We start from the raw sequence: 55978 nt of genomic DNA, 5'->3' as shown, positions 1-55978 counted from the left end.
GACCATGGAGGGCGTGGACCGCACGGCGTACGGCCTGGTGAAGGTGGCCCTGCGGGAGTGGCTCGGCTACGCCTGGGTGTGCCTGGCCGACGAACCGCCCTCCTTCGAGGAGACCGTCATGGGCGCCGCGGTCGAACGGCTCGGTGACGCCGCCTCCATCGAGCGCTACGGCACGGAGAAGCTCGCGCTCGGCAGACGCGTCAGCTACGACGTGCGCGCCAACTGGAAGCTGATCGTCGAGAACTTCATGGAGTGCTACCACTGCGCGACCATCCACCCTGAACTGACCGACGTCCTGCCGGAGTTCGCCGACGGGTTCGCCGCGCAGTACTACGTGGGGCACGGCGCCGCGTTCGGCGAGGACGTCGGCGGGTTCACGGTGGACGGCAGCGCGGGCTTCGGCCGGCTCCCCGAGGTCCGCGACGACCAGGACCGCCGCTACTACGCGATCACCGTGAAGCCGACGGTGTTCGTCAACCTCGTCCCCGACCACGTGATCCTGCACCGGATGTTCCCGATGGCCGAGGACCGCACGGTGGTCGAGTGCGACTGGCTGTACGCACCCGACGTCGTCGCGTCCGGCGCCGACCTGACGCACTCCGTGGAGCTCTTCCACCGCGTCAACGCACAGGACTTCGCGGCCTGCGAGCGCACCCAGCCCGCGATGGCGTCACGCGCCTACCGCGCGGGCGGGGTGCTCGTGCCGACCGAGCACCACATCGGGCTCTTCCACGAGTGGCTGACCGAACAGCTCGCTACGTAGTGACCGGGTCCGCCTGAGGGGTGGGGCGCTTGTACATCCGGGTCGCGGTGATCTCGCCGTGCACCGTCTCGCCGTCCGGGTCCTGCTGCGGCAGGCCCGGCCGCAGGTGCTCCTCGACGCTGATGTACTTCAGGCCCGCCCGCAGGTCCGCGTCGTTCCGCAGGCGGATGACCAGCGGGAACTCGGCGAGCGCGGTGGTGTCGAAGAGACCGGTCGTGTAGAGCAGCTGCACGCCGAGCGCGTCGGAGACGGCCCGCTGGAGCTCCAGGAGGTACGTCGCGTTGGCCCGGCCGATGGGGTTGTCGAGGAAGAGCGTGCCGGCGTGCCGGTGCTTGTCGCGGCCCCGGTCGTTGCTGCGCAGCGCGGCCATCGTGCAGTACAGGGCGATGGCCGCGGTCAGCAGCTGGCCGCCGGAGAACACGTCGCCCATCTGTCCGACCGGGACGCGCTCGGCGCGCAGCACGGCGTCCGGCTTGAGGATCTCGACGGCGATGCCGCGCGGCTCCAGGGCGGCCTGGACCCCGCGCAGCAGCAGGGTCATTCCGTCGCGCCGCATGTCGGAGTTCTTCTTCACGGCGGCGCGGGTGGCCTCGTCGATGACCTCGCCGAGCCGCTCGACGAGGGTGGCCTGGTCGGGCTCGTCGAAGCGGACCCGCAGGAACTCCTGGCCCGACCACTCCCCGAGCCCCTCGGGCAGGCGGGAGAGGCGCTGGGCGGACCTCAGGGTCGCGAGGGCGGACTCGACGAGGCCGCGGAGGCGGTCGACGATGCTGTCGCGGTTGCGCTCCAGCTGCTCCAGCTCGTCGGTGAGGACGCGAAGCCGGGGCGCGAACGCGTCGGCCCACTTCTTGGCGTGCTCGGGGAGCGCCGAGGCGGGCAGCTCGCGGATCTGCTGGCGGGCGGGGGTGCGCACCTGCTCGTACCGGGTCGAGTTCGCGTGGCGCACGAGGATGTCGCTCGCCTCGCGGACGGCGGACTCGGCCGTCGACAGGTCGGCGGCGCAGCCGCGCAGGGAGCGGCGGGCCTCCGCGGCGGAGTGGCGGGCCTCTTCGAGGGAGCCGGGGTAGCTCTCGGGGGTCTCTTCGGGCTCCTCCTCCTGGTGCTCGCGCAGGAGGTCCCGGAGCAGGGCGGCGGTCTCCTCGAAACCGCCGGCCGCGTCCTCGGTGGCGCGGTGGGTGTGCAGCAGGGCGGCGTGGGCCTCCTTGGCGCGGCTCAGCGCCTCGGTGTGCGCGGCCAGTTCGCCGGTGGCGGTGCGCAGGAGCGCCTGGGCCTGCTCGGCGTCGGCGGGGACGAGCTCATCGGGGAGCTCGGTGTGGGCACCGCCGTCCTCGGGGGCGAGCCGCTCGGCCTCGCCGCGCAGCCGGCCGAGCGTCTCGCTGGCGGTGGCGGCGCGGGCCTCGAGCAGCTGGACCTGGGCCTCCGCGCGCGCGGCGGCGGCCTGCCGGGACGGGCCGTCGGAGCCGTCGGTGCCTTCGAGGAGCAGGGCCGCGCGGGTGCGGACCTTGTTGCTGAGCCGGTCGAGCTCGGCGAGGGCGGCGCTCTCGTCGCTCTCGGCGTGGGCCTGCTCGGCGCGCAGGTCGGCGCCGACGCCCACCTTCTCGTAGAGCTGGGAGGCCGCGCGGTAGGCCTCGCGCAGGGCGGGCAGCGACGCCTTCGGGGTGTCGCTCTCCTCCGGTACGTCCTCGGGGGCGCCGGCGATCTCGGCGCGCTCGGCACGCAGCGCGCGGGCGGTGCGGCGGGCGTCGTCGGCGGCGCGCTGGGCGGCGCGCCGGTCCTCGTCGGCGGCGCGGGCACGGTCCAGGCAGGTCTGGGCGCGGGCCTCGGACTCGACGGCGTCGTCGGCCAGTTCGCGCAGCTTGACCTGCCAGCCTGCCCGCTCCCTGAGCCGGAAGGCGAGGCCCGCGAGGGCGTCGGCGGCGCGCCGGGCGCGCTGGGCGGCCTCCTGGCGCTCGTCACGCACGCGTGCCGCCTCACCCGCCGCCTCGTCGGCCTCGGCGCGCGCGGTGCGGGCCTCGGCGAGCTCGGCCTCGGCCTCCTCGGCGAAGGCGCGCGCCTGCGCGGCCGCGGTGGCGAGCTCGTCGAGGCGGCCGCTCGGGCAGCCGCTCCGCCAGGAGGCGAGTCGCGCGGCGAGCTCGCGGTCCTTGGCGAGCCGGACGGCGAGCGCCCTGATCTCCTCGTCGCGCTGTGCGGCCCGTGCGCGCAGCGCCTGGCGCTCCTCGTCGGCGGCGTGCTCGTCGTGCATGGCCGGGTTCGGCGGTACGAGGAAGACGCCGCTGTCCGTGCTCTGCTCGCCCGGGGTGGGCGCGAGGAGGGCGGCGGCGGTGCCCACGGCCACGGCGGAGCGGGGCAGCAGTGCGGCGTCCGCGAGGGCCTCGCGGGCGCGTGCGTGCGTGTCGGGCTCGGTGATGACCACGCCGTCGACCAGCTCGGGGCGGGCGGCGAGCACGCGCGCGTGGTCGGCGGGGTCGACGGCCTGGGCCAGATAGCGCCAGCCCGGCAGGGCGGGGATGCCGTGCTCGCCGAGGAACTCGACGGTGGCGAGGACGTCGGGGCCCGGCGGAAGGAGGCCGCCGTCGCCGAGGGCGCCGAGGATGCGGGAGTCGTCGGCGGCGGCGGTGCGCAGGTCGAACAGCTGCCGCTCGGCGGAGGCGACGCCGTCCTCGAGGAGGGCCCGCAGGTCGTCCGCCGAGCGGTTGAGCTCCGCGACGGTGAGGGCGCCGTCCGCGCCGGTCCCGGCGGGCTCGGCACCCCGGCGGGGCCGCGGCACCCCGCCGTCCCCGGCCGGCAGGCTCAGGAGCTCGGCCAGCCGCTGGTCCCCGGCGATGGACTCGGCGGCGCGGCGCTCCGCGTCGTGGGCGGCCTCGGCGGCGGCCGCGGCGTCCGAGGCGCGGGCCGCGGTCAGCTCGGCGCGGGCCTCGGCGGCGGCCGTCTCCTTGGCGTGGTCGGCGGCCCGGCGGGCGGCCTCGCGGGCGGTGTCCCAGGCGGCGACGGTGGTCTTCTCGGCGTCGCTCGCGGCGAGGGCGGCGCGGGCCGGGTCGGCGTCGGGGGCGGTGTCGTCGAGCCAGCCCGCGCGGACGGCCTCCGCGGTCTCCTGCTCGACCTCGGCGAGGCGCTGCTTGAGGTGTCCCGCCTCGCTGCGGGCGCGCTGTGCCTCGGTGGCGGCCGCGGTGGCGTCGCGGTGCGCGGTCTCGCCGGTCTCCTGGAGGGCGGCGGAGCGCTCCTCCTCCTCGTTCGCGTGGTTCTCCGCGCCTTCGGCGGCGGTGTGCAGGGCGCGCACCAGGTCCGAGGCGGCCTGCGCGCGGGCGGCGAGCGCGGGGGCCGCGTCGCGCTCGGCCTCGCGGATCGCGACGGCCACGCGCGCGGAGCGGTCGGCGGCGGCGCGGTGCCGCAGGACGGCTTCGGCGGCCTGCCAGGCGGAGTGCAGGGTGCGCGCGTCGGCGAGCTCGCGGCGCTGCGCGGCGGCGGCCTTCTCGGCGACGGTGAGCGCCAAGGAGGCGTTGCGGTAGGCCAGTTCGGCGGAGATCAGGGCGCTCTTGCCGCGCGCCTGTTCGGCCTCGGTGACGGTGTGGGCGGCGCCGGTGACCCGCTCGGCGAGTTCGGCGGCGCGGCCGCGCTCCTCGACGGCGCGCGCGGAGAGCCTGCGCGCCAGGGTCCTCGTGCGGCGCTCGGCTCCCGCGTGCACGTCACGCGCGCGTGCCCGGGCGTCGGCGGCGTCGACGATGCGGCCGAGCAGGTCGACGGAGCCCGCGGTGAAGTCCCGTTCGGCGATCAGTTCGGCGCGGCGGCCGAGCTTGTTGCCGAAGTTGTGGACGAGGTCGGCGAGGCCGTCGGTGTCGCGGGTGTCGGTGACGGCACGCAGCAGCAGGTCGGTGAAGTCGGAGTCCTTCTTGACGGCGAAGAGGCCCGCGGCCTCGCCTTCGTCGGCGTTCATCTCCCGCTGGTAGCGGAAGAGTTCGGGGTCGAGACCGAGGTCGCCGAGGTGTTCGTTCCAGCGGTCGTGGATCTCTTCCCAGTGCACTTCGAGGTGGGGGTAGGCCTTCACCGCCTCGGTCATGGCGTCGCGGAAGCCCTTCATGGTGCGCCGCCGGCCCTGCGCGCCCGAGGCGCCCTCCACCGAGGGACGCACGGCGGTGGACTCGGCGACGGGCAGCGAGTCCAGGCTCAGGCCGGGACCCGGCCGGAAGGAGTACCAGGCCTCGGCGAACTTGCGCGGGTCGTTGGAGACCTGCCGCCCGCGCCACTCGCTGACCTTGCCGACGACGACGCACTCGCCGGTCAGGGTGTGCTGCCACTCCAGGGCGACGTGCCCGCAGTCGTCGGCGAGCAGGAACTTGCGCAGCACGCCGGAGCTGGCGCCGCCGAGGGTGTTGCGGTGGCCCGGCAGCATCACCGAGAAGATCAGCTTGAGGAGGACGGACTTGCCGCCGCCGTTCTCCAGGAAGAGCACTCCGGCGGGCGCGGGGCGGCGCGGCGGGCCGACCGGCTCGTCCTCGAAGAACTCCGCCTGGGTGGGCGCGGGGTCGGGCACCTCCGCGCCGACGCCGCGCAGGTCGAGCACCGTGTCGGCGTAGCGCGCACCGGCCGGACCGATGGAGTAGAGGCGGACCCGGGACAGCTCGTACATGGCGGCGGACTCTCGTCGTAAGTCGTGCGGAACGGCAGGAAGTGGTGGGGCGGGGCGGGGTCAGGAGTGGAACGGCAGCCCCGCGTCGGCGGCCAGCTCCAGGTCGTCGGGGTCTTCGGGGGGCAGCAGCGTGGCCGAGCCGTCCGTGACCGGCACGACGCCGAGCTCCAGGAGCTCCGCCATGGCCGCGCTGCCCGCCATGTCGCGGACCTGGAGCTGATAGCGGGCGGTGGTGCGGTACGTGCCTCCGGAGTCGTCGCCGGTGCGCTGCAGGAAGCCGGACTCGGTGAGGAAGGCGGCGGCCTTGCCGACGATGCCGGTGGTCGAGCCGGCCAGGCGGCGGGCGTCCTTGGTGGCGCCGGTCGAGCTGCGGCGGGCCCAGATCCGCCAGGCGGCTTCGAGGCCCGGGGCGTCGGTCGCGGGGTCGGTGTTCTCGCCGTGTTCCTCGGCGCGCTCCTCCAGGCGGTGGCAGGCCTGGCGGACGAACGCGTCGACGCCGTTGACCGTGACCCTCCCGACATAGCCGTCGTCGGCGAGGTCCTCGGGGCGCGGGAACGCCATGGCGGCGACGGCGAGGTGGGCGAGGCCGTGCAGGAAGCGGTCGGTGGAGTCGGTCGCTGCGCGGCGGGCGTAGTCGCCCATGCGGACGGCGAAGACGGAGTCCTCCTCGGCGGTGACGGCCATCCCCGCGCGCGGGGACACCTCCAGGACGACGAGCCCGAGTCCGGTGGCGACGGCGTCGGCGAGCCGGGCGAAGGGCGGGTCCTCGCGGTAGCGGCGGAGCAGTTCGGCGTACTCCTGGTCGCGGGCGGGCTGCAGCTTGGGCTGCAGCCCGAAGGAGACGAGCCGCGCGGCGTCGGCGGCGTCGGCCGGGGTGACGGGCGCGGGGGCGGCGGGCGCCGCCGTGGAGTCCGGCTCGCCCCACGCGGCGTGCTCTGCGGGGTGGTCGGTCACGGCGTGTGCTCCTTGTGGGGGTGGTGCGGGTGCGCGCCGGTGCGGCGCGTGCGGGTCTCGGTGATGGTCATGCCGCTTCCGTCCGGCCTGCCGCCATGCCGACGGCGTCCAGGAGGGCCGTGCCGACGATGAGGTCGGCGCCGCCGAACTCCTCGTCGTCGAGCTCGGTGCCGTCGTCGACGGCGAAGAGGAGCCTCTCCTCGCCCTGACGGTAGGCGGTGCCGACCGGCGGGCTGGCCGCGTGCACGGCCAACAGGGCGACCAGGTAGGGCAGTTCGGGGTCGCGTCGGCGGGCGTCGGCGAGGAGGCCGGAGAGCCGGCGCGGCGCGTCGGCGGGCAGGTCGAGCAGGTCCATGGCGCTCGCGAGCTGTTCCTCGCTGAAGCGGCTGTCGTCCGGGGTGGCGATGAGCTCGGGCTCGGGCATCTCCGCGCCGAGGTGCTCGCGCTCCATGGGCGGCGTGAGCAGTATGTCGACGAGGTCGCCCACCCGCACGGAGACGGGCGTGCGCAGCCCGGTGCCGCGCGCGAAGAAGGCGTCCGTCACGCGGGTCGCCTGCTCGGCGGGGAGCGGCAGGAGGGGCGCGACCAGCTGGCCGTACAGGTCGAGGCCCGAGCGCGCGGTGGGGGCGGCGAAGGCCTGCCGGTCCTGCTCGGCGCGGAACAGCGGACCGGCTTCCAGGAGTCGGGACTGGAGCTGCGTGTGGCGGCGGATGCAGTCCTTGACGATGTCGACCAGCTCGGCGGCGCGGCGCTTCTGCTCGGGGTCCTCGGACTCGTCGCGGGCCTTGCGGATGTTGGTCAGGATGGCGTTCTCGTGGCGGTAGCGGTCGGCGACGTGGTCGAGCGCCTCCGCGATCATGTCGGGGACGGCCCGCAGCCAGTCCACCGCGCGGACGTTGCGCCGGGTCGCGTCGAGGGCCTTGCGCAGGGTCTCCGAGTACTGCACGGTGCGGTAGCGCGCCTGCTCCGCGGCGAGCTGGGCGTCGGCGAGCCGGCCGCGGCTGATCAGGACCTCCAGCTTCACCTCGGCGGCGATCTGGGCGCTGGTGACGTCGGTGTCCAGGGCGCCGACCAGGACGTTGACCGCTTCGTCGGTCGTGCGCAGGTAGACACCGCCGCCGTAGCCCGCGACCTCTTCCAGGAGCTTGAAGTCGTAGTCCCTGCGGACATAGGTGCCGTCGGGGGCGAAGGTGCCGTACACCGCGCGGAAGCCGCGGTCGACGCTCCCCACGTTGATCAGGTTCTCCAGAACCCAGCGGGCCACCCGCTCGTGCTCGGCGGCCGGGCGCCGGGGGGCCTGGGCGGCGACGCGCGGGAGCAGCCTGGCGACGATCTGCTCGTGGTCGGCGCCGGTGTCGAAGTCCATGTTCAGGGTGACGAGGTCGATGGCGGACAGGGCCACCTCCGCCATCGCGTACACCGTGTACTCGCCCGCGAGGTTGGTCTTGCGCACGTCGAGGTCGTGCAGCGGAGCCGTGCAGGCGAGCGCGCGCAGGCGGCGCGCCAGGCCCTCGTCGGCGGCCGGGCCCAGAGCGGGCCGCGGCCCCGTGCTGAGCTGGGGCGGAGCGGTGTCCGTAACGGCAGGCGAAGTCACGGTGCACAGACTAGGTCCTCGGTCTGACAACGGTCGAAACGGCGCAGAAGCGACCGGCTCAGCCGCCCGCGCCGACGCGGCGCCCGTACACCTCGACGAGGCCGTCGAGCGAGTCCTCGAGGTAGTCGGCGAGCAGCTGCTCGGCCTGCACGGCGTCTCCGGCCCGCAGGGCGGCGAGGATCTGCTTGTTGCGTTCGAGGTAGGGCGCGTGGAGGCGGCGCGGGTCGTCCACCACGTGGAAGGCCAGGCGCAGTTCGGCGAGGACGCTGCGCATGAGCTCGTCGGTGCGGGCGCTCCCGGCGAGGGCGACGAGTTCCCGGTGGAAGTGGATGTTGGCGGTGGAGACGCCCCGCCACTCCTTGCCGGCGGCCGCGCGGACGCCGGCCGCGACGGCGTCCGCCACCGCGTCGAGGGCGAACGGCGGCTCCCCGAGACCGCGCACGACCGCGCACTCCACGATCCTGCGCGTGCGGTAGATGTCCCGTACGTCCTCCACCGTGAGGATGCGTACGAAGACGCCGCGATTGAGCTGGTGCTCCAGGAGCCGTTCGTGCGTGAGCAGCCTGAAGGCCTCCCGCAGGGTGTTGCGGGAGACGCCGAGCGCCCCGCCGATGCTGTCTTCGGAGAGCCGTGTCCCGGGGGGGAAGTAACCCTCGGCGATGCGGCTCCGGAGGATGTCCGCGACCCGCTCGGCCGTACTGGTGCGCCCCAGAAGCGCACGGTCGTCGGCCAGTCCGCTCACGTCAGCCATCCCCTCAGCCGGCTCCCTGGCCGGCCCCTCAGCCATGCCCGGATTCAATCGCAGAGCGAAGAACGAGACAACACAGGTATTGAGGGATCGTTCAACGATCCTCTACCTTGGCGGGCACGGCTCGTTCCCACGGCTCGTTGCGACGGTCCGGAAACGCACGCTCCAGCACCCCCCGTCCCTCATCTGCGAGGTGCCCATGAGCACGACCCCACCACCCCGAACCGCTCCGGCCGACCCCCGCCCCGCCCAGGGCGGACTGCCCGACGACAGCGGCGCGTTCGGCTGGCTGCGCGCCCTCGGGCCGCGCGGCCGCCGTGCCTTCGGCGGCGCCTTCGGGGGCTACGCCCTCGACTCGTACGACTACTTCACGCTGCCGCTGAGCATGGTGGCGCTCTCCGCGTACTTCGGCCTGAACAGCGGTCAGACGGGCCTCTTCACCACCGTCACGCTCGTCGTCTCCGCCGTGGGCGGCGCCGTCGCGGGCGTGGTCGCCGACCGGATCGGCCGCGTCAAGGCACTGATGATCACGGTCGTCACGTACGCGGTCTTCACCGTCGCCTGCGGTTTCGCGCCCAACTACGAGACCCTGCTGGTCTTCCGTGCCCTCCAGGGGCTCGGGTTCGGCGGCGAGTGGGCGGTCGGCGCGATCCTCGTCGCCGAGTACGCCACCGCCAAGAACCGGGGCCGGACCCTGGGCGCGATCCAGAGCGCCTGGGCCGTGGGCTGGGGACTCGCGGTGATCGTCTACACGATGGTGTTCCAGTTCCTGGACGACGACGTCGCCTGGCGCGTGATGTTCTGGACCGGCGCGCTGCCCGCGCTCCTCGTGATCTACGTCCGCCGCAACGTGCACGACGCCCCGGAAGCCGCCGCGCAACGGCACGAGAGCTCCGACCAGGGGTCGTTCACGGCCATCTTCAAGCCGGGACTGCTGCGCGTCACGCTCTTCGCGGTGCTCCTGTCCACGGGTGTGCAGGGCGGCTACTACACGCTGGCCACCTGGGTGCCCACGTACCTGAAGGACGAACGGGGTCTGACGGTCGTCGGCACCGGCGGCTACCTGACCTTCCTGATCTCCGGCGCCTTCATCGGTTACCTCACCGGCGGCTACCTCACCGACAAGCTCGGCCGGAAGCGGAACATCACGCTCTTCGCGTTCCTCTCCGCGGCCAGCGTCCTCGCCTACACGAACATCCCGGACGGCGCCAACGGCCTTCTCCTCGTGCTCGGTTTCCCGCTGGGCTTCTGCATGTCGGCGATCTTCAGCGGCTTCGGCTCGTTCCTCAGCGAGCTCTATCCGGCCGCCGTGCGCGGCACGGGCCAGGGCTTCACGTACAACACGGGCCGCGCGGTCGGCGCCGTCTTCCCCACCATGGTGGGCTTCCTCGCCGACAGCTGGGGCGTCGGTGGCGCGCTCGTCTTCGGAGCGGTCGGGTACGGCCTCGCCGTCATCGCGCTGCTCGGCCTCCCCGAGACCCGGGGGAGGGAGCTCCTGTGAGCCGCGGCGCCGAAGAGGCCCGCGCGGCGTTCCGTTCGGGCGAGACGAGCCCCACCGCCGGCCGGGCGGCAGGCTTCGCCCAGGCCAACCTCATCTCCGTGCCCGCCGACTGGGCCTACGAGATGCTGCTCTTCTGTCAGCGCAACCCGAAGCCCTGCCCGGTCCTCGACGTCACGGACGCGGGCTCCTGGACCACACCGCTCGCCCCCGGCGCCGACCTCCGCACGGACCTGCCGCTCTACCGCGTGTGGGAGCACGGCGAGCTGACCGACGAGCCCACGGACGTCCTCGGCCACTGGCGTGAGGACCTGGTGACGTTCCTCATCGGCTGCAGCTTCACCTTCGAGTGGGCGCTCGCCGACGCCGGTGTCCCGCTGCGCCACATCGAGCAGGGCCGCAACGTCCCGATGTACGTGACCGCGCGCCCCTGCCGCTCCGCGGGCCGCCTGCACGGCCCCATGGTGGTGTCGATGCGTCCCGTACCGCCGCGCCATCTCTCCGACGCCATCAGGGAGTCCGCCCTGATGCCCGCCGTGCACGGCGGCCCGGTGCACTGCGGCGACCCCGCCGGGCTCGGCATCGAGGACCTGGACCGCCCCGACTTCGGCGACGCGGTGACCGCCGAAGCGGACGACATCCCGGTGTTCTGGGCCTGCGGGGTGACGCCCCAGGCCGCGGTGATGGCGTCGCGGCCGCCGTTCGCCCTCACGCACGCGCCCGGCCGGATGTTCCTCACCGACGCCCGGGACGAGCAGTACCGCGTGGTCTGACCGCCCGGCCACCAGAACCCCAGGAGACCCCCAGCACATGAGCACCACCTCGATCGACCTCAACGCCGACCTCGGCGAGGGCTTCGGCCGCTGGCACCTGACCGACGACGACGCGCTGCTGTCCGTCGTCACCAGCGCCAACGTGGCCTGCGGGTTCCACGCCGGGGACGCCGTGACCATGCGCCGGGTGTGCGAGCGCGCCGCCGAACGCGGCGTGCGCGTCGGCGCGCAGGTCTCCTACCGTGACCTGGCGGGGTTCGGACGGCGCGCCATGGAGGTGCCGGCCGCGGAGCTGGCCGCCGAAGTGGCGTACCAGATCGGCGCCCTGGAGGTGTTCGCACGCGCGGCGGGCACGCGCGTGTCGTACGTCAAGCCGCACGGAGCGCTCTACAACCGCGTCGTCCACGACGAGGAGCAGGCCCGCGCGGTCGTCGACGGCGTGCTGCTCGCCGACGCCTCGCTGCCCCTCCTGGGGCTGCCCGGATCGCGCCTCCTGGAGAGGGCCGACGAGGCCGGACTCCCGGTCGTCACCGAGGCGTTCGCGGACCGCGCCTACACCGACGAGGGCACCTTGGTTCCACGGACCCACCCTGGAGCGGTCGTCATCGACCCGGACGCCGTCGTCGCGCGGTCCGTCGGAATGGCCCGCTCCGGCGTCGCCACCTCCCACGGGGGCCGTGAGATCGCGGTCCGCGCGCGGTCGCTGTGTCTGCACGGCGACACTCCCGGGGCGGTGGGCCTGGCCCGCCGGGTGCGCGCCGAGCTGGAGGGCGCGGGCGTGCGGGTGGAGGCCTTCGCGTGAGGGTCCTGCCCGTCGGCGACCGTGCCCTGCTCGTCGAACTCGCCGACGGCGCCGAGGCCCAGGCGCTCCACGCCGAACTGCTGCGCCGCCGCGCGACGGGCGCCCTGCGGGTACGCGAGATCGTCCCCGCCGCCCGCACCGTGCTCCTCGACGGCCTCGACGAACCGGGCCGCACCGGGGCGGAGCTGCCCGCCTGGGAGATCCCGCCGCTGCCCCCGCGCGCGGGCGCCGTCCTGGAGATCCCGGTGCGCTACGACGGTCCGGACCTCGCGGACGTGGCGGCGCACTGGGGCGTGCCGGTGGCCGAGGTGGCGCGCATCCACGCGGCCGCCGAATTCCGCGTGGCCTTCTGCGGGTTCGCGCCCGGCTTCGGCTATCTGACCGGGCTGCCGGAGCGCTACGGAGCACCGCGCCGGGACACGCCCCGCACTTCGGTACCGGCGGGCAGCGTCGCCCTGGCCGGGCCGTACACGGGCGTCTATCCGCGCGCTTCGCCCGGCGGCTGGCAGCTGATCGGCTCGACGGACGTCGTCCTGTGGGACCACGCGCGCGTGCCCGCCGCGCTGCTCTCCCCGGGCGTACGCGTCCGCTTCGTACCGGAGGCCCGATGACCGACCGAGCCTTCGCCGTCGTGCGGGCCGGGGCGCTGACCACCGTGCAGGACCTCGGGCGCCCCGGGCACGCCCACCTCGGGGTGCCGCGCTCGGGCGCCCTCGACCCGCCCACCGCACGCCTGGTCAACCGCCTGGTCGGCAATCCGCCCGGCGCCGCCGTCCTGGAGACCACCCTCGACGGCTGTGCCCTGCGCCCGCGTCGTCCGGTGACGGTCGCGGTCGGCGGCGCGCCCTGCCCCGTGACGGTGGCGGGCCGCCCCGCACCCTGGGGAGCCCCGGTCCGCGTGCCCGCGGGAGCACTCCTGGAGATCGGCGCCGCGCTCCGCGGAGTACGGTGCTACGTCGCCTTCGACGGTGGCGTGGCCGTGGAGCCGGTGCTCGGCAGCCGCTCGTCGGACCTGTTGTCCGGGCTCGGACCGCCCCCGCTCGTGGACGGGGCGGTGCTCCCCCTGGGGAGCCCCAGCGGCACGTACACGCGCGTGGACACCGTTCCGCAGCCCGGGCCGCCCCGTGAGCTGGTGCTGCGGGTGTCGCTCGGGCCGCGTGCCGACTGGTTCACGCCGACGGCGCTGCGCACGCTCACCACGCGCGCGTACCGGGTGTCTGCGGCGAGCAACCGCATCGGCCTGCGCACCGAGGGCCCCGCCCTGGAGCGGGCCGGGGAAGGCGAACTGCCCAGCGAGGGGATGGTCCTCGGCGCCGTCCAGGTGCCGCCGGACGGCAGGCCCGTCGTCTTCCTCGCCGACCACCCGACCACCGGGGGCTATCCGGTGGTCGCGGTCGTGCGGGAGGCGGACCTGGCCGCGGCGGCCCAGGCCCGCCCGGGCACGCCGCTCCGCTTCGTCGCCGCGGGCCCGCGGTGAACCGGCGGCCCCGGCCGGGAGCGTATGACCGGTCCGCGGGCTCGCCCGGTCCTACCCGGATCTACACGGGCGCGTCCGGACCGATCCTGCTGCGCACCGCGGTCTGTACCTCGTCCTCCTCGGCGGGGTCGGCGGCGAGCCTGCGGAGCCGGTTGACCACCCGGGCGTCACCGGTCTCCGCGTGCCGTGCGGCGACCTCGCGGGTGGACTCCTCGCAGTCCCACAGGCACTCGACGGCGAAGCCGGCGGCGAAGGAGGGGTCGGTGGCGGCGAGCGCGCGGGCGGCGCGGCCACGGAGGTGGGAGGAGGCGGTCTCGCGGTAGACGTGCCGCAGCACGGGGGCGGCGCAGGCGATGCCGAGACGTCCCGCGCCGTCGACGAGGGTCCACAGCGTCGGCGCGTCGGGCCCCTCGCCGCGGACGGCTTCGCGGAGGGCGGCCAGGACCAGCTTGCTGTCCTGCGCGCCGCCCCGGCAGGCGAGCATGCGCCCGGCGGCGGCCCCCAGGGCGTCGGGGCGGTAGGCCCAGCTCCGGGCCCGCTCGACGGTGGCGACGCTCCGCATCCGCTCGAAGGCGTCGATCGCGGCTTCGGACACCGCAGCGGACGGGCCTTCCGCGGCGAACTCGATGAGGTCGAGGGCGGCGGGGTCGTGGGTGTCGGCGAGATAGCGCAGGGCGGTGCCGCGCGCTCCGTCCGAACCGCTGCGGGCGGCCTCGATGATCTCGGGCCGGTCGTCGGGACCGGCGACGGCGGTCAGGCAGCGGGCGGCGGGCACGTACAGCACGACGCCCCGTTCGAGCCCTTCCTGCGCCCAGTCGAAGACGGCCTGGACGCTCCATCCGGGACGTGGTCCGGAGGGCCGCATCTGGCGCTGCCAGCGGTCGAAGGAGCCCTGTTCACGGGCGGCGCGCACCCGGGCGCCGATGTCCGCGCGCGGGTCCTCCTCCCAGAGGCGCCAGGGCCGGGGTTCGTAGGCGTCGCGGACGGCGGCGGCCAGTTCGGCCTCGCCCTCCGCGTCGGGGGCGAAGCGGGCGAGCACGGGGGCGGCGAGGGCGCGCAGGCCCGCGTCGTCGTCGCGCAGCGCCAGCTCGTCGAGGGCCCACGCCCAGTTCGAGCCGAACGCCGCGTACCTCCGCAGCAGCTCCAGGGCGTCCTGCCTGCCGTACGAGGCGAGGTGCCCGAGGACGGCCAGGGCGAGGCCGGTGCGCGAGTCGTCCGTGTTCAGGACGTCCTCGGCATCGAAGAGGTGCCGCTCGATCTCGCCGAGCGCACCGTGCAGGTCGAGGTAGAGACGGGCGTAGTAGAGCGAGCGGTTCTCCACCTGCCAGTCGTGGCGGGGATCACTCAGCACGCAGTGGTCGAGGGCGGCGAGCGCCTCGGAACGCGGGGCGGTGAGCGCGTGCAGCGTGCCGTCGCCGCGGCCCCTCTGCAGCAGGCCGAGCAGCGTACCGCTGGGCGCTATGACCGGATCGAACATGGGAAACAGCCTCACATCAAGCGTCGACGCAACCGGGAATCACGCATTACCTGGCCGTGCGCCAACACGTCGGGCCGCCCGCCGTCATTTGCTTGTCGAAGACCATCTTCCTCTGCCTCTCGTCCATGGCCCAGGGGTTCCCGGACGGGAGGTCCGGGGGCGGGCCGCTCACGGGCCACGCGGTGCGGCACCATCTGCCCCGCCGTCGCGTCCGTGAATCACGTCGTCATGATGACCCGGCGGTCAGCTCCGCCGCGACCACATTTCCAGCGCCCCCGTTGCTGCTGGTCAGGTACCCGGTTCAGGCGGCCCCGAACAGCTGGAGCAGCTCCGCCTTTCCGAACATCCGGGCGGTGTCGACCGCCGACGGCGTCCCCGCGGCCGGATCCGCGCCGCCGTCCAGGAGGGCCCGGACCACCTCGTCCTCGCCCTTGAAGACCGCACCGGCGAGCGGCGTCTGCCCGCGGTCGTTGGCGCGGTTGGTGTCCGCGCCGCGCTCCACGAGGGAACGGACCGCACCGGCGTGCCCGTGGTAGGCCGCCAGCATCACCAGTGAGTCGCCGCTGTCGTTCGTGAGGTTCGCCGGGACGCCCGCGTCGACGTAGGCGGCGAGCGCCGCGGCGTCCCCCTGGCGGGCCAGATCGAAGATCTTGGTCGCCAGCTCCACGACCTCGGGGTCGGGGGCTTCGCTCATGGGGGCGTCCGCCTTTCTGGGTGCGCTGCCGGTGCAGCCGTACGAGTGAATCGACAGGGTACTGCCCCGGTGGACACATGACGCGGCCCACCCGAGGCAAAGATCACGGCGGGAGCGGGGGCCGCGATGACCGGCTCCCATCCAACCCGTAAGGGGTACGCCATTCAGGCGAAATCCCCATTAATTAACCCATTTGCACCTTTTATCGTATGGATACATGCTGTGAACCTGGAAGAACTCACGGTGACTGTCCCCACCAACCAGGAGAACCGTCATGATCCTTTCCATCTCGGGCGTCGTGCTGCTCGGAATCATCGTCTTCCTCTTCTTCCGCAAGGACGGACTCAAGGCGTCGCACGCGGTGGTCTGCGCGCTCTTCGGCTTCTTCATGGCGGGCACCGCCATCGCCCCGAGCATCAAGGCCGGCAGCGCGAGCCTGGCGAGCCTCCTGGGCGGGATCAAGTTCTGACACCCGCTTTTCGTCCGCACCTCCAGGAGACAGACGTGGCAAGGCGCCCCCTCCCCCGCATTCTGAGCAACGGCACCGCATCCATCGCCCGGAGCCGGGAGCTGGCACGGTCGGCCGCCGACAACGCCACCGACGTCCTCCACCCGCTGATCACGATCGCTCGGGGACTGCGCCGGCTGGCGGCCGCCGGCCGGCGCAGATGGACCGACACCCCCAAGGACAAGCGCGGTCCCCTGCTGTTCCTGGTGGCCTCCGTGATCCTGGTCGTGGCGCTCGTCCCCTACGGGCCGCTGCTCGCCGCCGCCTCCCTGATGGCGGCGGCCGCGTGGACGGGCCGCGAGCGCACCGCTCCGGAGCCGGACGGCCCGGACGAGACGCAGGTCCAGCGGTTGCAGTCCCTCTACGAAGCACTCGTCCCGTACTTCTCCGTCCCCGAGGACCCGGCCCCGCTCTTCGCGTACGGCGGCGAATGGGACAAGGCCCTCGGCGACTACGAGTTCGACGACACGGGCCGGATCTCCCGGCTCGTGGTGCGCTACCCCGCGTACTTCACGGACGGCGAGGCCGAGTCCCGCGCGCGGATCGAACAGTTGCTGCACGCCAAGTCGGGCCGCGGCCGCGAATACCACTTCGCGTGGGACGAGGAGAGCAACCAGCTCACCGTCTCGGTGCTGCCGCCGCTGCCCACCGACATCGCCGCCCAGCGCTTCGTTACCGCCCCCGGAGAGACCGTCCTCGGGTTCACCGACGAGACCGGCGTCCAGCGCACCCTGCCGGTGACCGACGGCACGGAGCAGCGCGACGTGCCCCCCGTCGTCTGGCGCACCGGAACCCGCTCCACCGAGCCCCATCTGCTCATCGCGGGCCAGCCGGGCAGCGGCACGACGACACTGCTGCGCTCCATCGCCCTGCAGGCCCTGCAGTACGGCGACATCCTCATCGTCGAGGGCAGCGGCACCGGGGACTACGCCTGTCTGACCGGCCGCGGCGGGGTCCTCGCCGTCGAGTGCGGGCTCACCGGCGCCCTCGCCAGTCTCGAATGGGCGGCGCACGAGACCGAACGGCGGCTCATCTCGGCGAACCGCGCCCGGCAGGCGGGCCACCCGCCGCCGGAGGACACCAAGCGCCCCCTGTGGCTCCTCCTCGACCGTCCGAGCGCCTTCGGCCACCTCGCCGCGGCCGACGGACGCAGGGACCCCCAGTCACTGCTGCAGGTCCCGCTGCGGCACGGCAGGGCGGCCAATGTGACGGTCGTGGTGGCGGACCAGCTGGACAACCTGGAAGCGCTGAGCGACGCCGTGCACCAGCACACACGCGCGCGCGTGCTGCTCGGGCCCGCCGCCATCGACCAGTTGGAGGAGGTCCTCGGGGCGCCGCCGCACACGACCCCCGCGTCGGACGTCCCGCCGGGCCGCGGCTACGCGCGCCTCGGCACGGGGCAGGTGCACCGCCTCCAGGTGCCCGCGACCCCCGACCCGTACGACGACGCGACCAGCGAGGCGCACCGCCAGGCGGTCCTTGAGCTCCTGCCCGAGCCCATCACCCCGCCGGACGCGGCGGACACCATGGCTACGGAGCCCCTTCCCGAGGCCACGGAGGCGGAGCCGGTCCCCGCGGACACGGTCCCGCGGTCCGCGGAGGCGGAGCCCGTACCGGCGGAGGGCTGAACGTCAGCAGACACCCGTCACCAGGGGGCAGGCCTCACGCCACAAAGGGATGTGTGACCTGCGCCCCCGCACCCGCGCCCGTCTCCACCAGGCGGGCCGCCGCGGCCAACCGCGCCGCCGCCTCGTCGGCCACCGCTCCCCCGACGGTGAACGGCAGCCGCACATACCCCTCGAAGGCGCCGTCCACGCCGAAGCGCGGCCCCGACGGAACCCGCACTCCCACCCGCTCGCCCACCTCCGCGAGCCGCGACCCGGAGAGACCCCCGGTGCGCACCCACAGGGTCAGGCCACCCCTGGGCACCTCGAACTCCCAGTCGGGCAGCTCGCGGCGGACGGCCGCGACCAGCGCGTCGCGGTTCTCCTTGGCCTGCTCCCTGCGCACGTCCACGGCGGCCTGCCAACCACCGGTGTTCAGGAGCCAGTTCACGGCGAGCTGTTCGAGGACCGGGGTGCCGAGGTCGGCGTACGCACGCGCCGCGACGAGGCTGCGGATCACGTCGGGCGCGGCCCGCACCCAGCCGATGCGCATCCCCGCCCAGAACGCCTTGCTCGCCGAGCCGACCGTGATGACGGTGGAGCCCGCCGGATCGAACCCGCAGACGGGCCGCGGCATGGCGAGGTCCTCGTCGAGCCCGAGTTCACTCATGGTCTCGTCGACGACGAGCACCGTGCCCGCCGAACGCGCCGCCTCCACGAGCTGCCTGCGCTGGTCCTCGTCGGCGAGTGCGCCCGTGGGGTTGTGGAAGTCCGCGACGACGTAGGCGAGCCGGGGCGCCGCGTCGCGCAGGACCTGGCGCCAGCGGTCCATGTCCCAGCCCTGCAGCCCCTCGGCCATGGCGACGGGCACCAGACGGGCGCCCGCCTCCCGCATCAGCTGGAGGATGTTGGCGTACGAAGGGGACTCCACGGCGATGCGTTCGCCACGGCCCGCGAAGAGATGACAGATCGCGTCGATGGCACCCATCGCACCGGTGGTCACCATGATCTGTTCGGGCATGGTGGGGATCCCGCGCGCGGTGTAGCGCTCGGCGAGCATCTCTCGCAGCGCGGGCAGACCGGCGGGGTAGTCGCCGTGCGTGTGGGCGTACGGCGGGAGGGCTTCGAGGGCGCCCTGGACGGAACGGGTGAGCCAGGGCTCGGGCGCGGGCAGCGCGGCACAGCCCAGGTCGATCATGGAGCCGAGCGCCTCGGGCGGCAGCGGTTCGAGCCCGCGCGCGGGGAGGGGATTTCCGGCCGGGACAGCGGTCCAGCTGCCGGCTCCCCTGCGGGACTCCAGGAAGCCCTCGGTGCGCAGCGCCTCATAGGCGGCGGCCACCGTGGTGCGGCTGACGGCGAGGGCGAGGGCGAGTTCGCGCTCGGCGGGCAGCCGTGCGGCGACCGGGACACGGCCTTCGAGGACGAGGAGTCGGATGCCGTCGGCGAGGGCGCGGTAGGCGGGCGGTCGGCGGGTGCCGGTGCCCACGGGACGGTCCTGCTGGGAGGCGAGAAGGCGGGCGAGCTGTGTCGAACCCATCGCTGAAGTCCACTGAGCCATGACTCCCAGTCCACCTTCCCCGAATTGGCCATGGTTGCGGTCCTGTATCAAGCCACAGGGTGTCATGTGTCGGGCCACCAGCACTACACGGGGGAGCGTTCCTTGTTCGGCACGAAGCCACGCACAAAGCCACGCGCGCAGCCGCGCCTCGCGAGACGGCTGGTCCGGCTGTACGCGGGTCTCGCCCTGTACGGCGCGAGCTCGGCGCTCATGGTCGCCGCGGGCCTGGGCCCCGAGCCGTGGAACGTGCTCAACCAGGGCCTCGCCGAGCTGACCGGTCTCTCCATCGGCACCGTCTCGATCGTGGTGGGCGCCGCGGTGCTGCTGCTCTGGATCCCGCTCCGCCAGCGCCCCGGGCTCGGCACGGTGTCGAACGTGTTCGTCTGCGGCCTGGCGATGGACGCCACCCTGGCGCTCCTTCCGGACGCGCAGGCGCTCGCCGTCCGCGTTCCGCTGCTGGCCGCCGGGATCGCCCTCAACGGAGTGGCGACCGGGCTCTACATCACCGCCGCCTTCGGCCCGGGCCCCCGGGACGGCCTGATGACCGGCCTGCACGCCCGCACCGGGCGCTCCATCCGCCTGATCCGGACCTCGATCGAGGTGGCCGTCGTCGCCACGGGCTTCGCGCTCGGCGGCACGGTGGGCGTGGGCACGGTGCTCTACGCGCTGGCGATCGGCCCGCTCGCCCAGTTCTTCCTGCGCCGCTTCGCCGTCCCCACGTCGGCCCCCGCAGCCGGCGCCGGACAGATCGTGGCCGCGGGCGGTCCCTCGGAGCAGGCGATACTGCAGCGGTGACCCCGCGCGTACGCCACCCCTACCTCGATCATCCGGGCCCGCTCGCCCTCGCCCACCGCGGCGGCGCGGCGGACGGCCTGGAGAACACCGCCGCGGCCTTCCGGCGCGCCGTCGACCTCGGCTACCGCTACATCGAGACCGATGTGCACGCCACGGCCGACGGCCGGCTCGTCGCCCTCCACGACACGACGCTGGACCGGGTGACCGACGCCGCGGGCCGCATCATCGACCTCCCCTGGAGCGAGGTGCGCCACGCGCGCGTGGCGGGCAGCGAGCCGGTGCCGCTCTTCGAGGAGCTCCTGGAGTCGTTCCCCGAGGTGCGCTGGAACGTCGACGTCAAGGCGGAGCCCGCCCTCCTGCCGCTGCTCGACCTGATCCGCCGCACCGGTTCCTGGGACCGGGTCTGCGTCGGCTCGTTCTCCGAGGCGCGCGTGGCCAGGGCCCAGCGCCTGGCGGGCCCGCGCCTGGCCACCTCCCTGGGCACCCGGGGTGTGGCGGCGCTGCGGATGCTGTCCTACGGAGTGCCCGCCGCCCTGCGCCGCTCCGCGGTCTGCGCCCAGGTGCCCGAGACGCACGGCAGGATCCGGGTGGTCGACCACCGCTTCGTGCGCGCGGCCCACGCGCGCGGACTCCAGGTCCACGTGTGGACGGTCAACGACCCGGAGCGGATGACGGCCCTGCTCGACCTGGGGGTGGATGGCATAGTTTCCGATCACATCGAGACGCTGCGCGGGGTGCTCAAGGACCGGGGGACCTGGGTCTGACCGACCCGGATGCGGCGTCGCACCACGGGGAACAGCGAGGTCACGGGTGGGCACCGACACCGTGAAGGCAGGGGCGGCCGACGACGCGGTCGCCGAACGACGGCGCGAGCAGCGGGGCTGGTACTTCTACGACTGGGCGTGCTCGGTCTATTCGACGAGCGTCCTGACGGTGTTCCTCGGGCCCTATCTCACGGAGATCGCCAAGGCGGCCGCGGACCCGGAGGGGTACGTGCACCCGCTGGGCATCCCGGTCCGCGCGGGATCCTTCTTCGCGTACACGGTCTCCGCTTCGGTGATCGTGTCGGTCTTCGTCATGCCGCTGGCGGGGGCGGCCGCCGACCGCTCCGGCCGCAAGAAGCCGCTCCTCGCGGCCGCCGCGTACCTGGGGGCGGCGGCCACCGCGGGCATGCTCTTCCTGGACGGCGACCGCTATCTCCTCGGCGGCCTCCTGCTGATCGTCGCCAACGCCTCGCTCGCCGTCTCGATGGTGCTCTACAACTCCTACCTGCCGCAGATCGCCCCTCCGGAGGAGCGCGACGCGGTCTCCTCGCGCGGCTGGGCCTTCGGCTACGCGGCGGGCGCCCTCGTCCTGGTGGCGAACCTCGTGCTCTTCCTCGGCCACGACGGCTTCGGCGTCTCGGAGGCGACCGCGGTCCGGATCTGCCTGGCCTCGGCGGGCGTGTGGTGGGGCGCCTTCACCCTCGTACCCCTGAAGCGGCTGCGGGACCGCGGGGCGCCGCCGCGCGAGGCGGGCGCGCCGGCCCGCGGGGGCCTGCGGCAGCTGCGGGAGACGGTGCGGGACATGCGCCGCCACCCCCACACCCTCGCGTTCCTGCTGGCGTACCTCGTCTACAACGACGGGGTCCAGACCGTGATCTCGCAGGCCTCCGTCTACGGCTCGCAGGAGCTGGGCCTCCAACAGTCCACGCTGATCGTCGCGGTCCTGCTCGTGCAGCTCCTCGCGGTCGCCGGGGCGCTGGGCATGGGACGACTCGCCCGGACGTACGGCGCGAAGCGCACCATCCTCGGCTCCCTCGCCGCCTGGACGGTGACGATCGGGGCCGGCTACTTCCTGCCCGCCGGCGCGCCCGCGTGGTTCTTCGTCCTCGCCGCGGGCATCGGTCTGGTCCTCGGTGGCACGCAGGCCCTGTCCCGTTCGCTGTTCTCGCATCTGGTGCCGCGCGGCAAGGAGGCCGAGTACTTCTCCGCGTACGAGATCAGCGACCGGGGCATGGCCTGGCTCGGACCGTTGATCTTCGGCCTCACCTATCAGCTCACGGGAAGTTACCGGGACGCGATCGTCTCGCTCGTCGTGTTCTTTTTGATGGGTTTCGTCCTGTTGTCGCGGGTACCCGTACGGCGTGCGGTGCGCGACGCGGGCAATCCCGTGCCGCATCGGATTTAGCAACTGAAGGCAAAGGCCGGTAGTGTACGCGTTTGGCCTACCAGGCGGACCGTTACTGCGAGCTGAAGAATCAGAAACGCTGGGTGACATCTGCTGCCAGATGTGACAAACCGGGCACTGGTGGGTACAACAAGGGGCGGCATACGACGGCGACGCATGACCCTGAACGGGAATCTTTACCGCCGACCGGACGTTGACCGGATGACGACGACAGCGACACCTGTCCTGTGGGCGACAAGCCCGGGAGGCACGATTCATGAGTGAGCGAGCTCTTCGCGGTACGCGACTCGTGGTGACAAGCTACGAGACCGACCGCGGCATCGACCTGGCTCCGCGCCAGGCCGTGGAGTACGCATGCCAGAACGGACATCGTTTCGAGATGCCGTTCTCGGTCGAGGCGGAGATCCCGCCGGAGTGGGAGTGCAAGGTCTGCGGGGCCCAGGCACTCCTGGTAGACGGCGACGGACCTGAGGAGAAGAAGGGCAAGCCGGCGCGTACGCACTGGGACATGCTCATGGAGCGCCGTACCCGAGAGGAACTCGAAGAGGTCCTGGAGGAGCGCCTCGCGGTCCTCCGGTCGGGCGCCATGAACATCGCGGTGCACCCGCGCGACAGCAGGAAGTCCGCCTGACGGCGGCCGTCCGCACACCGCACAAACGCAGTACAGCACCACGCAGTACAAGCAGTACGAAGAGGGGCGGGGCCGCAGCTGAAGCTGCGGCCCCGCCCCTCTTCGCGCGCTCTCTCAGCGCGGCAGCTGCGGGTCGTCCGGGCGCGTGCCGCGCGGGGCGGGCTCGTCGTTCCTGATGACCTCGCCCTGCACCACGTTGCCGTCGGGGCGGTGCATGCGCGCCTGCTGGAAGGCGTCCCCGAGGCCGCCGGGCGTCGCCTCGCGCACCTTGCGCTCGAAGGTCCGCTCCGCGTACCGCCCGAGCGCCTTCTGGACCGGCGGAACCAGCAGGATCAGCCCCAGGGCGTCCGAGATCAGTCCGGGCAGGATGATCAGCAGCCCACCCAGCATCGTGAGGGCGCCGCCGCCCCCGCTCTCCTGGGCAGGCGCCACGCCCGTCCGCTGCTGCTGTTGCACCGCCTCGCTGAGCTTGCGGAAGGCCCTGCGCCCCGCGCGCTTGATCACGGCGGAGCCGAGCACCAGGCCGCCCACGAGGAGCAGGAAGACCACGAGCCCGCTCGTGGCGCCCGCCACGACGGTGAGCAGCCAGATTTCCAGGACCAGCCACGCGGCGATCCCGAGCGGCAGGTACCTCAGGGGCCCGGAGCGCCGGGGCCGGGCAGGTCTGGTGGGAGGCGGTGCGCCAGTCGTCATGCTCCCAGTGTGCCTGGCGGCACCTCAGTCCGGGATAAGGGGGATGATCAAGAAGCCCGGCCGCGGCCGGTACCGGCCGCGCACCCACCGCCCCTCAGAGCTGCTTGCGGCCGATGACCTTGCCGACGCGCTCCCCCACGCCCCAGGCGGTGACCCGCCACAGCGCCTCGACCACGATGTTCTGGCTCATCTTGCTGTCCCCGAGCTCGCGCTCGACGAACGTGATGGGCACCTCGACGACGTGGTAGCCCGCCTTGACTGCGCGGCGCGCCAGGTCGACCTGGAAGCAGTACCCCTGCGACTCGACCTCGCCGAGGCCGAGCCCCTCCAGGGTCTCGCGGCGGAAGGCGCGGTAGCCGCCCGTCACGTCGCGGATGGGCACGTCGAGCAGCAGACGCGAGTACGTGCTGCCGCCGCGGGAGATGAACTCGCGGTGCTTGGGCCAGTTGACGACCCGGCCGCCCGGCACCCAGCGCGAGCCGAGCACGAGGTCGGCGCCCTTCAGCGCGGTGAGCAGCCGGGGCAGCTCCTCCGGCTGGTGGGAGCCGTCGGCGTCCATCTCGACGAGCACGCCGTAGTCGTTGTCGAGGCCCCAGCGGAAGCCCGCGAGGTAGGCGGCGCCGAGCCCTTCCTTGCCCTTGCGGTGCAGCACGTGGACCGACTCGTCCCCGGCCGCGAGCTCGTCGGCGATCTTGCCGGTGCCGTCGGGGCTGTTGTCGTCGGCGACCAGGATGTGCGCGTCCGGCACGGAGGCACGCACCCGGCCGACGATGGACTGGATGTTCTCCGCCTCGTTGTAGGTCGGAATGATCACCAAGGCCGTGCCGAGCGAGCCGAACTGCCTCCCCTGGTCCCCTGCTTCGGAGACCCGACCGCCGTCGTTCACTACTGCCCCTTCGTTCGTACGCAGAGGACCACCATAGTGGCCCCGGCCTGCGGCGCAGTCGCGGCACGGACGTCGGGGCCGCGAGCACCCGCCGAAGGAGGCGGGAAGCGGGGCTTCGCGAGGGCGGAACGTACAGCGGATCGGGGCCCGGCGCCCTTCGGGCCGGCCTGGGACCCGCTGGCTGCGGATCGACCGAAAGCCGTTGTCTACTGAGCGTCCGGGCCCCACCCGGGTCACACCTGCCGACCGGCTGATACGTTCCCTCGCCTCCGCGTCGCGGGCGCTGGACCTGGCTCCCAGTGGTGGTGCGCCGGTGCGGCACACCACCCGTGACCCAGCGGCGTTCGACGACTGCGTGGAGGTTCGCCGGTCTGACGTCCTGTGGTGGACCCGGCCGAACCTACCGGCCCACGGCGGCTCTCTGTCAATACCCCGCTGAACTGCGGCGACTTCGAAAGCGGCCAGGTCAGCGCCGAGGATTCCCAGGTCGTGCGTCGCCGCACGGGGGCGCGATCCGCGGCGCGCACCGCCGGTACATCACTCTTCCGGCCGCACGAACACCGGCCGGCCGCCCACCACCGTGCGCAGGCAGACGGGCAGATCGGCGCCGGGCGACAGGTCGGGCAGACCCGGCGTACCGGAGCGCGGATCGGTCGACCAGCGTGCCACCCGGTCGTCGGGGGCCTGCACCACCAGGTCGTCGGTGCGCCACACGGCGTAGTCCGCGGGGGCGCCCGGCACCAGCGTGCCCGCGTCGTCGCGGCCGACGGCCCGCCAGCCGCCGCGGGTGTGGGCGGTGAACGCGGCCCGCACGGAGACGCGGTGCTCGGGCGTCCGGTGGAAGGCGGCGGCCCGCACGGTGCCCCACGGGTCCAGCGGGGTGACGGGGCTGTCGGAGCCGAAGGCGAGGGGCACGCCGGTGCGCAGGAGGGCCGCGTACGGGTTGAGGGTGCGGGCCCGCTCGGCACCGAGCCGCTGGGCGTACATGCCGTCCTCGCCGCCCCACAGCGCGTCGAAGGCGGGCTGGACGGACGCGGTGAGGCCGAACTCGGCGAAGGCGGCGATGGTCTCGGGGGTGAGCATCTCGGCGTGCTCGATCCGGTGCCGGGCGGCGCGCACGCGGGCCGTGCCGACCTTCTCCGCGGCCGCGCGCACGCCGTCGACCACCGCGGTCACCGCGGCGTCCCCGATGGCGTGGAAGCCCGCCTGGAGGCCCGCCTCCGTGCACGCGGCGACGTGGGCGGCGACGGCCGCGGCGTCCAGGTGGGCGGTGCCGGTGCGGGCGGCGGCCGAGTCCGCGTACGGCTCGTGCAGGCAGGCGGTGTGCGAGCCGAGGGCGCCGTCGACGAAGAGGTCGCCCGCGGCGCCGGCCGCGCCGAGGTCCCGGGCCCGCTCGACGTCCTGTTCCGCCCAGTAGCCGACGACGCGCGGACCCGCCTCCTCGGCGGCGAGCCGCAGCAGCCCGGTGAAGTCGTCCTCGTCGGAGATCTCGGGGCCCCCGCACTCGTGCACGGAGCCGATGCCGAGCGAGGCGGCGTGCGCGAGCGCGGCGCGCTGGGCCTCCGTGCGCTGGTGCGGGGTCACGGCGGCGAGCGCCGCGGCGCGCACCCCGTGGTGGGCGTCGGCGGTCAGCGGGGCGTCCGGGCGGTAGCCGGTGCGCTCGGTGACGCCGGGCACGAGGTCGAGCAGCGCGGTGGTGACGACCGCCGAGTGGACGTCGATGCGGGAGAGGTAGAGCGGCCGGCCGCCGGCCGCCTCGTCGAGCTCCGCGCGCGTGGGCGGGCGGCCGCCGGGCCAGCGGGAGGCGTCCCAGCCGTGTCCCAGGAGGACGGTGTCGTGCGGTCGCGCGGCGGCGTGTTCGCGGACGAGAACGAGTGCGTCGGCCAGCGAACCGGCCCGGGTCAGGTCCAGTCCCGTCAGGGCGAGGCCGGTGGCCGTGGTGTGCACGTGGGCGTCCGTGAACGCCGGGGTGACCAGGGCGCCCGCCAGGTCGACGACCTCGTCGACGCCGTCGGCGAAGGCGTCCGCGGCGCCTTCGGAGCCGACCCAGGCGACGTGTCCGCGTTCGACGACCATCGCGGTCGCGAACGGATCGGCGGGGCTGTGGACGTCGCCGCCGCGCAGCAGCACGGTGCGGTGGTTCGATGGATCCTGGGGGTCGTTCCCGGGGGCGGTGCTCTGGCTCATGGGCACCAGTCTCGCCCCTGCCGGCGGGCGGCCGACGCGGGGGTCACACCTGGGGCGGGCGCGCCTCGTACGGGGTGGAGAGGACGACCGTCGTGCGGGTGGAGACACCGGCGAGCGCCCGCAGGCGGCTGAGCAGGTGCTCCAGCTCCAGCGGGGTGGCGACGCGGACCTTGAGGATGTAATTCTCGTCGCCCGCCACGCTGTGGCACGCCTCGATCTCGGGGACGCCCGCGAGCCGGTCGGCGATGTCGTCGGGGGCACTGGGGTCGAAGGGCTTCACCGAGATGAACGCGGTGAGCGGCAGGCCGACCGCCTCGGGGTCGACGACCGCCGCGTACCCGCGGATGACGCCCCGCTGCTCCAGGCGGCGCACGCGCTGGTGCACGGCCGACGTGGACAGGCCCGTGGCCTTGCCCAGGTCGGTGTAGCTCATCCGCCCGTCCTTGACGAGCAGCTGCACGATCTGTCGGTCCAGCTCCTCCATGCGGCGAACCTACAGGGCTCTTGATCCCTCCGGATACCTGAGCGCCCGGAGGTGACCCCCTCGCCTCCCCGCGACCGGGCAACTCCACGCGGCATGTGACGAATACCACAGTGCTGTGACCGTGTCCGACGGGATGCAACGATTACCCCCACGACGGGACGGGAAGTGCTTGCTGTGGTCGAGGCCGCAGCGCCTTGTCGGCCCACCCGAGGGGGAGATTCCCATGCAGAATTTGAAGCGCCCCGGCCGGTCTGCCCGCGCCAAGCAGCAGTCGGCCGCCGAGCCCGAGCCGGAGGGCGTCGAACCGGCAGACGCCTTTCTCGACTCCTACGACACCTTCGAGATGTACCGGGTGAACTGCCCCGACTGCGGGCAGCCCATCGCGCTCCTCGCGGACGAGGACGTGCTGCCCGAGCACGCGCTGTGCGCGACTCCGTGGAACCCGTTCGGCCTGACGGTCTGCGCCGGCACCGGCCGGGACGCCGCCGACGCGGAGCCCGCCGACGAGTCGACGGAGGTTCAGGAGCAGGACACCGCCCTGCTGTTGACGCTCCCTCAGGGGCTCGACTGGCGGACCCAGCCGTTCTCGCACGTGAACGGGCCGGGCTCGCGCCCCATGCGGGTGCCCCGCCAGGACCGGCCCGCCGCCTGACCCGCCGGATTCACCAGTAGCTGCCCTGCACCATGGCGGCCAGACTGCCGTGGTGCAGGATCAGCGTGTCCGCGACCTCCGCGCTCCGGGGCACGGCGGCCTCGCCGAAGTGGACCTGCCGGTAGGCGACGCGGAGCATGACGATCGCGTGCCGCAGCGCCGCGTACAGCGTGTAGAAGTCCATGTCGCGCGGCGTGTGCCCGGTGAACCGGGCGTAGGCCTCCTCGATGCGGTCGCGGCGCAGGAAGTCCGGCAGTCCCGGCTGGCCGAAACTCACCGTCAGGTCCTGGAAGAAGCGGTGCAGATAGACCATCCAGCCGAGGTCCACCTCGCGCGGGGCGAGCGACGCCATCTCCCAGTCGAGGACGGCGGCCGGCTCGAAGCCGTCGTAGATGATGTTCCCGATGCGCGCGTCGCCCCAGTTGAGGACGGACTCACCCGTGTCCTGCGGCCACAGCTCTTCGAGCCGGTCGAAGGCGCTCTCGATGACGGGTGAGCGCGGCAGTCCGCTCACCACCCACTCGTAGTAGGCGCGTTGGGCCGTGACGTGGCGGCGCAGCGCGCTGCCCTCGCCGGGCAGCGCGAGGAAGTCGGCGGCGCCCGGCGGCACTTGGTCGTGCAGGTGGGCGAGGATCCGTATCGACGCCTCTTCGAGGCGGGCGCGTTCGGTGTCGGTCGCCGCGTGCAGCCAATTGCCCTCGTACGTATAGGGCATGACGTCCGGCGGGACACGGCCGTCGACCCGCTCCATGACGAAGAAGGGCGCGCCGAGCGGACCGGGGTCCTCTTCCAGCCAGAGCACGCGGGGCACCGGCAGGTCGCTGTGCTCGGCGACGAGCCGCATCGTGCGGTACTGGCGCGGCATGTCGTAGACGGGGAAGACCGTGTACGCCGCCGGGTCGGCCGCCACGCGCAACGCGCAGCTCCTGAGCGGCGGTTCGGGGTGTTCGACGGTGAGGAGCAGGGTCTCGCTGGACATGCCGTTGGACTCGGGTACGGTCACGTCGACCGCCTTGGCGCCGGGCAGGCGCCGTTCGAGCCAGGCGGTGAGGCGGCGGGCGAGGTCCTCCGGTTCGCGGGTGGTGGTGCGGGGGCGGGGTGCCGTTGCCATGTGCGTACTCCTCCCTCCTGCCGGTGGCTCAGGGTGCCACGGAGTCGAAGCCGGTGAAGCCGCTCGGGTCGTGACGGCCGAAGCTGCCGTGTTCGAAAATGCCGTATCCCGTCTGCCCGTTCAGGGTGAAGCGTGCCGCGTGGTCGATGACGCCGTAGGCGGCCAGGGGGTGGGCGGCGGGGTCCGACAGGTCGTAGGTGCGGCGGTCGGTCCAGTCGCGGCCGCGCCACGTGCCGTGCTGCCAGTCGTCGGCGGGCGGGTAGCCGGCGCCCACGGCGAGCGGCAGCGAGGCGAGGACCCGCACGCCGAGCTCCAGGGGCTTGCGGTCGTCGGGGTCGGTGAGGTGGATGACGGCGCGCTCGGGGTGCCGGGTGCCTGAGCGGTAGACGATGTCGGCCTGCGGCCAGCCGAGTTGGCGGTCGCGCAGGCCGGGCCGCACGAGCGTGGCGTCGTTGAGGGTGCGGTAGCCGTCGGCGTCCTCCTGGGCGATGACCATGAGGAACCGGTCGTCGAAGCGGACCGGACACCAGATCCAGTGGAAGCCCTCGGTGGCGAACTCCTCCTCCAGGAGCCCGCGTTCCTCACCGGGGATGGGCCGCACGCCCCAGCTGCGGTCGCGGGTCGCGGTCCACTCCCCCGGTGCCACGACGGTCTCCTCGCCGCCCGCGCGGATCACACCGCAGGGCCGTCCCGCCTGCACGAAGCGGCGCCCTTCGAGGGTGAGCCGGTCGCCGCGGCGCTGGACGTGGTGCGGCTCCCACAGGGCGGGGAAGTCGGCGGTCCAGGTGAGGTCGTACGAGAGGGAGGCGGGGTCGGCCGGGTCGGCGGCGCATGCGAGCCGGATGCGGCGCAGCGGCTCGTCCACGGTGATGCGCAGCGGGCCGACGCGGAGGTTCATCCGGTCCTCGCCGAGGGCGTCACTGGCCCGTACGGCGTGGAGCGTGTCCCCGGTACGCAGCGTGGCGTACGCGTCGATGACACCGGTGTTCGGATAGACCCCGAGGCCGAGGATGAGCAGGGCGCGGCCCCGGTGGTCGAAGAGGTGGAAGATGCAGCGGTCATAGGCGTTGCGGTCGCCTGTCGCGACGTGCTTCATCGACAGGGGGACCTGGTGCACGGGGTATTCGTCGAGCGGGACCGGACGGTCGTCTGCCACGTCAAACCTCCCTGGTTGCACGGCAGTTCAGGGCAGCCGGGGCGGTGGTGGCCTCCGACGCGGAGTTGACGGTACGTCAGTTGTCGAGGCGGAGCCATACACGCGCGCGACCCGCGCGCCGCGGCCGCCCGTGCGCCCGATGGGCCGTACGGGCACGCCGGGCACAGACGCTCGATTCTCCGGGACGGTGACCTCCGCGCGGCGGGCGCCGTTGGTCCGGCATGACCCCCACGGACACGGGTACCGAGACGGGCCCGGCCCAGTTCCCCACCGGACGCCGTCGGCGCACCCTGGTGACGCTGCCCGCCGCCGCAGAATCGGTTCCCCAGCGGCCGCAGGAGCCCCCGCCGCACCCGCACTCACCTGCGCACCATCAGCCGCACCAGTACGCCTACCAGCAGCAGCCCCAGCAGGCGTACCAACAGCCCCATCAACAACCGCACCAGCTCTACCAGCACCCCCACCAGCAGCCGCACTTCCAGGACCCGCCGATCTACGGCACGCTGCTCCGCCTCTGGGCCGACCGCGGCAGGACGCTGCCCGGGCGCCACGACCCGGAGTGGGCGCGGCTGGTGGCACCGCCGGTGAGCTACGGCCCACCGCCGGTGAACTACGGCCGGTTCAGCGGGAGTCGGGACCCGCGAGGTGACGTGCGATGACCATGCGCTGGATCTGATTGGTGCCCTCGACGATCTGCAGCACCTTGGCCTCGCGCATGAGGCGCTCCACGGGGAAGTCCGCGGTGTAGCCGTACCCCCCGAGGACCTGCACGGCGTCCGTCGTCACCTTCATCGCGGCGTCCGTGCACAGCAGCTTGGCCATGGCCGCCTGCTTGGCGAACGGCCGTCCGGCGTCGCGGAGCCTTGCCGCGGCCAGATAGAGCGCCCGGCCCGCCTCGATCTGCGTCGCCATGTCCGCGAGCATGAAACGCAGCCCCTGGAAGTCGGCGATGGGCCGGCCGAACTGCCGCCGCTCGGTGGCATACGAGACGGCCTCGTCGAGCGCCGCCTGGGCCACGCCGATGGCGCAGGCCGCGATGCCGAGCCGTCCCGAGTCGAGCGCGGAGAGGGCGATGGCGAAGCCCTGGCCCTCATCGCCGATGCGGCGCGCGTCCGGGACGCGTGCGCCGTCGAAGTTGATCTGGGAGGTGGGCGAGCCCTTCATGCCCATCTTCTTCTCGGGCGCCGCGGCGGTCAGCCCCTCGGCGTCGCCCGGCACCAGGAAGGCCGTGACGCCGCGGGGACCCTCGCCGCCGGTGCGGGCCATGACCGTGTAGAAGTCGGCGATGCCGCCGTGCGTGATCCACGCCTTGGTGCCGGTGATGACCCAGCCCTCGTCGTCCCTGACCGCCTTCGTGCGCAGCGAGGCGGCGTCGGAGCCGGACGCGGGCTCGGACAGGCAGTACGCGCCGAGGAGCCCGCCGCCGAGCATGGCCGGCAGGTGGTCGGCCTGCTGCTGCTTGGTGCCGTATCCGGCGAGCGCGTGGCAGGAGAGGGTGTGGACACTGACGCCGAGACCGACGGTCAGGCGCGCCGCGGCGAGCTCTTCGAGGACCTGGAGATAGACCTCGTACGGCTGGTCGCCGCCGCCGAACTCCGCGTCGTACGGCAGTCCGAGGAGGCCGGATTCGGAGAGCAGCGTGAAGACCTCGCGGGGAAAGCGCCCGGCGTCCTCTTCCTCGGCCGCCTTCGGGGCGATCTCGCGCTGGGCTATGTCCCGGACCAGCGAGAGCAGATCCCTGGCCTCATCCGTGGGCAGCTGACGCTCCACCGACGGCGCGATGTGGTCGGGCATGACGCTCTCCTCCCTGTGGGGCTGCGGCGGACGCCCGCGCTGGGTGGGGCGGCGCCGCCGGGAAACGATGCCGAGCCGGGCTCTTCCTCCGGGTCACGGAGGCAGCTGACCTGCGGCTGTGGCGCGTTGAGTATGACCGATCGGCGGCGGCCAGTCACTAGTTAACGACCGCTTACTTGAAAGATAGCCGAAGATCGCCCGTGGCGGCCCGATTGGTACGAACCATTGACCACACTGGTCTAGTCCTCCTACTGTTCCCCCGAACGTCTTAACGCGTTCATGCCAAGTCACACGCAGGTCCACGGCACTACTTCCCCCTCCAGGTTTCCCCCCACGAGGAGACACGATGCTCAGACCGCACACCTCCCGCGCCTCGTTCCGGGCGCTCCTCGCCACCGCCTGTTGCACCGTCCTCGGCGCGGGACTGCTGGCCGGCGCGGGCAGCGCCGCCGCCGAGCAGGACCGGTCCACCGCGACGAAGGTCGCCGCCGGTTCCAAGGTCGTCGGATACTTCACCGAGTGGGGCGTCTACGACCGGAACTACCACGTCAAGAACGTCGAGACGTCCGGCTCCGCGGCCAAGCTGACCCACATCAACTACGCCTTCGGCAACGTCCAGGGCGGCAAGTGCACGATGGGCGACGCCTACGCGGCGACCGACAAGGCCTACACCGCGGACCAGTCCGTGGACGGCGTGGCCGACACCTGGGACCAGCCGCTGCGCGGCAACTTCAACCAGCTGCGCAAGCTGAAGAAGAAGCACCCCGGCCTCAAGGTCCTCTGGTCGTTCGGCGGCTGGACCTGGTCGGGCGGGTTCACCGAGGCGGCGAAGAACCCCGCGGCCTTCGCCCAGTCCTGCTACGACCTGGTCGAGAACTCCAAGTGGGCCGATGTCTTCGACGGCATCGACATCGACTGGGAGTACCCCAACACCTGCGGCCTCACCTGTGACACCAGCGGCCGTGCGGCGTACAAGAACCTGATGTCCGCGGTCCGTTCGAAGTTCGGCAGCGGCAACCTCGTGACCTCGGCGATCCCGGCCGACGCCGCGGCGGGCGGCAAGCTCGACGCCGCCGACTACGCGGGCGCCGCCCAGTACGTCGACTGGTACAACCCCATGACGTACGACTACTTCGGGGCCTGGGACGCGAAGGGCCCGACCGCCCCGCACTCGCCGCTCACCTCCTACAGCGGCATACCGAAGGACGGCTACAACTCCGACGCCACCATCAAGAAGCTCAAGGGCATGGGCGTCCCCTCGAACAAGCTGCTGCTCGGCATCGGCTTCTACGGCCGCGGCTGGACGGGCGTCACGCAGAAGGCGCCGGGCGGCACCGCGACGGGCCCCGCGGCGGGCAAGTACGAGCAGGGCATCGACGACTACAAGCAGCTGAAGACCAAGTGCCCGGCCAACGGCACCGTCGGCGGGACCGCGTACGCGCACTGCGGGAACAACTGGTGGAGCTACGACACCCCGGCCACCATCGCGGGGAAGATGAACTACAAGAACCAGCAGGGCCTCGGCGGCACCTTCTTCTGGGAGCTCAGCGGGGACACGTCCAACGGTGAGCTGATCAAGGCCATCAACTGACGTTCCGTACACGGTAATCGGGGCGGGAGCCGGTCGGCTCCCGCCCCTTTCGCGTGGCAGGGCTCAGGGGTGCGCCGGCGCCGGATACGACGGCTCGAAGTCCTCGATGACCCGCAGCGTGTCCCCGAGGGTGCGCACCAGGAGCGAGCCGACCCTCTCGCGCGACAGCTCCCGGTGGCCGATCCAGTCGAGCGTGACGCCCTCCACCCCGCACATCCAGCCGATCAGCGCGGTGCGGGCCAGCTGCGGTATGTCCTTGCGCCCGTACGCCCCTTCGGCGATCGCGGTGATCAGCGCCTCCCGCACGCCGTCCCGTATGGCGTGCACCTCGGCGTCGAAGCCGACGCCGCCGCTGATGATCGTGCGGTACGCCGCCTGGTGGTGCTCGGCGTACCGCAGGTAGCCGTCGATCGTGCGCTGCACGCGCTCCACCGGCGGGAGGTCGTCGTGGCGGCCCGCGCGCGCCACCAGATCGGTGACGGAGTCCTCGATGATCGCGAGGTAATAGCCGCGCTTGGACTTGAAGTAGTAGTAGATCAGCCCTTTGGCGACGCCCGCCTGCTTCGCGATGTCGTCCATCGACAGGGCGTCGTAGGACGTGTCGGCGAACAGCTTCCGGCCGATGGTGATGAGTTCGGCGCGACGTGCCGCGGAGCGGTCGCTGCCGCGCTGTTGACTATTATTCAATTTCGGCCCTAGTCTCCAACTGCCTCGGGATGTCCGCAGTATGGCAGACCAGTGCCTCCTGCCGGCCGGCTCCCGACGGCGCTTCACGCACTCCCCTTACGCACGCCACGCACCGCGAATTGACGTACGGGAGGAAGACAGTGGGCGCAGCACGCAGCGCGTTGCCCGAGGGCAGGACATCCTGGAAGAAGACAGCCGTGGTGGCCCTGCCGGCCGTCCTGGCCGTCGGCGTCATGGCCTCCGTGATGGCCGAGGGCGCGCTCGCCGCGTCCTTCGCCGTCTCCGGCACCAGCTTCCAGGTGTCGTCCGGCAAACTGACCAGCGAAGGCCTGTCGTCGTACGTGCAGACGGACCGGGACGTCGACGGCAAGGGGCACCCCGTGGCGCTCCTCGGGATCGGCGACGCCACCCTCACCGACATCTGCCAGGCCGCCGAGGTGAAGACCCCGGTCGGCAACGTCGTCTTCAAGCTGACCGCGGGCGGCGACGCCGGAAACGTCACGGCCAGCAACCTCGTCATCGACGGCGAGGACCTGGTGGGCGACGCCCGCTTCGGTACCGCCGAGATCGGCCGGGACGCCTCGACGCTCGACGAGGTGCCCGGGGTCAAGGGCGAGAAGGGCAAGTTCGGGCTGCAGGCCGGGGACATCGAGGTCGCCGGGGTGAAGTCGCACGCCTGGTCGGCGACGGGGGGCAACTTCCGGCTCAAGGGCATGCGGGTCGACGTCAGCCTCGGCGGCAAGAAGTGCTTCTGACCGGCGGCGGCAGAGGCGGGGTCAGGCCCTTCCGCACCGACGGCGGCGGCCGGCTCGACCGGCGGCTGCCGTGGCCCGAGCAGCGCCGGGTGGTCCGCAGGTGGCGGCGCACCCGGCCCTTCTGGGGCGGGCTGCTGCTGATCCTCGGCGGCGCCGAGCTGGTCCTGACCCCGCTCTCCCCGCTGACCGTCCTGGTCAGCCTGGGGCTCGGCGGGATCGCGGCGCTCGGCATCGGGATCGCCCTCGTCGTGGCGGGACTCTTCCTGTGGCTGCTGCCGCACGCGCACCACTACGTGAGCGTCAACGCCCTGATCCTCTCGGTGCTCTCGTTCGCGGCGACCAACCTCGGCGGGTTCCTGGTCGGCATGCTGCTCGGGATCGCGGGCAGCGCCATGGGGTTCGGGTGGACGCCGGTGCCGAGCGACGCCGAGGAGGACCCGGCGCGTCCCAAGGTGCGGGACGGGCAGGGCACCCGGACGCTCGGCGTGCTGCTGCCGGTGGCGATCGTCGCCGGGCTCGTGGTGCACGGGAGCCCGGCGCGGGCGGCCCCGGCGCAGGCGAAGGCGGCCGCGTCGGAGGCGATCGTGGCGACGCGCGTCCCGCCGACCATCACCACGACGCTCTTCGCGCCGCAGGGCTTCATCCTGGCGGGCGTCCGCGAGATCCCCACCGTGGACGGCCCGTTGAAGGTCATGGTGCTTCGCATGAAGGCGGCCTCGCTCACCGACTACCGGCTCAGGACGCGCGACGGGCGCGAGGAACTCGCCCTGGGCGCCGACACGCTGGACCTGAGCGGTCGGGTCACGCTCTACCTGACCAAGTTCAAGGGGTGCCTGGAGGGCATCCTCTGCCTCACCTTCACGCCCGACACGCTGCCGGTGCCGCCCGTCGTGCCGCCGTTCGTCTTCATGACGGACGTGAGCGCGGAACAGGCGCTGGTCACCTCGGACTCGATCGTGGCGGGCGGACTCACCCTGAAGGCCTCGGCATGAGGGACACGGCATGAGGGACCCGGCATGATCCAGATCCAGGCCGCCCTCTTCTGGGCGTACGCGATCGGCGCCACGTTCGCCGTCTCGGCCGGGCGGCAGCTGCAGGTGTGGGAGCGGATCAACGCGGGCGAGGGGCCGCGCACGCGCAGCCGGGCCGCCAACCCCTATCTCGCCCTCACGGGGCTCTTCGCCGCCGTCCTGCTGGTGCCGACCGGGCTCTTCCTGCTGTGGCAGAACCCGTCCTGGGCGACCATGCACGTGGCCGACGGGCACGACGACGTGTGGGCGGGGTTCGTGCTGTTCTACGCGGGCGGGCTCCCGGTGGCCGCGATCCTCGGATTCCTCGTGGCACAGGCCCTGGTGCTCGTGGGCGCGGGCTACTGGGCGTACCTGAACTGCGTCGGCGGGTACTTCCTGCTGTTCGGGACGCTGATCCACGGCTGGGACGGCAGCGGGTACGAGCGCTTCCTGTCGTCCGGGGCCGGGGACTTCGCCGACTGGCCGCGGGACAGCGTCGTCAATCACGTACTGGACTTCCTGACGTCCGGAACGTTCCTGGCGCTGCTGCTCTTCGGGGCGGCGGTGATCGGAACCATGCTGGTGACCGAGATCGGCTGGCTCATGGAGGGCTGGTCACTGCCGGGCGCCGACGAGGAGCGCAAGGTGCCGAGGCTCCTCGCCGTCGCCATCGCGGCGGCCGGGGTCTACGGGCTGCCCTTCGTGGGCGCGCTCCTCGCCAGCGTCCTGGTGCGCCTGACCGGCGGCTGGGTCGGGCTCCCGCTGTTCGCGATGGCGGCCGGCGTGACGCTGCTGCACCGGCGCTCTCCGGTGCGGTGGCTGTACGGACTCGTGGGGGTGCCTGCGCGGCACTGGCGGGCGGGCCTGGTGGAGTCCGGCCGCCCCGGCGATCAGGAGAGCGGCGTCACATCAGGCCGGTCTGGGTGACGAGCATCGCGAGCACGACGACGAGGGTCCAGCCCGCGAGGTGCTCCAGGATCTTGTGCCCGTCCTCCTCGGGGCCGCCGGTGCGGGCCTTGGCGCGGACGGCGGTGGCAGAGGTCGCAGTCATGTCTTCTCGCTGACGTTCGTCTGACAGGTGACGTCCCCCCGGACGATCCCCTCGCGTGCACACACCGGACGGGATCCCTCTCCACCATGCCAGCAGAAGCGGCCCGCGCGGGGGAGACCTTGGTCACCCCACAACTCGGGCCCGGTGCCGCGCGTCTACATACGGACGGCGGGGTGTGCAGGCTGCCCCCGTCCGTTCGCCCGTGCACCGTACGACCGAGAGGTTCCCGATGAGCACGAACCGGACGACGTCGCCCCGCCCGCGCCGCAGAGCGCGGCTCGCCCTCGCGGCCGCGATCACCGCGGCGGCGGCCCTCACCGCACCCGTCTCGCAGGCCGCACCGGCCACCGCCGAGAAGCCGTCGCCGGGCGCCCCCGGTCTCGGCGACCCGATGTTCCCGCTGGACGGGAACGGCGGGTACCAGGTGGACCGCTACTACCTGGACTTCGACTGGCAGGCGCCCAGGACCCCGTTCGAGGCGACGACGACGATCAAGGCCAGGTCCACGCAGGCGCTCTCGCGCTTCAATCTGGACTTCGGCGGCAACACCCTGCACACCGTCACCGTGAACGGCTCCGAGGCGCTCACCTCCCGCGCCGGAGACGAGCTGACGGTCACCCCCAAGTCCCCCATAGACAGGGGCAGTTCCTTCACGGTCAAGGTCACGTACACCGCCGACCCGACGCAGACCCGGCACCGCGACGACGCGATCGAGGACTACGGCTGGATCCCTACGCCCGACGGCACGGTGGTCTATCCGCAGCCGAACGGCGCCCGGCTGATCTTCCCCGCCGACGACCATCCGAGCAGGCGGGCGCCGATCACCTTCCGGATCACCACGCCGGGCGACCGCACGGCCGTCGCCAACGGCAGGCTGGTCTCGCGCACCGAGCGCCCCGGCGGACGGGTGCGCTGGACGTACGACTCCGAACAGCCGCTCTCCACCCAGCTCGTGCAGCTCGCCATCGGCAAGTTCCGGCTGATCGACGGCGAGGGGCCCGGCGGCCTCCCGCTGCGCGACGTCGTCCCGGACTCGCTGGTCGAGCCGACGGCCGCGTACCGGGCGCTCACCCCGGACCACCTGAAGTGGCTGGAGGAGAAGCTCGGCCCCTACCCCTTCGACCGCTACGGCGTCCTGGTCGGCGACACCGATCTCGGCGTGGCCCTGGAGACCCAGACCCTCTCGCTCGTCCCGAAGGCGGACCTGCTCGGCACCCGGGTCGACGCCGAGCGGAACCTGGTGCACGAGCTGACCCACCAGTGGTTCGGCGACAGCGTGGCCCTCAAGAGCTGGTCCGACCTGTGGCTGAGCGAGGGGCACGCGCGCTTCTACGAGCGGGAGTACTCCGAGCAGCACGGCGGGGACAGCTTCGAGGCGGCCATGAAGACCGCCTACCAGGCCCACGACCAGTGGCGCAGGGACTACGGCGCCCCCGCGGAGCCGACCGAGCCGAACCTCTTCAAGCGCATGCGGTACGACGGCTCGGCCCTGGTCCTGTACGCGCTGCGCGAGCAGGTCGGCGACGCCACGTTCCGGAAGATCGAGCGCGCCTGGGTGAGCGGCTTCAAGGGCCGCACGGCGAGCACCCGGCAGTTCGTCGAGCTGGCGTCGAAGGTCGCGGGCCAGGACCTGGAGGGCTTCCTCCACCCGTGGCTGTACGGCGACAGGACGCCGCCGATGCCGGGCCACCCGGACTGGGTGGTGGACCCGGCCAGGTGACCCGCGGTGACGGCGGGGCCCGAAATGCGCTACTTCTCCGCATCTCATAGCGTGGGGGCATCCCCGACCAGAGGAGCCGTCATGGGCGACAACGCCATGGACAAGGCAAAGGGCAAGGCCAAAGAGATGATGGGCAAGGCCACCGGAAACGACCGGATGGCAGCCGAGGGCAAGACCGACAAGGCCAAGGGCAAGGCCAAGGACGCCGCGGACGACATGCGCGACAAGGCCGAGGGCATGCGCGACTCCTTCCGCGAGGACCGCTGACCTCACGTGTGCCCGCTCTCCCGCGCGGGAGGGCGGGCACACGTGTGTCACCGGCGTCCCCGGGGGGAGACGGCGTCACCTGCGCGCCCCGACGCCCCTGACGCCTCCCGCGCCCGGACAGGCCACGTGGAGGCGGACGGTGGCACCGCCCGCCGACGCGCCGTGGATGTCGTGGGTGGTGTACGGCTGGCCCGGCCGGATGGGCTGATCACACCGGGCGCAGAGCATCACGGGCCTCCCGCACCAGCTGCTGGAGCCGCCTGCCCTGGGGGCAGTACGCGAGGCGCCGGCAGGAGTCGCACCGGTCGAGGTGGTCCAGGAGCCTGCCCTGCCTCTCGGCGACCCTCGCGAGCGTCACGACACTCCCCCCGCGGCACAGCTCGGGCAGGCACGGGGGAACAGGTCGGCGCGGTGGTCGACGGCCACGTCCGGCCGGCTGCCGAGATCGACGGCGGTGGCGTTGTCCAGGGCGACCCCGCAGGAGACGCACGCGCGGCCGCGGCGCTGGAGATCGCTCAGTTCCGACAGGGCTGGGGTTTGCTGCACATCCATAAGGTCCCCGCATTCGGTGATCAGGTCTGACGTGACCGTAGAACGCGGCACCTGCCGACAGGGTGCGCGAAATGCGGGTATTGGTCCCGGAAAGCGGCCGAGCCGTCGGGTTCCACTCGTGTTCCGCTCGGGCCTGGCCGGGCTCCGACGGGTCCTCGCTCCCCCGGACGGCGGGCCGCCCTACCCTGTCGCAGTGATGCCGAACTGCCGACGACATGACGTGAGAGGCGCAGACAAGTGCGGTTGGACAGACAGGACTTGGGAGGCCGGACACCCCTGCACGCGGCCTGGCAGACGGTCGTCGAAGGGGTCACGGGCGCGATGGCGTACATCGTCGACGACCACTGGGACATCGTCGTCTACAACGCCGAGTTCAAGGCCCTCTTCCCCGGCGGCCGGACACCGACCAACCTCATGCGGTGGATGCTCCTCGACGACGAGGCCCGTGAGGGGACGCTGCTGAACTGGGCCGAGGACTGGGCACGAGGGGCCTGTCCGGCCGTCAGACGCGCGGTCACGAACCACCCGGCCGATCCCGCGCTGATCAATCTGGCCCACGAGGTCCGCTGCCATCCCCTCGCGGGGCCCATCTACCTGGCGACCGTGTCGTCCCACGCCCTGCACCCCGACGGAGCCGTGCGGCAGATCAACCACGCCGTCAAGGGGCCGGGCTGGGTGATCGCGACCGCTGCCGCCCCGCTCCCGGAGATCGCCTCCCAGTTCGTGATGATGCAGTACCGGCAGGGCCCGACCCGCCCCCACCAGCCACCGCCGCTGAGCACGGACTCCGTCCGCAAGCGCGCGGTGGCCCGGCCCGGCTACGGCCCCGGCGCCCGCTGAACCGCGCGGAAGGCGCCCGTCTGCGCGCGGGAGCGGGCGCCTTCCGTGCAACGGCGCTCAGCGCCTGCGTCATGTCCCGACCGCGCTCAGCGCACCCCGACGGCGGCCAGCGCGGCGCGCTGGCGCCCGGACGGTTTCGCCGGGAAGTACAGGTAACAGACGCCACCGGTGCCCGACACGACCTTGCCCGAGGCGTTGAGGCGCTTCGTTCTCAGCCAGATGTTCTCCCACTCACGCCGCCGGTAGACGCGTCGCACCGCCGCGTCGCTCGGCGACGCCGGGTCGTTGGCGATCACGTCGCCGTCCGCCGTGAAGCCGACGACCGTCATCAGATGGCCCGCCGTGCCGTAGCCCGCGCCCGTCAGCTCCTCCTTGAGGAACGACTGGGACGTTATGGCCGGGATGCCCGCGGCGATCAGCGACTCCAGCTCCGTGAGCGAGGCGAGCCGGGTGACGACACCCTGGAGGTCCTTGTACGTCGCCGCGTACGCGGCGTTGAAGGGCCAGTTGCCGCAGCCGTCGTACTGGTAGTCGAACGTACGCCGGGCCGCGTGGCACACCTGCGGGTCGGCGTACGACGGGTCGACCCACGCCAGCTCCTCGGGCGTCGGCCCGCGGCCCCAGTACTCGATGATCATCTGCGAAGACGTCGGGCTGCACCACGCCTCGCCGCCGTTGTCGTACTCCGGGTACTGGCCCGCGTGGATCTCCTGCGAATAGCGCGGGACCTTCAGCTCCCCGGCGGGGCCCGGCTCCGTCGCGGGCACCGTGAAGCGGTCGGGGACGGCCGACGCCATCGCGCCGAGGCGCCACACCGTGGGGGTCGCGGTGGCGCCCGGTCTCCGGTGGAGCGTCAGGCGCAGCCGGTAGGAGACGACCCGCGGGCCCGCGGCCGCGTCGTCCACGGAGAGCGTGTCCGTCCAGACCGTCGACTTGCCGTCGGTCTGGTCGTCGACGGAGGTCCGCCGGATGTCGGTCTCCTTGTCGTCGCCCGAGGTCCAGCAGCCCATCACGTACCAGGGGCTCTTCGTCCCGTCGGCGTACGTGCCGCACAGCTCGACCTGGAGCCAGGTGCCCGGCGGCGTGTCGGCGTTCCAGGACGCGATGAGCTCCGTGGCGGGGACGGCGCAGCGGTGCACGGGCGAGGTCCACCGGGCGTACTCCCAGGTGGCCGTCCTGCCGGTGTGCGGGTCGGTGTACTCGGTGCGGCCCGCGGGCTTCTTGATCCGCAGGCCGGGGCGGGCGCCGGTGACGAGGGCGGTGCCCTCGGGGGTGCCGGTGCGCCAGTCCTTGAGCGAGACCCAGAAGCGGTTGTCCACCGGGCGGTCCGCGCGCGGGGCGCTCTCCCGGTCGGCCGCGGCCCCGGCGGCCAGGGCGGGAGCGGCGGTCGCCGCGAGGGCGGTCACGGCGGCGGCCGTGGCCAGGACGGATCTGCGGGAGATGTCGTCGGTACGGTCGGTTCTGCCTGCTCGGTCCATGGAGGGACCCCCAGTCGACGTGGTTTCCGGCGGGATCCGGAAGGTCGGGTCAGGTGCACGGAAGTGGGCCAACTATGGCGGTTACCGGCCGACTTCTGCCAGCGGTCCGGACACTGCCGTACGCACCAATATTGGCCTCAACCAATGGCATGACCTGCGACGGCGCGCGGAACACATCCTTCCGCGGTCGTACCCTTGCCGGTGATGACCGGACAGCAGCCGCACGCCCCGCCCCCCGCGCTCCCCCGCCTCGCCGACGCGCTGCGCCGGCTGCCGCCCTCGTGCGGACCCGTCCGGCTGGTCGCGGTGGACGGGCACGCGGGCTCGGGCAAGTCGACGTTCGCCCGGCGGCTCGCCGAGGCGGCGGGCGGCGCGCCCGTCCTGCGGCTCGACGACATCGCCAGTCACGCCGAGCTGTTCGGCTGGACGGAGCGGCTGCGGCGGGAGGTCATCGGACCGCTCTCGCGCGGCACGACGGCGCGCTACGCGACGTACGACTGGCACGAGCGCCGCTTCGGACCCGCCGACACCCCTCTGCCGCCCGCGCCCGTGGTGCTCGTCGAGGGCGTCGGGGCGGGCCGCCGGGCGCTGCGCCCGCACCTCGCGGCGGTGCTCTGGATGGACGTGCCGCGTGAGGAGGCGTGGCAGCGGGGGCGCCGACGGGACGGATCCGTCCAGAGTGACTTCTGGGACGGCTGGGAGCCCGCGGAACGCCGGCACTTCACCGAGGACCCCTCCCGGCCCTTCGCCGACCTCTTGGTACGACAGTGCCCAGAGGGATACCAAGTGATTACCGGGCCCAGTGGGGCACCCTCAGCCACCCAAGGTGTCACCCAGAGTGATGACCCATCGGCGGTCCGCTGAACCTTCGCAAGCCCGCTTCCGTACGACCCCACGAGTTTTTGCGAGTGCCTCAACTCTGCTTGACCCAGGGCCCTTACAGGACTTACGTTCTGAATGTGCGGTCTTAACGGACCGCCCGCAGACACGAAGCCCCCGGTTGTTCCCCCGTGATCGGGGGCTTCGTTCTGCCCTCAGCGGTCGATTTCCGGCCGCCGCGAGCCAACATTCGCTCACCGTCGGTCACCATACGATCGACTCCCCGACGGCCCTTTCCGGCCGATCCGCCGGTGCGGCACCCTACGGCCGACCGCTCCCCCGCAGGTACGATGCGTATCGATGCGCCTTTTCGGACGGCTGCTCTGCGCATCGAGGCAACTCCCGTCCGCAGCACAGTGGTTCAGCGCAGTGGTTCAGCGCAGTCGCCGGCGGGCACAGGTCCGGCGGTACGCAAACGGGGGCACGGTTTGTGGGGGACCTGATGGACTTCGACGCGGTGGGCTCACCCGCCCCGGCCGACCTCGCCTGGCTGCGGGGCGTCGACGCCTACACGATGGGCGCCTATCCGCAGGCGGAGGAGGAATTCCGGACGGCGGTACGGATGGATCCCGGGATGGCCGACGGCTGGCTCGGGCTGCACGCCCTGCGCATCGACACGACGACGGCGCTGCTGCGGATGTTCCAGCACCGCGACCGCTTCGGGGAACAGCGCACCCGCCACGCGCGCGCCCTCAACTCCTGGTACTGGCTGGGCTGGTGGGTGCAGCCCGTCCTGGAGAGCACCCGCGACCTGCTGCTCGCGCACGCCTCGCACTGGCTCGACGGCCGCCATGTCCCCGAGCTCGACCGGGCGTTGGCGGGCCTGCCGCCCGTCGACGCGGACCCGCAGGTGCGCTTCCTGCACGCCTGCCGCTCCTACCTGGTCAAGGACTGGGAGCAGTTGGTGCGCCACACCGATCCGCTGATCGACGACCCGATGCTGGGCATCGAGGCCGGGCTCTTCGGCGGCATGGCGCGGGTGCGCCTGGAGACGTACGGCCAGGCCGAGCCGCTCCTGTCCGCCGCCCTGATGCGCTGCCGCAGCGAGCAGCCGCAGCGCAAGGAGCTGCGCTACTGGCTGGCCCGCGCCCACGAGGGCACAGGACGCTCGGCCGCCGCCCTGCCGCTGTACCGCGCGGTGCACCGGGTCGATGCCGCGTTCATGGACACCTCGGCACGGCTCGCGGCGATCGCCGAGGGCGACGGGTACGACGAGGCGGCCGACCTCGCCGCCGCGATCAGCCTGACCGGGGCGGGCCAGGACGTGCTGGAGGGGCCCGACGGCATCGACACGCTGTTCGGCACGGAGGGGCGTGACGTGAAGGTCACCGGCCCCGAACTGCCCACCGTCGGCGCCCCTTCGGCCACCGACGCGGGTTCCGTTTCCGGTTCCGGTTCCACCGGCCCCACCGGGACGGACGCCGTCCGCGAGAAGGCGATCATCCCGGTCAAGGCCGGTCCGACGCAGCTGCCGCCGGGGCCCACCGACCCCGCGCTGCTGGAGGCCGCGCTCTCCGAACTGGAGGGCATGGTGGGCATGGAACCGGTCAAACGCCAGGTCAAGGCGCTCTCCGCCCAGCTGAACATGGCGCGCCTGCGCGCCGCCCAGGGCCTTCCCGTACAGCCGCCGAAACGACACTTCGTCTTCTCCGGCCCCTCGGGCACCGGCAAGACCACCGTCGCCCGCATCCTCGGCCGGGTCTTCTACGCGCTCGGCCTGCTCGGCGGCGACCACCTGGTGGAGGCGCAACGCGCCGACCTCGTCGGGGAGTACCTCGGCCAGACCGCCGTGAAGGCCAACGAACTGATCGACTCGGCCATCGGCGGGGTCCTCTTCGTCGACGAGGCGTACTCGCTCTCCAACTCCGGGTACGGCAAGGGCGACGCGTACGGCGACGAGGCGCTGCAGGTCCTCCTCAAGCGCGCCGAGGACAACCGCGACCACCTCGTCGTGATCCTCGCGGGCTACCCCGAGGGCATGGACCGGCTGCTCGCCGCCAACCCCGGCCTGTCCTCGCGCTTCACGACCCGCGTCGACTTCCCCTCGTACCGCCCCCTCGAACTCACCGCCATCGGCGAGGTCCTCGCCGCGGACAACGGGGACGTGTGGGACGAGGAGGCGATCGAGGAGCTGCGCTCCATCAGCGGGCACGTCGTCGACCAGTCCTGGATCGACGAGCTCGGCAACGGCCGGTTCCTGCGCACCCTGTACGAGAAGAGCTGCGCCTACCGCGACCTGCGGCTCTCCGGCTATCCCGGCGAGCCGGGGCGCGCCGATCTGTCGACGCTGCGCCTGCCCGACCTGATGCAGGCGTACGGCGAGGTGCTCTCGGGGCGGGGACCGCAGGACACCCCGGGGACATGACACGGGCTCCGCGAGCCCGCCCGGGGTGCCCGTGCGCGGTTCAGCCCACCGGGCTGACCGTCCGCGCGGAGGCCCTGCTCCCCTCCTGCGGCGCCCTCGGCACCGTGACCCGGTGCGCCGGGTCGCGGACCTCGCCGACCAGGAGCTCCAGGACGTCCTCAAGGGCGACCAGACCGAGCACCTTGCCGGACGCGTCGGCGACCTGCGCCAGGTGCGTCGCCGCGTGGCGCATCACGGTCAGGGCGTCGTCCAGCGGCAGTTCGGACCGCAGCGTGGTCATCGGCCGCCACACCTGCTGTGGCACGGCCCGGTCGGTCTCCTCCAGGTCCAGCACGTCCTTGACGTGGAGATAACCCATGAAGGCGCCGTTCTCCGCGCGGACCGGGAAGCGGGAGTAGCCGGTGCGGCCGGTGAGCTCTATGACCCCGGCCGGGGTCACCGAGGGCCCCACCGTCACCAGCGACGCCCGGTCGAGCAGGACGTCGGTGACGGGGCGCGAGCCCAGCTCCAGGGCGTCCTCCAGACGCTCCTGCTCGACGGGGTCGAGCAGTCCCGCCTGGCCGGAGTCCTCGACGAGACGGCCCAGCTGCACGCTGGTGAACACCGCCTCGACCTCGTCCTTGGGCTCCACCTTGAACAGCCGCAGGACGAGCCGCGCGCAGGCACCCAGCGCCACGGTCACCGGACGGCACAGCCGTGCGAAGGCGACGAGGCCGGGGCTGAACCAGAGGGCGGTCTTCTCGGGGGCCGCCATCGCGAGGTTCTTCGGGACCATCTCGCCGATGACGAGGTGGAGGAAGACGACGACGGCCAGCGCGATCACGTAGCCGAGCGGGTGGATCATGCCCTCGGGCAGCCGGGCCGCCTCGAAGACCGGCTCCAGGAGGTGGGCGACGGTCGGCTCGGCGACGGCGCCGAGCGTCAACGAGCAGACGGTGATGCCGAACTGGGCGGCCGCCATCATCTGCGGCAGGTGTTCCAGGCCGTAGAGGACCTGGCGGGCCCGCTTGGAGTCCAGCGGCTCGATCTGGCTGCGCCGCACGGACACGAGCGCGAACTCCGCCCCCACGAAGAAGCCGTTGGCGAGCACGAGCAGGACGGCGAAGAGGAGTTGCAGCAGGCTCATCGCAGGACCTCCACGGCTGTGCCCGCACCGCTGCGGACGGCACCGGCCTCCTGGACGCGGACGAGCCGCACCCGCTCCGCGCGGTAGTGGCCGACCTGGCGCACCGAGAGCCGCCAGCCCGGGAGTTCGGCCCGGTCGCCGGGGGCCGGGATGCGCCCGAGCAGATCGGCGACGAGCCCCGCCACGGTCTCGTACGGGCCCTCGGGCACGTCGAGTCCTATCCGCTGGAGCGTGTCGACCCGGCAGCTGCCGTCGGCGTCCCACGCGGGGCCGCTGTCCTCGGCCGGCGCCGGGCAGAGCTCGGGCAGGTCCAAGTGGTCGTGCTCGTCGCGGACTTCGCCGACGAGTTCCTCGACGATGTCCTCCAGGGTGACGACGCCCGCCGTGCCGCCGTACTCGTCGACGACGACGGCCATCGGCTGTTCGCTGCGCAGCCGCTCCAGGAGGGGCTGCACGGGCAGCGTCTCGGGGACGAGCAGCGGGGAGCGCGCGATGCGGCGCACGGGCGTTCTGAGCCGCTGGTGGGCGGCGACCGCGAGGGCGTCCTTGAGGTGCACCATGCCGACGATCTCGTCGATCCGCTCGTCGTAGACCGGGAAGCGGGACAGGCCGGTGGCGCGGGTCAGGTTCACCACGTCCTCGGCGGTCGCCGATGACTGCAGCGCGCTGACCTTCACGCGCGGCGTCATGACGTGCTGCGCGGTCAGCTCGCCGAGGGAGAGGGTGCGTACGAACAGGTCGGCGGTGTCCTGCTCCAGGGCGCCGGCCTGGGCCGAGTGCCGGGCCAGGGAGACCAGTTCGCCGGGGGTGCGGGCCGAGGCGAGCTCCTCGGCGGGTTCAACGCCGAGAGTGCGCACCAACCGGTTGGCCACGCTGTTCAGGAGGGCGATCACGGGCCGGAAGAGCCGCGCGAACACGTGCTGCGGGCCCGCGACGAACCGCGCGACCTGCAGCGGCCTGGACACCGCCCAGTTCTTGGGCACGAGCTCGCCGACCACCATCTGCACGGCGGACGCGAGCAGCATGCCGACGACCACGGAGACACCGCCGACACCGCCCTCGGGGACGCCGGCCGCCCTGAACGGGCCCGCGAGCAGGTGCGCGAGGGCCGGTTCGGCGAGCATGCCGACGACGAGCGAGGTGATGGTGATGCCGAGCTGGGTGCCGGAGAGCTGGAAGGACAGCTCCTTGAGGGCGTTGACGACCGTACGGGCACGCCGGTCGCCGTCGGCCGCGGCCTTCTCCGCGTCCGGCCGCTCCACGGTGACGAGGCCGAACTCGGCCGCCACGAAGAAGCCGTTCGCGAGGATCAGCAGGAATGCCGCCCCGAGAAGCAGCAGGGGCACTGTCATGCCGCCGCCTCTCCGGTCGTGCCGGTCCCGGTATGTCGGGAGGGGGCGGCGCAGGTACTACAGGACGATCCGTCCATCGCCGGAGGGAGTCACTCCTCGGGTAGCAGGAGCCCCTGGGAGCCGGGCGGGCCCGTCAGGAGCGGGGCGCGCACCGTGCGCGCCCCGCCACCAGATTAATCAAGACCGGCCGCGGAACGTCCAGGGCCTGTTCGGTGGTTCGGCCCGGAGAGTGGGTCCGTCAGTCCTCGCGGGCCGCGCGGGCGTCCGCGAGGGCGCGCAGGGCGCGGGCGTCGCTGACGGCCTGCTGCCTGGCGATGCCCGGCTGGATGCCCAGGGCGGGCAGGCTGGTGCCGTCGCTGAGGTTCAGGAACACCCAGGGGTCGCCGGGGCGGAGGTTGACCTGCACGATCTCGGCCCAGGCCAGTCGGCGGCTGGTCGCGATGTTGACGACGGTCACGCCGGACTCGTCGGCGACCACCTTGGGCCTGCTGAGCAGCGCGAGCACGCCGAAGAGCAGCGCGCCGGTGAAGACGAAGCTGGTCCGCTCCCCCGGGCTGAGCGCGGGCAGCAGGAAGGCGATCACCGTGATCACCACGAGGATCGCGACGCCCGCGGTGAGCAGGACGGCCCGGGTCTGCGTCGGCCGGAAGGTGACGGGCAGGGCGGGAAGGGCGGGACTGGCGGGACTCTCAGGCATGCGGCGGTGCTCCTGCCGGATCAGGGGCCGGTCAGAGACGGCAGGCGTGGATGGCCGTGGTCAGGATGGCCCGCGCGCCGATGGCGTACAGGTCGTCCATGATCCGCTGGGCCTCCCTGGCGGGGACCATGGAGCGGACGGCCACCCAGCCCTCGTTGTGCAGCGGGGAGATCGTCGGCGACTCCAGGCCCGGGGTGAGGGCGACGGCCTGCTCCAGGTGCTCGGCGCGGCAGTCGTAGTCCATCATCACGTACGCCCTGGCGACGAGGACGCCCTGGAGGCGGCGCAGGAACTGCTGCACCTTCGGGTCGTCGGTGTCGGCGCCGGTGCGCCGGATGACGACGGCCTCGGACTTCATGATCGGCTCGCCGAAGACCTCGAGGCCCGCGTTGCGCAGGGAGGTGCCGGTCTCGACGACGTCCGCGATGACCTGGGCGACGCCCAGCTCGATGGCGGTCTCGACGGCGCCGTCCAGGTGCACGACGGCGGCGTCGACGCCCTGCTCGGCGAGGTGCTTGGCGACGATGCCCTCGTAGGAGGTCGCGACGGTCTTGCCGGAGAGGTCTTGGATGGTGCTCGCCGTGCCCGGCTTCGCGGCGAAGCGGAAGGTGGAGCGGGCGAAGCCGAGCGGCAGGATCGTCTCGGCGTCGGCGCCGGAGTCGATCAGCAGGTCCTGTCCGGTGATGCCGATGTCGAGGCGGCCGGTCGCGACGTAGATCGCGATGTCCTTGGGGCGCAGGTAGAAGAACTCGACCTCGTTGTCGGGGTCGACGAGGACGAGCTCCTTGGACTCCTTGCGCTGCTGGTATCCGGCCTCATGGAGCATCGCCGACGCAGGTCCGGACAGTGAACCCTTGTTGGGGACGGCGATGCGCAGCATGAGGCGGGATTCCTTTGCGTGACGGGTGGGTCGGGCTGAGTGGGTGGACGTACGGCTCAGAGGTGGGCGTAGACGTCGTCGAGGGAGATGCCGCGGGCGACCATCATCACCTGCACGTGGTACAGGAGCTGCGAGATCTCCTCGGCGGCGGCTTCCTTGCCCTCGTACTCGGCGGCCATCCAGACTTCGGCGGCCTCCTCTACGACCTTCTTGCCGATGGCATGGACGCCCTTGTCGACCAGCTCGGCGGTGCGGGAGGTCGCGGGGTCGCCGTTGGCGGCCTTGTGCTGGAGCTCGGAGAAGAGCCCCTCGAAAGTCTTGTTGGACATGATGGTCGCCACTCTACGCGGCCGGGCGATCCCCCTCAGCGCCAGGGTTCGGAGACGGTACGGAGCGTGGTGGCGGTGGCCACGGCGGCGGTGACCGCCTCGTGGCCCTTGTCCTCGCGGGAGCCCTCGATGCCCGCGCGGTCCAGGGCCTGCTCCTCGGTGTCGCAGGTCAGCACGCCGAAACCGATCGGAACCCCGGTGTCGACGGAGACCTGGGTGAGGCCCTGCGTGACGCCCTGGCACACGTACTCGAAGTGCGGGGTACCGCCGCGGATGACGACGCCGAGCGCGACGATCGCGTCGTAGCCGCGGCCCGCGAGGACCTTGGCGACGACGGGCAGCTCGAAGCTGCCGGGCACGCGAAGGACGGTCGGCTCGCTGATGCCGAGTTCGCCCAGGGCGCGCAGGGCGCCGTCGACGAGTCCGTCCATGACCTTCTCGTGCCACTGCGCGGCGATCACCGCGACCCGGAGGTCGCCGCAGTTCTTGACGCTCAGTTCGGGTGCACCCTTGCCGCTCACGTGCTTCTCCTTCAGATCCTCTGACCGTGTTCGGTGTTACTGGTTGCCGCAGGCGGACACTTCAGTGGTGTCCAGCCAGGGCAGGTCGTGCCCCATCCGGTCCCGCTTGGTGCGCAGGTACCGAAGATTGTGTTCGCCGGCCTCGACGGGCATGGGCTCGCGCCCGGTGACCTTCAGGCCGTGCCGCAGGACCGCGTCGGTCTTGTCGGGGTTGTTGGTCATCAGCCGCACGCCGCGCACGCCGAGGTCGCGCAGGATCTGCGCGCCCGCGCCGTAGTCCCGGGAGTCGGCGGGCAGGCCGAGCTCCAGGTTGGCGTCGAGCGTGTCGCTGCCGCGCTCCTGGAGCTCGTAGGCGCGCAGCTTGGAGAGCAGGCCGATGCCGCGTCCCTCGTGGCCGCGCAGGTAGACCACGACGCCGCGCCCCTCGGCGGTGATGCGCCGCATGGAGGCTTCCAGCTGTGGGCCGCAGTCGCAGCGCAGGGAGTGGAAGACGTCGCCGGTCAGGCACTCGGAGTGCAGCCGGGCCAGGACGTCCTCGCCGTCGCCGAGGTCGCCGTGGACGAGGGCGACGTGCTCGACGCCGTCGACGGTGGAGCGGTAGCCGTACGCGGTGAAGGTGCCGTGCGCGGTCGGCAGATTGACCTCGGCCTCGCGGCGGACGGTGGGCTCCGAGGAGCGGCGGTAGGCGATCAGGTCCTCGATGGAGATGATCGTCAGGCCGTGCTTGCGGGCGAAGGGGACCAGCTCGGGCAGGCGGAGCATCTTCCCGTCCTCGCCGGCGATCTCCACGATGGCCCCGGCGGGGCGCAGGCCCGCGAGCCGGGCGAGGTCGACGGCGGCCTCGGTGTGGCCGTTGCGCACGAGCACGCCGCCGGGCTTGGCGCGCAGCGGGAAGACGTGTCCGGGGCGCACGAAGTCGTCCGCCACCGCGTCGCCCGCGGCGAGCAGCTGGAGCGTGGTGGCGCGGTCGGCGGCGGAGATGCCGGTGCTCACGCCGTGCGCGGCGGACGCGTCGACGGAGACGGTGAAGGCCGTGCTCATCGACTCGGTGTTGTGCTCGACCATCTGCGGAAGGCGGAGCCGGTCGAGTTCGAGGGGCTCCATCGGGGCGCAGATCAGGCCCCGGCACTCGCTCATCATGAACGCGACGATCTCGGGGGTCGCCTTCTCGGCGGCGATGACGAGGTCGCCCTCGTTCTCCCGGTCCTCGTCGTCGACGACCACGACGGGGCGGCCCGCCGCGATGTCGCGGACGGCCTGCTCGACCGGGTCGAGCGTCAGGTCTTCGGCGGGTCCTGTGCCGTACCAAACGGGTGCCGTACTCATGCCGGGGCTCCTTCCATGACGGGCTGCGAGGCGGCGGTGCGGGAGCGCAGCCACCAGTCGCGCAGGCCCCAGAGGACGAGGGCGAGATAGACGACGTACACGAGTCCGGAGAAGGCCAGGCCGCTGCTGAAGGCGAGCGGCACGCCGACCACGTCGACGAGCAGCCAGGCGAACCAGAACTCGACGAGCCCGCGGGCCTGGGCGACCATCGCGGCGAGCGTGCCGACGAAGATGTAGGCGTCCGGCCAGGGGTTCCAGGACAGGTCGGGGACGGCGCTGAACAGCGCGCCGACCGCGAGCGTGCCGACCGCGGTGCCCGCGAGCAGGACGCCCCGCTCCTTCCAGGTGGCGAAGCGGATGGCGATGGAGCCGTCCTGCGCCTGCTGCCTGCCGCGCGTCCACTGCCGCCAGCCCCACACCGCGACGCCGATGACGAGGAGCTGCTTGCCGACGCCGCCGGACAGCTGCGCCGAGGCGTACGCGGCGACGAGGATGACGCCCGAGAGGAACTGGGCGGGCCAGGTCCATATCGAGCGCCGCCAGCCGAGCGCGAGGGCGATGAGGCCGACGGTGTTGCCGATCATGTCGGACCACAGGATGTGCTGGTCGAAGGCCGTGAAGGCCTCGGAATTGAGCCAGTTGAGTCCGTTGAGCCCGTTCACTGGATGGCCTCCTGGCTGCTCGGCAGGGCCCGGTCGCCGAGCAGGCGCTCGACGTACTTGGCGATGATGTCGACCTCGAGGTTGACCGGGTCGCCGGGCTGCTTGATGCCGAGCGTGGTCAGCGCGAGGGTGGTGGGGATCAGGCTGATGGTGAAGTGGTCGGGGCCCGCGTCGACGACCGTGAGGCTGACGCCGTCGACGGTGATGGAGCCCTTCTCGACGACGTAGCGGGACAGGTCGGCGGGGAGCGAGATCTTGACGATCTCCCAGTTCTCGGAGGGCTTGCGCTCGACGATCTCGCCGGTTCCGTCGACGTGGCCCTGCACGATGTGTCCGCCCAGGCGCGCGCCGACCGAGGTGGGGCGCTCCAGGTTGACGCGGGAGCCGACGGCGAGCGCGCCGAGGCTGGAGCGGTTCAGGGTCTCGGCCATCACGTCCGCGGTGAACTCGTCGCCCTCGTGCTCCACGACCGTCAGACAGACGCCGTTGACGGCGATGGAGTCACCGTGCCGCGCGCCCTCGGTGACCACGGGGCCGCGCAGGCGGAAGCGGGAGGCGTCGGGAAGGTTCTCGACGGCGGTGATCTCGCCCAGCTCTTCGACGATTCCGGTGAACACGTCAGTGCTCCTTCGCTACGAGGTTCGCGGTGATGCGCAGGTCGGGGCCGAGGGCTGCGGTCTCGCGCACGTCGAGCCGCAACGCCTCGGTGATGGTCGTGATTCCGCCGCCGGTCAGGGCGGCGGGCCCCGCGCCGAGCAGCACGGGGGCGAGGTAGCCGACGACGCGGTCGACGGTGCCCGCGGCGACGAAGGCCCCGGCGAGCGTCGGGCCGCCTTCGAGGAGGACGGACCGCACGCCGCGCGCGTGGAGCGCGGCGAGGAGGGCCGGGATGTCCAGACCGCCCGCGGCGCGCGGCAGTCGGACCGTCGGCACGCCTTCGTACGCGGGAGTGACGTCCTCGGCGACGGCGATCAGGGTGGGCGCCGCGTCGTCCAGGACGCGGGCCCCGGGCGCGACGGCGGTGCCGGAGGTGTCGACGACGACCCGCAGCGGCTGGACGGCACCCTGGATGCCCCGCGCGGCGAGGTGCGGGTCGTCCGCGCGCTGGGTGCCGGAGCCGACCACGACCGCGTCGCACTCGGCGCGCAGCCGGTGCACGTCGGCGCGGGCCTCGGCGGAGGTGATCCAGCGGCTCGTGCCGTCGGCGGCGGCGGTGCGGCCGTCGAGGGTGGCGGCGTACTTCCAGGTGACGTGGGGGCGGCCGAGCCGTACGGAGGTCAGCCAGGCGGCGTTCCCCTCGGCGGCGGCCGGTTCGAGCAGGCCCTGCTCCACGGAGATCCCGGCCGCCCGCAGGGTCCGCGCGCCGCCGGTCGCGGTGGGGTTCGGGTCGCCGACGGCGTAGACGACGCGGGCGATCCCGGCGTCGATGAGTGCCTGTGCGCAGGGGCCGGTGCGGCCGGTGTGGTTGCACGGTTCGAGGGTGACGAGGGCGGTGCCGCCACGGGCCCGCTCGCCGGCCTCGCGCAGGGCGTTGACCTCGGCGTGCGGGCCGCCGGCGCGCTGGTGCCAGCCCTCGCCGACGCGTTCGTCCGCGGCGTCGAGGACGACGCAGCCGACGACGGGGTTGGGGCTGGTGGAGCCGAGTCCGTGCGCGGCCAGCGTGATGGCACGCTGCATCGCGGTCGCTTCGGCTGCGGCGGTGGCCACCGGGTCCTCCTGCCTCTTCGGGCACGGACTCCGGGGCACTGTCGATGACGACAGAACGTACGGGCGACGACACCTGTGGCAACGCCGACGCCGAAGGGACATGCGTCCCGGGAGAATCCCGGGACCGCTCCTGGGAATGCCAGGAACGAGCCAACTACGACGGCGTGCAAGGATGCCCGCCCGCCGCGCACTGCCTCCCATCCGGACTTTCACCGTCGGTCCAGGAATTTCACCTGGTCAACCGGCCGCTGGAGGCGGCCGGGTCGCGGACTGTAACCGCCGGTTCGGAATTACACCGACCCCGGAGTGCGCTGCTTCTGGTACGAGGCCAGTGTGCCATGGCCGGTCGAAGGCCATACGGGTGAACACCTGTGGCCTGGCTCACAGAATCACCATTCAACCAACTTGGTCCAGACCTATTGACGCACTGGTCTAGTCCTCTTAATCTCTGCGTCACCTCAGAGGAGCCGGAGCCGACGGTGTGCGCACACCGGGCCCCGGAACGCATCACATCTTCACCGGTTGTGCCGTTCCGCCCCGTTCGACGTCCGCACCGTCCCCAGGAGGCCCCCCTTGCCGCCCCTCACCCACCTCACCCGCGCGAGACCGACACTGCTCGCGTCCGGCGCCGCCGTGGCCGGAATGCTGCTCGGCCTGGTCTCCGGCGGCGCCTCGCCCGCCTCCGCCGCCGACGACGCGTCCTGCCGCCCCGACGGCCTCTACCGGACGCCCGGCGTGAACGTCCCCTACTGCTCCGTCTACGACAGCGACGGCCGCGAGAAGATGGGCGCCGACCACCAGCGCCGCACCATCGGCTACTTCACCGGCTGGCGCACCGGCAAGAACGGCGAGCCCGCCTACCTCGCCAAGGACATCCCGTGGGACAAGATCACCCACATCAACTACGCCTTCGCGCACGTCGACAAGGACAACAAGCTCTCCGTCGGCTCGGACGGCGAGAAGAACGCCGCCACCGGCATGACGTGGCCCGGCGTCGCGGGCGCCGAGATGGACCCGGCGCTGCCGTACAAGGGCCACTTCAACCTGCTCAACAAGTTCAAGAAGCAGCACCCGGACGTCAAGACGCTGATATCCGTGGGCGGCTGGGCCGAGACCGGCGGCTACTTCGGTGACGACGGCAAGCGCGTGAACTCCGGCGGCTTCTACTCGATGGCCACCAACGCGGACGGCTCGGTGAACCAGGCGGGCATCGACACGTTCGCCGACTCGGCGGTCGCCTTCATCAAGAAGTACGGCTTCAACGGCGTCGACGTCGACTACGAGTACCCGACCTCGATGAAGGACGCGGGCAACCCGCTGGACTACTCGCTCTCCAACGCCCGCCGCGGCGGGCTCGTCAAGGGCTACGCGGCGCTGATGAAGTCCCTGCGCCAGAAGCTCGACAGGGCGGGCGCGGCCGACGGCAAGCACTACATGCTGACCGTGGCGGCCCCCTCCTCCGGCTATCTGCTGCGCGGCATGGAGACCTTCCAGGTCCAGAAGTACCTGGACTACGTCAACATCATGTCCTACGACCTGCACGGCGCCTGGAACGAGTACGTCGGCCCCAACGCCTCGCTCTTCGACGACGGCAAGGACGCCGAGCTCGCGGCAGCCAACGTCTACGGCAGCTCCCAGTACGGCGGCATCGGCTATCTGAACACCGACTGGGCCTACCACTACTTCCGCGGCTCGATGCCCGCGGGCCGCATCAACATCGGCCTGCCGTACTACACCCGCGGCTTCAAGAACGTGCAGGGCGGCACCGACGGCCTGTGGGGCAAGGCCGCCTCGACCAGCTGTCCGGCGGGGTCCGGCCTGACCAAGTGCGGTGACGGCGCGGTCGGCATCGACAACCTCTGGCACGACAAGGACGACAACGGCAAGGAGTCACCCGCGGGCTCCAACCCGATGTGGCACGCCAAGAACCTGGAGAAGGGGATCGTCGGCGACTACGTCACCGCGTACGGCTTCCCCGCGGACACCAAGCTGACCGGCACCTACGCCCGCAAGTACAGCTCCTCGCTGGTCGCGCCGTGGCTGTGGAACGCCGACAAGAAGGTCTTCCTGTCGACGGAGGACGAGGAGTCGGTGGCGAAGAAGGCCGACTACGTCGTCGACAAGGGCATCGGCGGCACGATGATCTGGGAGATGGCGGGCGACTACCGCTGGAACGCCACGAAGGGCCAGTACGAGATGGGCGACACGCTCACCTCGCTGATGCACGACAAGTTCAAGGCCGCCAAGCCCTACGGCGCCAAGGTCTCGAACAAGGAACTGCCCACCAAGGCCGTCGACATCGGTGTGGAGTTCGGGGACTTCAAGCTGGGCGACTCCAACTACCCGATCACGCCCAAGGTGAAGATCACCAACAACACGAAGACGGCGCTGCCCGGCGGCACGGAGTTCCAGTTCGACTACTCCACCGCGGCTCCGGGCAACGCCTCCGACCAGTCCGGTTTCGGTACGAAGGTGATCAGCAGCGACCACACCGGCAGCAACGCCGGCGGTCTCAAGGGCGACTTCCACCGGGTCTCGCTGAAGCTGCCCG

General features: G+C 72.5%; 53 protein-coding genes and 1 riboswitch (2 of these 54 cut by a window edge). Of the genes, 24 read left to right on the top strand and 29 right to left on the bottom strand.

What is annotated here, in order from left to right; all coding sequences use genetic code 11:
• Positions 1 to 763 carry the 3' portion of an aromatic ring-hydroxylating oxygenase subunit alpha gene (locus tag ACZ69I_RS32995; protein ID WP_470836259.1) on the top strand. Its footprint begins 359 nt before the window's first position, so the window shows 763 of its 1122 coding nt (coding positions 360–1122); its start codon lies off the left edge, out of view; it ends in the stop codon at positions 761 to 763.
• On the opposite strand, the gene ACZ69I_RS32990 is transcribed toward ACZ69I_RS32995, so the two are convergent.
• The 4 genes from ACZ69I_RS32990 to ACZ69I_RS32975 all read right to left on the bottom strand — a co-directional run bounded on the left by ACZ69I_RS32990 (position 756) and on the right by ACZ69I_RS32975 (position 8686).
• Positions 756 to 5387 carry a hypothetical protein gene (locus ACZ69I_RS32990; RefSeq protein WP_470836257.1) on the bottom strand — a complete coding sequence of 1544 codons (4632 nt, stop codon included), beginning with the start codon at positions 5385 to 5387 and terminating at the stop codon, positions 756 to 758. The genes ACZ69I_RS32995 and ACZ69I_RS32990 overlap by 8 nt on opposite strands.
• A 60-nt stretch (positions 5388 to 5447) precedes the next feature.
• Positions 5448 to 6341, bottom strand: a complete 894-nt coding sequence (locus tag ACZ69I_RS32985) for a hypothetical protein (RefSeq protein ID WP_470836255.1) — start codon at positions 6339 to 6341, stop codon at positions 5448 to 5450.
• 67 nt (positions 6342 to 6408) lie between these two features.
• Positions 6409 to 7935, bottom strand: a complete 1527-nt coding sequence (locus ACZ69I_RS32980; protein ID WP_470836254.1) for a hypothetical protein — start codon at positions 7933 to 7935, stop codon at positions 6409 to 6411.
• 58 nt (positions 7936 to 7993) lie between these two features.
• On the bottom strand, positions 7994 to 8686 hold the full coding sequence (locus ACZ69I_RS32975; RefSeq protein WP_470836253.1) for a GntR family transcriptional regulator: 693 nt from the start codon (positions 8684 to 8686) through the stop codon (positions 7994 to 7996).
• A gap of 196 nt (positions 8687 to 8882) precedes the next feature.
• Between ACZ69I_RS32975 and ACZ69I_RS32970 the strand changes: the two genes are divergently transcribed.
• Genes ACZ69I_RS32970 through ACZ69I_RS32950 form a run of 5 tightly spaced genes read left to right on the top strand, consistent with a single transcriptional unit; the run spans position 8883 to position 13233 of the window.
• The gene (locus ACZ69I_RS32970) at positions 8883 to 10184 is read left to right on the top strand and encodes an MFS transporter (RefSeq protein ID WP_470836251.1); all 1302 of its coding nucleotides are present in this window, start codon (positions 8883 to 8885) and stop codon (positions 10182 to 10184) included.
• The gene (locus tag ACZ69I_RS32965; protein ID WP_470836250.1) at positions 10181 to 10954 is read left to right on the top strand and encodes a putative hydro-lyase; all 774 of its coding nucleotides are present in this window, start codon (positions 10181 to 10183) and stop codon (positions 10952 to 10954) included. The genes ACZ69I_RS32970 and ACZ69I_RS32965 overlap by 4 nt, the downstream gene beginning before the upstream one ends.
• A 37-nt stretch (positions 10955 to 10991) precedes the next feature.
• Complete coding sequence (locus ACZ69I_RS32960) at positions 10992 to 11756, top strand: LamB/YcsF family protein (RefSeq protein ID WP_470836249.1); 765 nt, start codon at positions 10992 to 10994, stop codon at positions 11754 to 11756.
• Complete coding sequence (locus ACZ69I_RS32955; RefSeq protein WP_470836247.1) at positions 11753 to 12367, top strand: 5-oxoprolinase subunit B family protein; 615 nt, start codon at positions 11753 to 11755, stop codon at positions 12365 to 12367. The genes ACZ69I_RS32960 and ACZ69I_RS32955 overlap by 4 nt, the downstream gene beginning before the upstream one ends.
• Positions 12364 to 13233 (top strand): 5-oxoprolinase subunit C family protein, encoded by an 870-nt coding sequence (locus ACZ69I_RS32950; protein WP_470836246.1) that lies wholly within the window; start codon positions 12364 to 12366, stop codon positions 13231 to 13233. Before ACZ69I_RS32955 ends, ACZ69I_RS32950 begins: the two co-directional genes overlap by 4 nt.
• A gap of 61 nt (positions 13234 to 13294) precedes the next feature.
• On the opposite strand, the gene ACZ69I_RS32945 is transcribed toward ACZ69I_RS32950, so the two are convergent.
• Positions 13295 to 14710, bottom strand: coding sequence for a HEAT repeat domain-containing protein (locus tag ACZ69I_RS32945; RefSeq protein ID WP_470836244.1), 1416 nt, complete (start codon positions 14708 to 14710; stop codon positions 13295 to 13297).
• A gap of 301 nt (positions 14711 to 15011) precedes the next feature.
• Positions 15012 to 15404 (bottom strand): ankyrin repeat domain-containing protein, encoded by a 393-nt coding sequence (locus ACZ69I_RS32940; protein WP_467679572.1) that lies wholly within the window; start codon positions 15402 to 15404, stop codon positions 15012 to 15014.
• Positions 15405 to 15678: 274 nt separating this feature from the next.
• Here ACZ69I_RS32940 and ACZ69I_RS32935 point away from each other — a divergent pair, with 274 nt between their 5' ends.
• Entirely contained in the window at positions 15679 to 15873 is a 195-nt protein-coding gene (locus ACZ69I_RS32935; protein WP_160503705.1) for a hypothetical protein, read from the top strand.
• A gap of 35 nt (positions 15874 to 15908) precedes the next feature.
• Complete coding sequence (locus tag ACZ69I_RS32930) at positions 15909 to 17540, top strand: hypothetical protein (RefSeq protein ID WP_470836243.1); 1632 nt, start codon at positions 15909 to 15911, stop codon at positions 17538 to 17540.
• A gap of 34 nt (positions 17541 to 17574) precedes the next feature.
• Here ACZ69I_RS32930 and ACZ69I_RS32925 read toward each other — a convergent pair whose 3' ends face one another.
• A complete protein-coding gene (locus ACZ69I_RS32925; protein ID WP_467679566.1) occupies positions 17575 to 19074 on the bottom strand; it encodes an SCO1417 family PLP biosynthesis transcription factor in 1500 nt (499 codons plus the stop codon).
• A gap of 102 nt (positions 19075 to 19176) precedes the next feature.
• Between ACZ69I_RS32925 and yczE the strand changes: the two genes are divergently transcribed.
• From yczE to ACZ69I_RS32905, 4 genes are all read left to right on the top strand, one after another.
• Entirely contained in the window at positions 19177 to 19869 is a 693-nt protein-coding gene (gene yczE, locus ACZ69I_RS32920) for a membrane protein YczE (RefSeq protein WP_470836241.1), read from the top strand.
• On the top strand, positions 19866 to 20633 hold the full coding sequence (locus ACZ69I_RS32915) for a glycerophosphodiester phosphodiesterase (protein WP_470836240.1): 768 nt from the start codon (positions 19866 to 19868) through the stop codon (positions 20631 to 20633). The genes yczE and ACZ69I_RS32915 overlap by 4 nt, the downstream gene beginning before the upstream one ends.
• Positions 20634 to 20679: 46 nt before the next feature.
• Complete coding sequence (locus ACZ69I_RS32910) at positions 20680 to 22038, top strand: MFS transporter (RefSeq protein ID WP_470836239.1); 1359 nt, start codon at positions 20680 to 20682, stop codon at positions 22036 to 22038.
• A 256-nt stretch (positions 22039 to 22294) separates the two neighbouring features.
• The gene (locus ACZ69I_RS32905) at positions 22295 to 22669 is read left to right on the top strand and encodes an RNA polymerase-binding protein RbpA (RefSeq protein WP_030360404.1); all 375 of its coding nucleotides are present in this window, start codon (positions 22295 to 22297) and stop codon (positions 22667 to 22669) included.
• Between the two features lie 114 nt (positions 22670 to 22783).
• Here the strand turns inward: ACZ69I_RS32905 and fxsA are convergent, their stop codons facing one another.
• The 4 genes from fxsA to ACZ69I_RS32885 all read right to left on the bottom strand — a co-directional run bounded on the left by fxsA (position 22784) and on the right by ACZ69I_RS32885 (position 26919).
• Positions 22784 to 23362 carry an FxsA family membrane protein gene (gene fxsA, locus ACZ69I_RS32900; RefSeq protein WP_467679553.1) on the bottom strand — a complete coding sequence of 193 codons (579 nt, stop codon included), beginning with the start codon at positions 23360 to 23362 and terminating at the stop codon, positions 22784 to 22786.
• Positions 23363 to 23456: 94 nt separating this feature from the next.
• On the bottom strand, positions 23457 to 24248 hold the full coding sequence (locus tag ACZ69I_RS32895) for a polyprenol monophosphomannose synthase (RefSeq protein WP_467679550.1): 792 nt from the start codon (positions 24246 to 24248) through the stop codon (positions 23457 to 23459).
• 537 nt (positions 24249 to 24785) lie between these two features.
• On the bottom strand, positions 24786 to 26435 hold the full coding sequence (locus ACZ69I_RS32890; protein ID WP_470836238.1) for an amidohydrolase: 1650 nt from the start codon (positions 26433 to 26435) through the stop codon (positions 24786 to 24788).
• 43 nt (positions 26436 to 26478) lie between these two features.
• Positions 26479 to 26919 carry an Lrp/AsnC family transcriptional regulator gene (locus ACZ69I_RS32885; RefSeq protein ID WP_150219824.1) on the bottom strand — a complete coding sequence of 147 codons (441 nt, stop codon included), beginning with the start codon at positions 26917 to 26919 and terminating at the stop codon, positions 26479 to 26481.
• Between the two features lie 223 nt (positions 26920 to 27142).
• On the opposite strand from ACZ69I_RS32885, the gene ACZ69I_RS32880 reads away from it, so the two are divergent.
• Entirely contained in the window at positions 27143 to 27571 is a 429-nt protein-coding gene (locus ACZ69I_RS32880) for a hypothetical protein (RefSeq protein WP_470836237.1), read from the top strand.
• A gap of 10 nt (positions 27572 to 27581) precedes the next feature.
• Here ACZ69I_RS32880 and ACZ69I_RS32875 read toward each other — a convergent pair whose 3' ends face one another.
• Positions 27582 to 28682 (bottom strand): phosphotransferase family protein, encoded by a 1101-nt coding sequence (locus ACZ69I_RS32875; RefSeq protein WP_470836235.1) that lies wholly within the window; start codon positions 28680 to 28682, stop codon positions 27582 to 27584.
• A 28-nt stretch (positions 28683 to 28710) separates the two neighbouring features.
• Positions 28711 to 29838: an Rv3169 family protein gene (locus ACZ69I_RS32870; RefSeq protein WP_470836233.1), complete on the bottom strand. Its 1128-nt coding sequence runs from the start codon at positions 29836 to 29838 to the stop codon at positions 28711 to 28713.
• A 221-nt stretch (positions 29839 to 30059) separates the two neighbouring features.
• Here ACZ69I_RS32870 and ACZ69I_RS32865 point away from each other — a divergent pair, with 221 nt between their 5' ends.
• Positions 30060 to 30497 carry a hypothetical protein gene (locus ACZ69I_RS32865; protein WP_470836232.1) on the top strand — a complete coding sequence of 146 codons (438 nt, stop codon included), beginning with the start codon at positions 30060 to 30062 and terminating at the stop codon, positions 30495 to 30497.
• Here ACZ69I_RS32865 and ACZ69I_RS32860 read toward each other — a convergent pair.
• Positions 30460 to 31632, bottom strand: a complete 1173-nt coding sequence (locus ACZ69I_RS32860; RefSeq protein WP_467679538.1) for an acyl-CoA dehydrogenase family protein — start codon at positions 31630 to 31632, stop codon at positions 30460 to 30462. The genes ACZ69I_RS32865 and ACZ69I_RS32860 overlap by 38 nt on opposite strands.
• Positions 31633 to 31978: 346 nt before the next feature.
• Between ACZ69I_RS32860 and ACZ69I_RS32855 the strand changes: the two genes are divergently transcribed.
• Complete coding sequence (locus tag ACZ69I_RS32855; RefSeq protein ID WP_470836231.1) at positions 31979 to 33223, top strand: glycoside hydrolase family 18 protein; 1245 nt, start codon at positions 31979 to 31981, stop codon at positions 33221 to 33223.
• A gap of 63 nt (positions 33224 to 33286) precedes the next feature.
• Here the strand turns inward: ACZ69I_RS32855 and ACZ69I_RS32850 are convergent, their stop codons facing one another.
• Complete coding sequence (locus ACZ69I_RS32850) at positions 33287 to 33910, bottom strand: TetR/AcrR family transcriptional regulator (protein WP_467679534.1); 624 nt, start codon at positions 33908 to 33910, stop codon at positions 33287 to 33289.
• A 233-nt stretch (positions 33911 to 34143) separates the two neighbouring features.
• Here ACZ69I_RS32850 and ACZ69I_RS32845 point away from each other — a divergent pair, with 233 nt between their 5' ends.
• Genes ACZ69I_RS32845 through ACZ69I_RS32835 form a run of 3 tightly spaced genes read left to right on the top strand, consistent with a single transcriptional unit; the run spans position 34144 to position 36602 of the window.
• Positions 34144 to 34665 carry a DUF6230 family protein gene (locus ACZ69I_RS32845; protein WP_470836282.1) on the top strand — a complete coding sequence of 174 codons (522 nt, stop codon included), beginning with the start codon at positions 34144 to 34146 and terminating at the stop codon, positions 34663 to 34665.
• Entirely contained in the window at positions 34656 to 35657 is a 1002-nt protein-coding gene (locus ACZ69I_RS32840; protein WP_470836229.1) for a DUF6114 domain-containing protein, read from the top strand. Before ACZ69I_RS32845 ends, ACZ69I_RS32840 begins: the two co-directional genes overlap by 10 nt.
• Positions 35658 to 35681: 24 nt before the next feature.
• Entirely contained in the window at positions 35682 to 36602 is a 921-nt protein-coding gene (locus tag ACZ69I_RS32835) for a hypothetical protein (RefSeq protein ID WP_470836228.1), read from the top strand.
• Here the strand turns inward: ACZ69I_RS32835 and ACZ69I_RS32830 are convergent.
• Positions 36580 to 36726: an SCO1431 family membrane protein gene (locus ACZ69I_RS32830; protein WP_389722209.1), complete on the bottom strand. Its 147-nt coding sequence runs from the start codon at positions 36724 to 36726 to the stop codon at positions 36580 to 36582. The two genes, ACZ69I_RS32835 and ACZ69I_RS32830, sit on opposite strands and share 23 nt — an antisense overlap.
• 229 nt (positions 36727 to 36955) lie before the next feature.
• On the opposite strand from ACZ69I_RS32830, the gene ACZ69I_RS32825 reads away from it, so the two are divergent.
• Both ACZ69I_RS32825 and ACZ69I_RS32820 read left to right on the top strand, forming a co-directional pair.
• A complete protein-coding gene (locus tag ACZ69I_RS32825; RefSeq protein ID WP_470836226.1) occupies positions 36956 to 38446 on the top strand; it encodes a M1 family metallopeptidase in 1491 nt (496 codons plus the stop codon).
• An 81-nt stretch (positions 38447 to 38527) separates the two neighbouring features.
• Positions 38528 to 38713: a CsbD family protein gene (locus ACZ69I_RS32820; RefSeq protein WP_467679525.1), complete on the top strand. Its 186-nt coding sequence runs from the start codon at positions 38528 to 38530 to the stop codon at positions 38711 to 38713.
• Between the two features lie 208 nt (positions 38714 to 38921).
• Here the strand turns inward: ACZ69I_RS32820 and ACZ69I_RS32815 are convergent, their stop codons facing one another.
• Together ACZ69I_RS32815 and ACZ69I_RS32810 are read right to left on the bottom strand one after the other, a co-directional pair.
• Positions 38922 to 39071, bottom strand: a complete 150-nt coding sequence (locus tag ACZ69I_RS32815; RefSeq protein WP_470836225.1) for a hypothetical protein — start codon at positions 39069 to 39071, stop codon at positions 38922 to 38924.
• Positions 39068 to 39259, bottom strand: coding sequence for a hypothetical protein (locus tag ACZ69I_RS32810; RefSeq protein WP_467679523.1), 192 nt, complete (start codon positions 39257 to 39259; stop codon positions 39068 to 39070). Before ACZ69I_RS32810 ends, ACZ69I_RS32815 begins: the two co-directional genes overlap by 4 nt.
• Positions 39260 to 39523: 264 nt before the next feature.
• Between ACZ69I_RS32810 and ACZ69I_RS32805 the strand changes: the two genes are divergently transcribed.
• Complete coding sequence (locus ACZ69I_RS32805; protein WP_470836223.1) at positions 39524 to 40105, top strand: MmyB family transcriptional regulator; 582 nt, start codon at positions 39524 to 39526, stop codon at positions 40103 to 40105.
• An 86-nt stretch (positions 40106 to 40191) separates the two neighbouring features.
• Here the strand turns inward: ACZ69I_RS32805 and ACZ69I_RS32800 are convergent, their stop codons facing one another.
• Positions 40192 to 41583 carry a C39 family peptidase gene (locus ACZ69I_RS32800; protein WP_470836222.1) on the bottom strand — a complete coding sequence of 464 codons (1392 nt, stop codon included), beginning with the start codon at positions 41581 to 41583 and terminating at the stop codon, positions 40192 to 40194.
• A gap of 204 nt (positions 41584 to 41787) precedes the next feature.
• On the opposite strand from ACZ69I_RS32800, the gene ACZ69I_RS32795 reads away from it, so the two are divergent.
• Both ACZ69I_RS32795 and ACZ69I_RS32790 read left to right on the top strand, forming a co-directional pair.
• On the top strand, positions 41788 to 42447 hold the full coding sequence (locus ACZ69I_RS32795) for a uridine kinase family protein (protein ID WP_470836221.1): 660 nt from the start codon (positions 41788 to 41790) through the stop codon (positions 42445 to 42447).
• Positions 42448 to 42904: 457 nt separating this feature from the next.
• The gene (locus ACZ69I_RS32790; RefSeq protein ID WP_467679514.1) at positions 42905 to 44827 is read left to right on the top strand and encodes an AAA family ATPase; all 1923 of its coding nucleotides are present in this window, start codon (positions 42905 to 42907) and stop codon (positions 44825 to 44827) included.
• Between the two features lie 40 nt (positions 44828 to 44867).
• On the opposite strand, the gene ACZ69I_RS32785 is transcribed toward ACZ69I_RS32790, so the two are convergent.
• The 10 genes from ACZ69I_RS32785 to ribD form a co-directional block, all read right to left on the bottom strand.
• Positions 44868 to 45953: a hemolysin family protein gene (locus ACZ69I_RS32785; RefSeq protein ID WP_467679511.1), complete on the bottom strand. Its 1086-nt coding sequence runs from the start codon at positions 45951 to 45953 to the stop codon at positions 44868 to 44870.
• Positions 45950 to 47305, bottom strand: a complete 1356-nt coding sequence (locus tag ACZ69I_RS32780) for a hemolysin family protein (RefSeq protein ID WP_467679509.1) — start codon at positions 47303 to 47305, stop codon at positions 45950 to 45952. Before ACZ69I_RS32780 ends, ACZ69I_RS32785 begins: the two co-directional genes overlap by 4 nt.
• A 238-nt stretch (positions 47306 to 47543) precedes the next feature.
• Positions 47544 to 48002, bottom strand: a complete 459-nt coding sequence (locus tag ACZ69I_RS32775; RefSeq protein ID WP_470836219.1) for a PH domain-containing protein — start codon at positions 48000 to 48002, stop codon at positions 47544 to 47546.
• Positions 48003 to 48033: 31 nt separating this feature from the next.
• On the bottom strand, positions 48034 to 48882 hold the full coding sequence (gene hisG / locus ACZ69I_RS32770; protein ID WP_470836217.1) for an ATP phosphoribosyltransferase: 849 nt from the start codon (positions 48880 to 48882) through the stop codon (positions 48034 to 48036).
• A gap of 56 nt (positions 48883 to 48938) precedes the next feature.
• Positions 48939 to 49211, bottom strand: coding sequence for a phosphoribosyl-ATP diphosphatase (locus tag ACZ69I_RS32765; RefSeq protein WP_467679502.1), 273 nt, complete (start codon positions 49209 to 49211; stop codon positions 48939 to 48941).
• A gap of 35 nt (positions 49212 to 49246) precedes the next feature.
• The gene (gene ribH, locus ACZ69I_RS32760) at positions 49247 to 49732 is read right to left on the bottom strand and encodes a 6,7-dimethyl-8-ribityllumazine synthase (RefSeq protein WP_389722182.1); all 486 of its coding nucleotides are present in this window, start codon (positions 49730 to 49732) and stop codon (positions 49247 to 49249) included.
• A 36-nt stretch (positions 49733 to 49768) separates the two neighbouring features.
• Positions 49769 to 51058 carry a bifunctional 3,4-dihydroxy-2-butanone-4-phosphate synthase/GTP cyclohydrolase II gene (locus ACZ69I_RS32755; RefSeq protein ID WP_467679500.1) on the bottom strand — a complete coding sequence of 430 codons (1290 nt, stop codon included), beginning with the start codon at positions 51056 to 51058 and terminating at the stop codon, positions 49769 to 49771.
• Positions 51055 to 51642 (bottom strand): nicotinamide mononucleotide transporter family protein, encoded by a 588-nt coding sequence (locus ACZ69I_RS32750; protein ID WP_467679665.1) that lies wholly within the window; start codon positions 51640 to 51642, stop codon positions 51055 to 51057. The genes ACZ69I_RS32755 and ACZ69I_RS32750 overlap by 4 nt, the downstream gene beginning before the upstream one ends.
• 74 nt (positions 51643 to 51716) lie before the next feature.
• Positions 51717 to 52337 (bottom strand): riboflavin synthase, encoded by a 621-nt coding sequence (locus ACZ69I_RS32745; protein WP_467679498.1) that lies wholly within the window; start codon positions 52335 to 52337, stop codon positions 51717 to 51719.
• A 1-nt stretch (position 52338) separates the two neighbouring features.
• Positions 52339 to 53397, bottom strand: coding sequence for a bifunctional diaminohydroxyphosphoribosylaminopyrimidine deaminase/5-amino-6-(5-phosphoribosylamino)uracil reductase RibD (ribD, locus tag ACZ69I_RS32740; protein ID WP_470836281.1), 1059 nt, complete (start codon positions 53395 to 53397; stop codon positions 52339 to 52341).
• A 213-nt stretch (positions 53398 to 53610) separates the two neighbouring features.
• Positions 53611 to 53741: riboswitch (FMN riboswitch) on the bottom strand.
• A 328-nt stretch (positions 53742 to 54069) separates the two neighbouring features.
• Between ribD and ACZ69I_RS32735 the strand changes: the two genes are divergently transcribed.
• A protein-coding gene (locus tag ACZ69I_RS32735) for a chitinase C-terminal domain-containing protein (RefSeq protein WP_470836280.1) crosses the window boundary here: on the top strand, positions 54070 to 55978 show its 5' portion. The gene runs 368 nt beyond the window's last position; the window shows 1909 of its 2277 coding nt (coding positions 1–1909); its start codon is at positions 54070 to 54072; the stop codon falls past the right edge of the window.

It is taken from the genome of Streptomyces sp. NPDC036815 (genome assembly GCF_055609205.1).
The sequence above is the reverse complement of the archived record's forward strand: the minus strand, read 5'-3'. Positions and strand labels throughout refer to the sequence as shown.

Coding starts and splice junctions, on each gene's coding strand:
- ACZ69I_RS32940 (WP_467679572.1), bottom strand. CDS start 15,404: ATGAGCGAAGCCCCCGACCCCGAGGTCGTGGAGCTGGCGACCAAGATC.
- ACZ69I_RS32975 (WP_470836253.1), bottom strand. CDS start 8,686: ATGGCTGACGTGAGCGGACTGGCCGACGACCGTGCGCTTCTGGGGCGC.
- ACZ69I_RS32860 (WP_467679538.1), bottom strand. CDS start 31,632: ATGCCCGACCACATCGCGCCGTCGGTGGAGCGTCAGCTGCCCACGGAT.
- ACZ69I_RS32755 (WP_467679500.1), bottom strand. CDS start 51,058: ATGAGTACGGCACCCGTTTGGTACGGCACAGGACCCGCCGAAGACCTG.
- ACZ69I_RS32960 (WP_470836249.1), top strand. CDS start 10,992: ATGAGCACCACCTCGATCGACCTCAACGCCGACCTCGGCGAGGGCTTC.
- ACZ69I_RS32905 (WP_030360404.1), top strand. CDS start 22,295: ATGAGTGAGCGAGCTCTTCGCGGTACGCGACTCGTGGTGACAAGCTAC.
- ACZ69I_RS32925 (WP_467679566.1), bottom strand. CDS start 19,074: ATGGCTCAGTGGACTTCAGCGATGGGTTCGACACAGCTCGCCCGCCTT.
- ACZ69I_RS32790 (WP_467679514.1), top strand. CDS start 42,905: ATGGACTTCGACGCGGTGGGCTCACCCGCCCCGGCCGACCTCGCCTGG.
- ACZ69I_RS32885 (WP_150219824.1), bottom strand. CDS start 26,919: ATGGAGGAGCTGGACCGACAGATCGTGCAGCTGCTCGTCAAGGACGGG.
- ACZ69I_RS32765 (WP_467679502.1), bottom strand. CDS start 49,211: ATGTCCAACAAGACTTTCGAGGGGCTCTTCTCCGAGCTCCAGCACAAG.
- ACZ69I_RS32835 (WP_470836228.1), top strand. CDS start 35,682: ATGATCCAGATCCAGGCCGCCCTCTTCTGGGCGTACGCGATCGGCGCC.
- ACZ69I_RS32865 (WP_470836232.1), top strand. CDS start 30,060: ATGACCCCCACGGACACGGGTACCGAGACGGGCCCGGCCCAGTTCCCC.
- ACZ69I_RS32880 (WP_470836237.1), top strand. CDS start 27,143: ATGCAGAATTTGAAGCGCCCCGGCCGGTCTGCCCGCGCCAAGCAGCAG.
- ACZ69I_RS32945 (WP_470836244.1), bottom strand. CDS start 14,710: ATGTTCGATCCGGTCATAGCGCCCAGCGGTACGCTGCTCGGCCTGCTG.
- ACZ69I_RS32890 (WP_470836238.1), bottom strand. CDS start 26,435: ATGAGCCAGAGCACCGCCCCCGGGAACGACCCCCAGGATCCATCGAAC.
- fxsA (WP_467679553.1), bottom strand. CDS start 23,362: ATGACGACTGGCGCACCGCCTCCCACCAGACCTGCCCGGCCCCGGCGC.
- ACZ69I_RS32820 (WP_467679525.1), top strand. CDS start 38,528: ATGGGCGACAACGCCATGGACAAGGCAAAGGGCAAGGCCAAAGAGATG.
- ACZ69I_RS32825 (WP_470836226.1), top strand. CDS start 36,956: ATGAGCACGAACCGGACGACGTCGCCCCGCCCGCGCCGCAGAGCGCGG.
- ACZ69I_RS32855 (WP_470836231.1), top strand. CDS start 31,979: ATGCTCAGACCGCACACCTCCCGCGCCTCGTTCCGGGCGCTCCTCGCC.
- ACZ69I_RS32845 (WP_470836282.1), top strand. CDS start 34,144: ATGGCCTCCGTGATGGCCGAGGGCGCGCTCGCCGCGTCCTTCGCCGTC.
- ACZ69I_RS32800 (WP_470836222.1), bottom strand. CDS start 41,583: ATGGACCGAGCAGGCAGAACCGACCGTACCGACGACATCTCCCGCAGA.
- ACZ69I_RS32795 (WP_470836221.1), top strand. CDS start 41,788: ATGACCGGACAGCAGCCGCACGCCCCGCCCCCCGCGCTCCCCCGCCTC.
- ACZ69I_RS32750 (WP_467679665.1), bottom strand. CDS start 51,642: ATGATCGGCAACACCGTCGGCCTCATCGCCCTCGCGCTCGGCTGGCGG.
- ribD (WP_470836281.1), bottom strand. CDS start 53,397: ATGCAGCGTGCCATCACGCTGGCCGCGCACGGACTCGGCTCCACCAGC.
- ACZ69I_RS32970 (WP_470836251.1), top strand. CDS start 8,883: ATGAGCACGACCCCACCACCCCGAACCGCTCCGGCCGACCCCCGCCCC.
- ACZ69I_RS32875 (WP_470836235.1), bottom strand. CDS start 28,682: ATGGCAACGGCACCCCGCCCCCGCACCACCACCCGCGAACCGGAGGAC.
- ACZ69I_RS32780 (WP_467679509.1), bottom strand. CDS start 47,305: ATGACAGTGCCCCTGCTGCTTCTCGGGGCGGCATTCCTGCTGATCCTC.
- hisG (WP_470836217.1), bottom strand. CDS start 48,882: ATGCTGCGCATCGCCGTCCCCAACAAGGGTTCACTGTCCGGACCTGCG.
- ACZ69I_RS32775 (WP_470836219.1), bottom strand. CDS start 48,002: ATGCCTGAGAGTCCCGCCAGTCCCGCCCTTCCCGCCCTGCCCGTCACC.
- ACZ69I_RS32785 (WP_467679511.1), bottom strand. CDS start 45,953: ATGAGCCTGCTGCAACTCCTCTTCGCCGTCCTGCTCGTGCTCGCCAAC.
- ACZ69I_RS32950 (WP_470836246.1), top strand. CDS start 12,364: ATGACCGACCGAGCCTTCGCCGTCGTGCGGGCCGGGGCGCTGACCACC.
- ACZ69I_RS32990 (WP_470836257.1), bottom strand. CDS start 5,387: ATGTACGAGCTGTCCCGGGTCCGCCTCTACTCCATCGGTCCGGCCGGT.
- ACZ69I_RS32935 (WP_160503705.1), top strand. CDS start 15,679: ATGATCCTTTCCATCTCGGGCGTCGTGCTGCTCGGAATCATCGTCTTC.
- ACZ69I_RS32830 (WP_389722209.1), bottom strand. CDS start 36,726: ATGACTGCGACCTCTGCCACCGCCGTCCGCGCCAAGGCCCGCACCGGC.